This is a genomic window from Bacillus sp. UMB0893 (assembly GCF_002858905.1).
Classification (GTDB): Bacteria; Bacillota; Bacilli; order Bacillales; family Bacillaceae; genus Bacillus_P.
Map to the genome: position 1 here is coordinate 1 of NZ_PKLB01000003.1, position 57,671 is coordinate 57,671.

A 57,671-nucleotide genomic window follows, 5' to 3' on the forward strand; every position below is an offset into this window, starting at 1 on the left:
AGGGTGTTTGTCGAAAAATATTTTTTTGACATCCCACCAACGGGTCAAACCGTTGATATATCAATATTTATAGAGGGAGGTTTTACATGTGTCTAAAGCTCAAATAAAAGTGAATAATAATGGGTCTCTCCGTGTAACCGGTGATGTGGAATTGATTGATGCAGCCGGCAATGTCTTTCAGACTAAGCAGAGCTTTTCGCTTTGCCGCTGCGGGTTATCAAAAAAGATGCCGTTTTGTGATGGATCGCATAAGGGGACGTTTCAATCGATTGTGCACGGAAAAGCGGAACCGCCTGTTTAGCCCCGACAGACAGATAAGGATCCGACAGAAAAAGCCGGTTTTGCTTTTACTGGCGGAGCCGTTCTGGCCGAGGGGTTAGGCGGTGGAGCTGGACAATACGGGCAGACTGATCTGACCTCCGAAGATTTCTGATTAATTAATTAATTAATTAATTAATTAATAAGACTGTCCTTAGAGTGACAGTCTTATTTCCCGCGGATATCTGTGATCTTGTCTAAAGGCAAATCAAAACGAGTTTCTTCTGAGTCAATGATCCGAATGCTCCCGCGGATTGGATCTACATAGTGCACATGGCCTTCCCGTACATGAAAATCATGATTTTCATAATAAGTAAAGGCAAGCTCCCGATTTTCTTCCATTGCAAGACTGATCAATTCATTGAAATGCTCAAGCTGCTGCTCATCCATCACAGGCTTTACTGCATATCCCTGTTCAATCTCAAGCTCTCTCAAAATTTTTACATGCTCAGGCAGCATCATTGATGTCCATTTGATATTGCCCCGATCCCGAATCATGACGATTCCTCCCTTTTCTATGCTTTATGCCCGCCAACAAGCTTCGCGCGATGTCTTGCTGTCCCGGCTTTTGTATAAGAAACGGCGCGCAGCAGGGCATTTGAGCCGTATTTTCCGCGAATGGAGTCCATCACATAACCGAGGATCTGTTCTTTTTCACGATTAGGCTGAAACAAATCAAGCTGCATCTCGGCATCATCTTCAATATTGGACAGGGCAATTGAGATTTTCCGGACGGTTTTATTCGCATAAAATTGGTCAAATAATGTGATGCATGTTTCATAAAGCTCCATTGTAATATTGGTCGGCTGGCGCATTGTTCGCGAGCGGTGAAATCCGCCTCCGAGCTCATCGTGGCTGTAGCCGATTCCAAGACTTACCGTTCTGCCGGCTTTCCGATGCTGCCGGGCCCTTCTTGCCACTTCCTCGCACATTTCAAGGATGACGTGTTTTACTTCGTTCGGATCAGGATAATCCCGCATTAAAATCTGGCTTTTGCCGAAGCTGATTTGTCCCTGCAGGATCGGCGCTCCAATTTCAGACAAATCAACGCCCCATGCATGATAATAAAGCTGATTTCCCATAATGCCGAATTTCTTCTCAAGCGCATCAAGCGGATGATTGGCAAGCTGGCCTACGTTGAAAATCCCCATCCGGTTCAGCGTTTTTTCAACCTGGCTGCCGATGCCCCACATTTCCCGAAGCGGCTCAACTTTCCAAAGTTTCTTCTTCACATCCTCATACGTCCATTCGGCAATTCCTTTTTTCTTCGCGTCCAAATCCAGGCAGATCTTGGAGAGCAGCATATTGGGGCCGATTCCGATTGCACATGGGAGTGAAAATTCACGTTCCATATCGTCTCTGATTTTAGCTGCAATTGTCCAGGCATCTCCCCAGATGCCCTCGACCCCATCAATTTGAATAAAGCTCTCATCCACGCTGTACGTATGAATGGCATCCTTTGGAACGTACCTGTGAAAAAGGCGTGTAAGCTCTGTTGAGATGCGGACAAAGGAGGCCATTTTTGCATTGACAATGCGAATGCGGGGATCGTTCGGAATTTCAAATAAACGAGATCCGGTTTTAATGCCAAATTCCTTTTTCAGGCACGGTGAAGCTGCGAGCACAATGCTCCCCTGCCGCTCTGTATCGCCGACAACAGCTAAATGGCATGTCAGCGGATCAAGCCCTTCCAGAACCGCCGCACAGCTTGCGTAAAAGCTTTTCATGTCAACGCACAGAATTTTTCGTTTTGGAAATTGACTGTAATCCTCAATCATAGTTCTTACTCCTCATAACAGAATATATGTTCGTGTTTATTATATGACTAATAGTAAGCGAATATACGTTCGGTTTCAATGGTAGTTTTCACCATCAGCAAAAAAATAGCTGCTTGGCATCCGGGAAAAACCCGCTTATAATCATGATTAAGAAGAGGTGGAACATGGACGAAAAGTGGATTTATAAAATGATTCAGCAATCCTTTCAGCAATATGAGCTTGCTGGTTCACTTAGTAAAAAAGAAGCACACGTCCTTATTGCAAAAGTAATCGAAAAAAAGAAGAGTGAAGGATCGGAATGGTTTGAAGTGGTTGAGGATGTTGTGTATGGCTATGTGACAAACCAGGAACTATAACGTAAGAAAAGCGCAAGCGCCCGTTTAGCGCAGGCATGACAGATAAGAATCCGGCAGAAAAGTCCGATTTTGTTCTGGCCAAGGAGTTGGGCGATTCAGCTCGCCACAATGCGCAAAATCTTATACTTTCTTATCCCGTAAAAAACCGGCCAAAAGGCCGGTTTTCTTCACTTGATTATTTTCTCGATAGAGCCTTCCCCGCAACCTTTTCAAACAAACGAGGCATGAGCTGGTAAAAGCTGCTGCCTGCATTCATCCAGCCGGGCAAATTAATTTCACGTCTGCTTGTCAGCATAGCGTTCACAATTTTTTCTGACACCTTATCAGGATTAAGCATAAAGCGCTCTACATTCTTTACGTAGTTCCCGCTCGTATCGGCAATTTCGAAAAAGTTCGTTTTTATGGGACCAGGATTAACAGAAGTAACATGAACATTCGTCTCTAAAAGCTCCATCCGCAGGCTGTTTGTAAACCCGAGCACAGCGTGTTTTGAAGCAGAGTATAAACTCGATTTTGGCGTTGCAAGCTTTCCGGCCTGTGAAGCGATATTAATGATATGTCCTTCGTTTTTCTTTTGCATGGAAGGCAACACCATTTTCGTACAGGCAATTAAACCAAACACATTTACCTCAAACATCGATTTCATTTCTTCAAGTGACGCATCTGCGACTGTATTAAAAATACCGAATCCGGCATTATTAACGAGAACATCAATTTGCGGAACATCCGCAAGAATCCGTTCAAAAGTTTGCTGCACCGCGTGTAAGTCACTGACGTCAAGCTGATGGTACGTACAATTCACATCATATTGTTTCGTAATGTTTTCAGCGACAGCAGCAAGACGATCCGATCTTCTGGCAATTAAGATTGGATGACCCCCGCTCTTCGCAACAAGGACAGCCATTTTTTCACCGATTCCGCCTGATGCTCCTGTAATAGCTACAAACCGATTTTTCAATTTTTCATTCATTTATTACACACCTCAGGTATAAATTTTCTGCGCTCCCGCCATATGACCTTTAATTTCTCCAGCAGCCTCTAAATAATCCAGCTGTCCGACCGTTTCAGATATCGTGAGCATCATTTGTCTTTTGTAAAGATGCGGGAAGAGCGTTTGACACGCTTCAAATGCCGTCATCGGCTTTTCTTTTATAAAAGCCCGCACCTCCAATGCCCGTTCCTCCTGCTTTTTCAAACGATAGCGGATGAGTTCATGCGGCATCTCGACCGTTTCCCCATGACCTGAAAACACTCTTGAAATCGGTATTTTGAGCAATGATTCAAACGATTCATTAAATTGAACCTGCGGTTTTGGCCGCTCTCCCCCGTTCATCGGCGGTTCAAGCAAAGGGTTTGCTGAAATATGCTGCAGAAGATGATCGCCGCCAAACATCAGGCCATCCTCTGCACGATACAGAGCGATATGTGTTTGGGCATGACCCGGTGTTTCAATGACATGCCAGCCGTCCATGCCAGGAACAGAGTCTCCCTCACTGATGCCGGCTGTTAAGTTCCGCTTACAGGCATACTTCATGGAAGAATCAAACTGAGCCAAGTAAGGAAGCATCCGTTCATCAATTCCGAATTCAACGAATAGCTTCAAAAAGAATTCTTTTTGAGCCTTCATGAATAACTCATCCTGCATAATCCATGGCGCGTTAAAAGGATGACCGATCACATCGATCGACTGAGGCAGGTAATCAAGCAGTCCGACATGATCTGGATGATGATGTGTAAGGATGACCTGTTCAATGTCCTCAATCCGATAGCCCGCTTGCTCCATTTGAGACTTAAGGGCAGCGAGTGCTTCAGCTGTTTTTGGTCCAGCATCAATCAATGTCAGCCTATCACCTTTTACAAGATACACGTTCACATCTCCTACTGGAAATGGAGTCGGCAATGTTAACTTAATGATCATATCTGATTTCGTTTTCATACCATCTTCCTCATTTGTTATTTTTATATAAGTCTAATATATTCACTGCACTGTTTATGAATGCACATTCATTGATTATAAGCCTTATTTTACACGTTCCTTGCAAATGTGTCATTATTTTCAAATAATTCATGATAAGAAAAGCAAAAAAAGCCACTTGACAAATGCTTGTCCAACCTAGCATAATGATGAACAAATCAATTTAATGCACGAATGCAGGAAATGAATATAGATTGAGCGATGAACAGGAATAGTAAATCAAGCAATGATGAGCAGAGAGTGAAATCCGCCGGCTGAGAGATTTCACCGTCCCCTTGCTGATTGAACCTGCCCTGTGAGCTGTCAGGCAAACTTGACGTAATCCCTCGTTACGGGATTTTAAGTTGGGGTCATGCATTTCGCATTTCCCAATGAAGGTGGTACCGCGGAACCTTTTCGTCCTTTATTTCAAAATTGGATGAAAAGGTTTTTTTATTTGGCTGTTTTCTCATAAATTGTTATTTTCGTAATCTACACGTATTTACCAAGGATTCAGGTTCTTTTACTCAAAACATCTTTGAACAATCAAGAGCTTCAATTTTATTTTTAATATCAGGAGGAATTCACATGAAGAACATCGCATTTGTAGGGGCAGGATCAATGGCAGAGTCCATTATTATCGGATTAATTAATGGCGGTGTGTGCTTCCCTGAACATATAAAAGTCACAAATCGCGCGAGCACGGAACGGCTGACCTGTCTTCATCAAGCCTACGGGGTATCTGTTACAGAAGACAAACAGGAGACCGTCAGAGGGGCGTCTATTATCATTCTTGCGATGAAGCCAAAGGATGTCCGTGCAGGAATTGAAAGCATTCGGGATTATGTGAACAGCAATCAAGTCATCATTTCTATTTTGGCTGGCATCTCAAGTGAAACCATACAGGAACTGTTCGGGAAAAAGCTTTCCATTATTCGTGCCATGCCAAATACATCAGCGACCATTCAAAGATCCGCTACAGGCCTTGCCTGCAATTCAAATGTAACGGCAGCCCAGCTAAAACAGGCAACAGAGCTTTTCCAGGCTATCGGAACAGTTACACATGTTGAGGAAGATCAATTAGATGCGGTTACAGGCCTTTCCGGGAGCGGACCTGCTTACATTTATTACATCGCAGAAGCACTTGAAAAAGCAGCAGAAGAAACAGGCCTTGAAAAAGAGACAGCGAAAGCATTGATTGCCCAAACTCTTCTTGGAGCAGCAGAAATGCTGATGACTTCCGGAAAAGAGCCTGGGGTCCTTCGGAAAGAAGTCACAAGTCCTGGCGGCACGACAGAAGCAGGTATAGAAAAACTGCAGGCATATCAAGTTGATGGAGCAATCGCTGCATGTGTAAAAAGAGCAACGGAACGATCGCATGAACTTAGAGAGATATTCGCAGAAAAGGCATTAAAAGAGCATACTTGAAAAAACTGGTGCAGGAATAAAGCCTCCCATGTATAAAGAAAAAGGCTGAGTAACTCCCTATGCAAGGGATTTGCCAGCCGCTTTTTTTAATTTCATAGAGTGAGAGAGCCGAATGCTGTTCTTCAGCCAGATTGGCGCATTGGGATGCAGAAGAATCTCATCGTACGTCATCCAGGCAACAGACGAGACTTCGTCCTCGCTCTTTGCATAAGGTGTCCCGCTCTCATATTCACACAAAAAAACGACATCAATTACATGAACTCCCTCATCTGAAACGAACGAAGTGCTGTGAACATAGAAAATGTCTTCTTTCACAGAAATTCCGACCTCTTCGTCAATTTCGCGTTTTACTGTTCGTTCTAAAACAGATGAAGAAGCCCCTTCATATTCTACTTTTCCGCCAACAAGAGAAAGCTGTCCTGCAGCATGTTCCTCTTCCATACTTCTTTCAATAATGAGCCACCTGTCATGTTTGAAAATCGCACCTTCAACATTCACAACAAACATATAAAAGAATCCCCCTTATCCGTAATATCCGAAAAACTGAAGAAGAGCCACATTAGAAATTGTGACAAAAAGTCCGCTTTGCAATGGCTGCCTCTTCGATTCCATTCTCACCCAACCGCAAGAAGGATGGAAAGCACTCCAAAGCATAATTCTTCTAATTTACCATAAAAGGAGCTTTCCATGCTCTACTTTGGATCAGTTTCCCTTTTATCGTTCCCTGGTCATATGTTTAATAAGCCAGTCATTTGCATGATCTTCCACGACGTCCAAATGATCCATGAAGCTATGGGCTGCTCCATCTACGATCACAAGCTTAGAATCTTTCGGCAGCCACGTCATTCCAGCACGTGATAGTTCAGATAACCTTTTTTCTTCCTCATCGTAATTGCCATGAATAATTAATACAGGGCACTTAATTGAAGACAGCAGTTTTTTCTGATCACACTGCTCAAAGTCAAGAAGCATTTGCTGATCGATGATTACTGTCTTTCTAGGTCCTTTGGAGAGCTGCTCTGTTATTTTTCCGCTTTCAGCAAGTTCTGTCATTTGTTCCGCTGAAAAATGCTCGTCCCACTGATAGACTGTTCCGCCCGTCGAAGCACCGGTCAGCACCATTGTTTGAATGGCTTCAGAATGACACATTAAACAGATACGGGTTCCGAGACTGTGTCCGTACAAGGCGATTTTTTGGAAGCCTCTTTGTTTCACAAACGTCAGAACAGACTGTAAATCATCTGCTTGTTTTGCCATGGTCAGCGAATCGTCATCACTTTCTCCGCATCCGCTGAAGTCAAAAGCGAGTACATTGAAGCCTGACTTTTGAAACCGAAGAGCAAAACGGTCAAATCTTCCCCGAGAGGTTTTATCTGACGTAAAGCCATGGCACATGATGACGATCGCATCGGCAGAAGCAGGATAAAAATTCCCGATCAATGTTAATTGCCGGGAATTTTTCATTTCAACACGTTCGAACCCCATTTTTTCTCACCTATTTCTTTTCAAAAATACGTTTCAGCGTAAATGAAAGCAGGGCAGGACATGTCTCAAAAGAGTATGGGAGATGCAGACGCTCCGTCCATTTGTGCGGATCCTTGCCAAAAGGGCCGACATTTAAAACAGGAATGTTCAATTCTTTGATTTCCTGCAAAGGAAGCTGATAATGATCTCCGTAAATCGGCATGTTTGCTGTCAGTTCACGAATTGATTCCTCGCTTTCTTTAATCTGCAAAAAGCTTAAATCAGACAACCCGGCAAAATATTGCTGGTTCTTAAGAGAAATTTGAAATTGATTTTTTGCATAGCTTTGAACCTCTCCAAGAACACCTTGTATAAAATCATCCCCTTTTGAAGAAACAGATGGATAAAACGGCGGACTGTAAAAAACAACAATCAAAGGCGCAAGCTCCTTGCACAAGCCGGATAAGCCAGAGACAATTTTATTTGTGAAATGGCGGTCATCCAGATCCCCGCGATTGGCTTTTAAATAATGAATATGTCTGTTTACTTCAGCCTCTCCGACTTTCTTCACAGCGTACTCAAGCAGGTCATCATAGGACATAACGGTTACTTGATAGGACGCAGGTGTATATGTGACAGACTGGCTGTAGCGTCTTGCTTTCTCGTCATAGAATCGCTCAATATTGTTTGCCGCTTCCTCTGCTGTTTTCAAAAGCATATCATGCAGCTCAAGCATACTGCGTTTCATTGTTAAAATATTAAAAAGCGTAACGGCTTCATGCGGAATTTGCACCGAATACTCTTCCTTTAAATCCTTTTGCATCAGATTCATCGGCGGAGGTGTGACTTCGTCATCCGCTATTTCGCTGTAGCGTTCGTTCAGTTCAAGCAGCCTGTTAAGCTCTGATACCATCAGGTTTGCGTTTAATCCTGAAAAAGGCTCCCCAACATGGGTTTCAACTCCGCTGCAGTAAAATCCCGCAAGCACTTTGCCGATTGAACCCGAGTATACATAATAATTCTCATCGTTTGGATATCTAGAAAACATTGGTTCCGAGTTTACGCATGCCCGGTATGAAAGGTTAAACTGGTTTTTCAGATCTTTCAAAACAGGTACCGCTCCAAGCATACCGGCAGAATTCACTTCCTCATCAGGAACGGTCACCAAAAGAAGATTCCCATCAAACTCACCATCCATTGCTCGCTCAAGCATTCCAAGCTGTACGGTCAGACCCGCTTTCATATCCATTGTGCCCCGGCCAAACAGCCAGTCGCCTGTTTCAATATCTTCTTTTACATGAGGAGGCAGCAGATCAGCTGAATTCAGCAGCTCCTTCGTTAATTCGTGGGGATGGAACGCTAAATGCTGCAGGTGACCATAATCTTTCACATCAACAACATCAAAATGACTCAATAAAAGAACGGTTTCGTCTGTCTGCTCCTTGCTTTTTACAAGCGCAGTCAGAAAATACCGTCCATCATCAAGCGGATGCAGCTGAAGAAAATCAGGATTTTCTTTAAAATAAGGAAAATCATTCAATACATAATAAAGATGCTGTGCAAGTGCAATCTCATCTTTTGATCCTGTAATGCTTGCAAGGTTCACTAGGCCAGTTAAAAGTTCCGTCAGCTGCTGCTTTGATTGCCATTTTGAATTCATGATGAGACCTCCTATAATTCTATTCTATAGAATTTTCGCAATTTTTAAAAGAGGTGTCAGGCAACTTCAATGAAGTATGCATTTAAAGCTGTTATACTTTTTATGAAATTCATTTCAGGGAGGCAAAGCTAGATGAAAAACCATTTATTCACACCATATACCGTAAAAAATGTCACACTGAAAAATCGCATAGTGATGTCTCCAATGTGTATGTATTCTTCCCATCGCGAAGGCGGAATGGTTGAAGATTTTCACATGACACACTATATCAGCCGGGCAGTCGGCGGTGCTGGACTGATCATGATAGAAGCAACATCTGTCACTCCACAAGGAAGAATCTCCCCTCAGGATTTAGGGATTTGGAACGATGAACATGCAGATGGACTTGCAAAGCTTGTAGACGGCATGAAGCAATACGGGGCAAAAACAGCCATCCAGCTTGCACATGCGGGACGGAAGGCTGTTTTAGAGGGTGAAATCATTTCGCCTTCAGCACTTGCTTTCAATGAAAAAATGAAAACACCCGCTGCAATGACGAAGGAACAGATCTCTGAAACCATTCAGGCATTTAAGGACGGAGCGATCCGCGCTAAAAAAGCGGGATTCGATATCATTGAGCTTCACGGTGCGCATGGTTACTTAATCAATCAATTCCTGTCCCCTTTGTCAAATAAACGGACAGATGAATATGGCGGAAGCCAAGAAAACCGCTACCGTTTCTTGCATGAAGTGATAGAAGCAGTAAAAGATGTATGGGATGGTCCATTGTTTGTCAGGGTATCCGCAACAGAATATCATCCTGAAGGATTAGACGTAGAAGATTATGTGGAATTCAGCACCTGGATGAAGGAACAGGGCGTTGATTTAATTGATGTCAGCTCAGGGGCTTTAGTGCCTGCTGATATAAAAGTTTTCCCTGGATATCAAGTGAAATTCGCCGAGCGCATCCGTGAAGGAGCAGGCATTAACACTGGTGCGGTCGGACTCATCACATCAGGAATCCAGGCAGATGAGATTCTCGGAAATGAACGTGCGGATTTGATTTTCCTTGCACGCGCACTTCTGCGCGATCCGTATTGGCCCCGGACAGCGGCACTGGAGCTTGGGGCGGAAATTGAAGCTCCGAAGCAATATTCACGAGGATGGTAAAGATATTTTGAAGTTTAATAACTGGAAAAGCAGCCATGACGGCTGCTTTTTTTCAGAAAATAATTCATTTACTCTTTTCTCTGACATCAAGACAAAAATACAATCACCTTGATGCTTTTCAATTTCCGTTCCATCCTTCCTTGTTGAAAACCCAGTTGCAGGACTAAAGACCTTTTCTTCCTGTTTCTTTCACTTCAGAGAAAGCACCAAGTCGATTGTGAGGAACTTTATTTTTATTAACTGCTCCTGGTAAATGATCACCTTGGAATACGATTGTGCGCAATCAGTACAGAAAATGTAAATTCAATAAAAAGAGGAGCTGCATCAGCCCCTCTCAACTATTGCTAAAAACCCTTTTCATCTACCAGTTTCACTTTATCCTGAAGAAGCTCAACCTCTCCTCCTCCAGGCACCAGCTCATCTTGCTGGAAATACCAGAGGACCGTGTTTTGCAAATTGTATTTTTGGGCGATTTCTTTCTCCAGCATGCCCCCTACTTGGAGAGTTCGTGCTTCGGCCCCGTTTATTTTCACTTCCAGAGATCCTTTCTCATCTGAGAGAAGACCATAGATCATAGAGTTACCGTAGAAATGATAATTTAAAAGTTCACTTTCAGCTTGACGGTCTTCGAGCGGATTTGTTGAGATGGACCCAGCTTTCCATCCATAAATTCCTTCTTTTAAAAAAGCCGTTCCAAGATGATTCTTTTGGTCAATAAAAAAGAAGAGGGCTTCATCGTTTATTTTATAGGCTGGAATAACTACTTCCAAATCATGTTTCGTATGCTGCAGCGCTTCAAGAGGCTCATCGAAGGATTGTGATATTTCTGTCATTGACCAGATGACAAAGGCCAGACCAAAACAAATGAATAAACCTAAGGTTACTTTGTATTTATTCACCAAATCCCCCCATTCTTCAAGTGTCTCCTGTTATTTTTTATATTCTAGGCCTTTAAGCTGTATTCCTTTTATCCTTAGAGGGAAATAATCTGCACTATTTCGCTATTTTCAGGCAAGAAAAAAGGAACTTCATCAAAATCTGATGCCGTTCCTCCCTAAATCATTATTTTGTTTCGCGGTGCAGGGTTACTTTTTTAAGTCTGGGTGAATATTTTTTCAATTCCAGGCGGTCTGGATTGTTTCGTTTGTTCTTTTTTGTTATATAATTGCGATCACCAGTCTCAGTGCATTGCAGGGTTACGTTCACTCTCATATCATATTTCCTCCTATTAAAATCACAAAACGTAATAATTACGATTTGATAATGTTATTTTAGCTGGTTCTATCTCCTTTGTCAACTCCATATTCTCTGAATGTCCGCATTCTCATCGTGCTTGAGAATAATTTTAAACACATCGGGATTCGTCATGCTCATCAAGTGATCATATCCGAACGAATTATCGAAAAATCTGAGCAGCAGGGTTGTTAAATTTCCATGACTGACGAGTACTATATGATTTTCTTTTGAAGCAGTAATCTCGGCCAGAAGAGAACAAACCCGCTCTAAGCCCGATTGGTTAGACTCGCCGCCTTCAAAGGCAAGAGACAGATCGTCAAATGTATCCTTAAGCCTGTCTTTCCAATCCTTCATGCTCTTTCCGCTCATCACTCTTTCGGATAAGCGCTCATCAAGATGCAGTTCAAGATTTTTCTTTTCGGCAAGCGGAGCTGCCGTTTGAATGGCACGGAGAAAAGGACTTGAAATGATTATGTCAACTTCAAGCCCTTTAAAAAACTCAGCAAGACCTAAAGCCTGGATAAGCCCTTCATTTGTAAGCTCATCATCAAATGCCTGACCCTTCGCCTGACAATGCCGAACAGCATATATGATTTTAGTCATTTGCTCTCTCGACTTCAAAACATGAAAAATCCTCCGCAACCGATGTGTTAGGAAAAATTGATGCTGCTTCACTTAACAGTGTGTCCTTATCGTCATCCTGATAACGGGCACTAATATGAGTAAGAACCAGTTTTTTTGCATTTGCTTCTAAAGCTGCCGCTGCAGCCTGGGTTGTCGAGGAATGAAAATACTGGTATGCAAGCAGGTCATCTCCCTCACCGAACGTCGCCTCATGGACAAGCATGTCTGCGTTTCGTGCAAGATCCAGAATTTGCGGACATGTTCTCGTATCTCCTAATAATGCCACTACTCTTCCTTTTTTAGGGGCTCCAAGAAAGTCAGCGCCAGATAGCACTCTGCCGTCTTCTAATTGAACGGTTTCGCCATCTTTTAATTTTTTATAAACAGGCCCCGGTCCTACTCCTGCCTCTTTTAACTTGTCCACAAGGAGCATTCCCGGAGCATCCTTTTCAGTAATCCGATACCCGTATGAAGGAACCCCGTGTTCCAGTTTCTTCGCTACAACAGTAAATTGCTCATCTTCAAAAACAAGACCTTCATCAATTTCAACGATTTCAAGCGGATATTTTAAATGTGTAAAACTAAGCAGAAGAGATGACTGAACATATTCTTTAATTCCGGCCGGACCATAAATCGTAAGAGGCTCTTCCCCGCCCTGAAACGAACGGCTCCCCAAAAAACCCGGCAATCCGAATATATGATCGCCATGCATATGTGTTATAAAGATTTTTTCAATTTTCCTCGGTTTTATTGCAGTATATAAAATTTGATGCTGCGTTGCCTCCCCGCAGTCAAACAGCCAGACAGCTTTGCGTTCCTCTAAAAGACGCAGTGCGATTGAGCTGACATTTCTTGCTTTTGCGGGCATTCCCGCACCCGTTCCTAAAAACAGCAGATCCAAAATTGCTTCACCTCGTCCGATTTTCTTATCTATTAGAATACATGACTTCCCGGAAAATATGAAGAATGAAAAGGGATTTAAATGGTTTAGAAGAATATATCATTAACTTGAAGAAAGGGGATTCTATGAAAACTCCAAAACATATCGTGTCTGTATCGGCTTTCATTAAAAATAAAAACAACACAAACCCTGCTATACGTATGGTTCTGCTTCAATAGAAGCGAAAAGCTGGTTAATACAGAAATTCGGTTAACATCAAACAAGGATCTTTCCTTCGACAGGTTTATTTGAACTATTTATTAATTTTCATTTCATCTTTTATCTTTTTTTTCCGATTTGTGGATTCTAATTAATTGGTTCATACTACTTATGTATGAAAATAAACTTAAATGTTTGATTTACATCATTTTTAGCATTAAAATTAAGTACTTAAACAGGTTACATACTTTTTTAATAAATCCGGCTGATATAAAGTGAGGTTCAATACATGAATAAGGAACAAAAACCAAAAGCAGTTATCGTAATATTCGGAGCAACAGGAGACCTTGCAAAACGCAAGCTTTTCCCCTCCATCTACCGCCTGTACCGCAGCAAGAAAATCGATGCTGACTTCGCAGTTGTCGGGGTAGGAAGAAGACCGTGGACAAATGAGGAATTCCGCTCGAATGTCAGTGAATCGATTCAATCATCGTTTAAGCAATCATCTGAGCTTGAAGGATTCACATCACACTTTTATTATCATCCGTTTGATGTGACAAATCCATCTTCATACTTAGAGTTAAAAGGCATCCTGTCCGAAATGGACAGAAAGTATCACATCCCGGGAAACCGGATGTTCTACATGGCCATGGCACCTGAATTCTTCGGAACGATTGCAAGCAATCTTAAAAAAGAGGGATTAACTGCAATAGAGGGCTGGAGCCGACTTGTGATAGAAAAGCCGTTCGGCCATGATTTGCCTTCTGCCCAGGAGCTTAACGATGAAATCCGCGAAGCTTTTTCAGAAGATCAAATCTACCGGATTGACCACTATCTCGGAAAGCAGATGGTACAGAACATTGAAGTCATCCGCTTCTCTAACGCCCTGTTTGAGTCTGTATGGAATAACCGCTATATCTCAAACATTCAGGTCACTTCAAGCGAGGTGCTAGGCGTCGAAGACCGGGGACGCTATTATGAAAACTCAGGTGCTCTGCGGGATATGGTTCAAAACCATCTTATGCAGATGGTAGCCCTCCTTGCAATGGAGCCCCCAATTAAACTTGAAACAGACGAGATCCGTTCTGAAAAAGTAAAAGTGATGCGCGCACTGCGCCCTCTTACTGAACAAGACGTGCCTGATTATTTCGTGCGGGGACAGTATGGAAAAGGCGAATCTGAAGAGGTATCTGTTCCGGGCTACCGCGAAGAAAGCAATGTTGACCCTGAATCCAATACTGAAACCTTTGTTGCCGGCAAGCTGATGATCGACAACTTCAGATGGGCCGGAGTTCCTTTTTACATTCGTACAGGCAAGCGAATGACCGCTAAGTCAACGAAGATTGTTGTTCAGTTTAAAGATCTGCCAATGAATCTCTATTCAAACGATGTAGACAGCAATCATCCGAATCTGCTTGTCATTCACATTCAGCCTGATGAGGGCATAACTCTTCACCTGAATGCTAAAGAATCAGGCGGCGGCTCTTATGTAAAGCCTATTAAGCTAGACTACTGCAGCAACTGTGTTGACCAGTTCAACACTCCGGAAGCGTATGAAAAGCTCATCTACGACGGCTTGCGCGGAGATGCTACTAACTTTACTCACTGGGATGAAGTCTCACTCTCATGGAGCTATGTTGATACGATTTCGAAAGCATGGGAATCGAATAAAGCGGAATTCCCTAACTATGCATCCGGCACAATGGGACCAAAAGCAGCTGACCAACTTCTTGAAAAAGACGGCTTCCACTGGTGGCCAATTACCGATATGGTCGATTAATTTTTCGAAAACGCCTGAGAATTCAGGTGTTTTTCTTTGTATATGGCTGCTGACGGCCATCTGTTATCATGCATAAAAAAATCACCTCAGTAGTGAAGTGATTTTTTCTTTGATTCGATTTTGACGTACGACCAGAAAATAAGGAAAGAGAGTCCAATCAGGCCGGTCAATCCCCAAAAGATGTTTGCATAGATCAAGGAAGCTGGAATGCCTTGCTGCCATTCAATCAATATACCTGAGAGAGCTACGCCAAAAGCCCCTCCAAAGAATTGAATCAGCTGGGTCAGGCCCATTCCCGATCCAATATCATCCTCCGGCAGAATGCGGGATGCCTCATTGGCTATACTTGAAGTTAAGCTTGAAAAACCAGTGCTCATAAACATATAGGCAATCAGGATGGCGTATGGGGATTTTCCAGCGGACAAAGCCAAAATCAGCAATGAAATCAGCAGCATCCCATGGCCAAAAGAAATCAGCGGTACATTTCCAAACCGGTCAATCAGCCTGCCGATGAATTGGGCTGCAACAGCAGACAAGATGGCACCAGGAAAAATAATAAGTCCGATGGCTGCCGGATCTTTACCAAACAGTTCAGTTAGAATAATCGGCATCATAAAGAGTGTTGAAAAATGAAGGATAAAGCCTGAAAAAGCAGCTGCAGCAAGCTTGACATACTGCCTATTACTGAACAGCGAAGGCTGAACAAATGGGATGCTGATTTTGTGGATATGCTTCCAGAGAATGAACAGCATCAGCAGTGTTCCTGCCAGAAGCGGCAATGATAAAGTGGATAAAAAGAGCAGCAGTCCCGTGACGCCGAGTCCTGTAAGCAGCCCGCCGACCGAATCGAAATGCACTTTTTGCACGTCCTCTTCCGGCAATAGCTTTTTGAACATCGGAAGAAGAAAGACAACAAATCCAGTAATGACAAAAAGGTAATTCCATCCGAGGTAGGTGGTAATGGCTCCTCCGATGACCGGACCAAGGCCGAAACCAAGCGATGCTGCAGAGGAAATCAGCGACATCGCCTTTCCCCTTCTTGAAATCGGGATGTATTTGCCAGCAAGAACCATCGCAAGGCCCGGAACAGCTCCCGCCCCTGCTGCCTGCAGAACTCTTGCGAATAAAAGCAAATAAAAGCTATGTGAAAAGAAACCGATGATAGAGGCAGTTCCCAGCATGGCAAGCCCGATGGCCAGCAGCCTTGATATAGGAATAAAATCTGACAGGCGGCTGTATGTCAGCGTTGATATGGCAAAAGCAATTGAGTACCCGGACACAATCCAAGAGGCAGTGCCTGATGAGAGAGACAAATCACGAAGCACACTCGGCAATGCAACATTAAACATGGTCGTGTTCATCACGACGAGCCAGACTGTTAAGCTCCAAAGCATTACAATTTTGTTTTCATGCTTTAAGCCGGGGACTGCTAAACGTCTCTCTGCAGATATAGTTGACATGCGTATCCCGCCTTCAGCTAATTATTTCGTTTACCCAAAGAAATATATACTCCGCCGGCCGGATACGTCAACTTTTTTGCATCACTAAAATACCGGACAATCATAGTCTAACGGGCTCCATTTTGACTGAAATCTAAATAACAATATTTATTGGCATAAAAAAGAAGCTCTGGCCGCCGGGTCATTGAAAAATTTGATATAGATGTTGCCGCCAATTTCATAGAGAAAACTATATAGGCTATACAAATCTCAAGATCAATGGCAATGACGGGTGCAAGCTTCTACAACCATCCTGCCACGTTTGCTAAATACAATTATTATAAAACTTGTTATCTAACTCACTCTCCATTAAAAATGACGCTTTCCGTTTTTCGGAAAAGCGCCCGGTTGAAGATTGGAAGATGCTAAAATCCTGTAAAGTCAGCACCTTTGCTAAAGTTATTTGCAGTTATAAAAATTGACTAGCGTCTATCCTAGTGGAACTTTTCCCCTTAACCTGCTTTAACGTTGCTACTATAAGAAAGCTGACAATCACTAATAGAAGCCATGAACTCACCTTTCCCAGATGAACGAGACTCCATGCATCGGTTTGGTTTGGATATTCCCAAGCTCCAAAGAACGTTGCGATATTTTCGGCTATCCATATAAAAAATCCAATGAGTACAAAAGAAAGGGCGAGTGGCATACGGTAACGTGTTCCATCAACCTCGTATGTGACCCATGATTGCCAAAAGATGATTATTACAAGTCCTGATAACCACCAGCGAACGTCAATCCAATAATGGTGTGTAAAAAAATTCAAATAAATCGCAGCGGTAAGAGATACAACTGCCAAGAACGGCGGCCATTTAACCAGTTCAACTTTAAGCCTCCTCCACGCCTGGCAAAGATAACTCGCTACACTTGCGTACATGAATCCGCTATACAAAGGAACTCCAAAAATTTTAAAATATCCTTCCTCTGGATAAGACCAGGAGCCCATATGTACCTTAAAAAGTTCAAGAGCAAGTCCAATAAGGTGGAACAATGTGATAACCTTTAGTTCATCACGTGTTTCAAGCCCAGAACGCACCATCCACCACTGCATCAGAAGACAGATAAGGAGCAGCCAGTCATACCGCGGCAGGAAGGGCAGCGGCAGGATTTGTGTAAGAGCCAAAGAGGCAAAAATAACGACAGGAAACAAACATGACAGGGCCTGCTCCCATCCAAAACGAACGAGTTGTTTGATTGCTCTCATGAATTTTGCCTCCAAAGGTTTTTTCTGAATAAAATGTAAGTTCTGCTTAGTTGGTGTCTTCATTACTTCGGTATTCTAAAATATCTCCTGGCTGACACTCTAAAGCCCTGCAAATCGCCTCTAAAGTTGAAAGCCTAATTGCCTTTGCCTTTCCATTTTTCAAAATAGAAAGGTTAGCCATTGTTATACCAACCCTCTCCGAAAGTTCTGTTACGCTCATTTTCCTTTTAGCCAGCATCACATCAATATTGATTATAATCGCCATGTTATTCACCTCAGACCGTTAAATCATTTTCTGATTTTATATCAATAGCCTCTTTTAATAGCTTTTGCAGAACAGCGGCAAAGACTGCAATCACAAATGAAGCAAAGATTATGACCATTCCGATTAATATGATACCCGGGGCGTCGTCTATTTCCGCCATGAGATAAAACAGCGGCATACCCAGCACATACAAGATACTGATACTGAATGCACAGTATTTTATATTCTTTAAAGCTCCTACAGATAATTCCGAGAAAGCTTTATTCTTGTCAATATAGCTTAAAAGTTTAAAAGCTTGATACAGAGCAAAGTAAAAAGGTACCGCCGTAGCATACAAATCAATTAGAACGAGATATTTCATATAAGCAAGATCTGGATACAATTCTGCTGCAAAATTCGCTATCTCAGGCACCACAAATATGCACAAAGCAAGAACTGGGATTCCAATTAGAATGACAGCTATCTTTAAAAAGAGTGTTGTTCCCCGTTTCATAAAAATCACCTCACGATTTATTTTCAATTTGAATTTAACACATTAATTATTGATATACAATAAATATTTATTTATTTTTATAGTGTTTTTGTTGTAAAACAATTGTTAATTCATTTTGTTCCTCTGCAACGTTCTTTTCATAACCCAGATTTACCAGTTGAGAAACAAAAAAAACACGGAGCATTCCGCCCCGTGTTTCTTTCATTACTTAGACATCCATTCTGTATGGAAAATACCTTTTTTATCTGTACGCTGATAAGTATGAGCTCCAAAGTAGTCACGCTGTGCCTGAATAAGGTTGGCAGGAAGCGTTTCTGTCCGGTAGCTGTCATAGTATGATAACGCAGCTGAGAAGCTAGGCACCGGTACTCCCTGTTCAATCGCAACCGTTAAGACTTTGCGAAGAGCTCCCTGGTAGCCTTCAGCAATTTCTTTAAAGTATGGATCAAGCAGCAGGTTTGCAAGGTTTGCATCACGGTCATATGCATCTTTGATTTTTTGCAGGAATGCAGCGCGAATGATGCAGCCGCCTCTAAAAATCATGGCGATATCGCCGTACTGAAGATCCCACTTGTATTCATCCGAAGCTGCTCTCATTTGAGCGAAGCCTTGTGCATAAGAACAGATTTTACTCATATAAAGAGCTTTGCGCACAACTTCAATCAGTTCTGCCTTATCGCCTTCAAAAGGAGAAACAGCAGGTCCTGATAAGATTTTGCTTGCTTTCACGCGCTCATCTTTCATTGCAGAAATGAATCGTGCAAAAACAGACTCTGTAATAATCGGCAGAGGAACACCTAAATCAAGAGCGCTTTTGCTTGTCCATTTTCCAGTGCCTTTTTGGCCTGCAGTATCTAAAATGACGTCAACAAGCGGCTTTCCTGTTTCTTCATCCGTTTTAGTAAAGATGTCTGCAGTGATTTCAATTAAATAGCTGTCAAGCTCGCCTTGATTCCAGTCCGCAAATACTTCATGCAATTCTTCTGCAGATAGACCAAGAACATTTTTCAAAATAAAATAAGCTTCTGAAATCAGCTGCATGTCGCCGTATTCAATTCCGTTATGAACCATTTTCACATAATGGCCTGCACCATCAGGACCGATGTATGTAGTACATGGATCACCATCAACTTTTGCAGAAATCGCTTCGAAAATAGGCTTTACTAGATCGAAGGCTTCTTTTTGGCCGCCAGGCATAATTGATGGCCCTTTAAGTGCCCCTTCTTCACCGCCGGATACGCCAGTGCCGATGAAGTGTATGCCGCTTTCGGCAAGCTCCTTGTTGCGGCGCTGTGTGTCTGTATACAGCGTGTTTCCGCCGTCAATTAAAATATCCCCTTTATCTAAATGAGGAAGCAATTGTTCAATAGTAGCATCTGTTGCAAAGCCCGCTTTGACCATCAGCAAAATTTTGCGGGGAGTTTCAAGTGATTGAACAAATTCTTCAATGCTGTATGTACCAACCAGATTTTTACCGCTGTTTTCTTTCAGCATCTCCTCTGTTTTATCAGAAGAACGATTATAAACCGATACGGAATATCCGCGGCTTTCTATATTAAGAGCGAGGTTTTTGCCCATGACGGCCAAACCGATGACGCCAATTTGCTGTTTTGACATTATGTTACTTCCCTTCTCAATCAATTTTTATATACAGAGCTCATGTATACAGTCACATGGATTCTTCATGTAAAAATAACACAGGAGCCTTGCTTTTATCAAGTAAAGCGCCTTAATTATTCCCTTAAAAAATCTTTATTAAAACTCGTGCCGCTTGATTTATCATCTTCTGATTTGTCCACTTTCATCCCGCGTTTCACCATGCTGCCGCCATATTTCCTATTGATATCTTCAATCGTTTTGTAAAGAGGTTCTTTTTTTGCATCCTCCTGAAAAGAAAAAAGATCCAGCTGCTTATAAGCATCCTCTTTCGGAACGAGATCCTGGCATGTTACGCCAAGCAGCCGGATTGGTTCACCCGTCCAATGCTTATCAAACAGCGCTTTAGCATGTGTAAGAATATCCTCTGTCTCAACAATAGGGTTATTCAGTTTCTTACTTCGAGTATATGTGCTTCGGTCAGAATAACGAATCGTCGTAAAGATTTTCGTGCCGAGAACATCCTTTCGTTTCATTCTGCTGCTTACTGAATGTGACAGACGGTTCAGAGTTTCATACAGAAGTCTGGCCTCTGTTGTATCTTTTGATAAAGTAGTTGAGTTTCCAATGCTTTTAAAATCATAGATGGAGTCAGGGTTTACCTCTCTATCATCTATTCCATTTGCTCTTTTTTTCAGGCGCTCGCCGTTGATTCCGAGAAGCTGCTTTAATCCGATCGCATCAGCACCTGCAAGGTCTTTTATCGTTTGAATACCAATTGTTTTTAATTTCTCGGCCGTTTTTTCTCCAACCCCATGCATTTCGCTTACAGGGAGAGGCCAAAGGGTCTTACCCAGCTCCCGCTTTCTGAGTACAGTGATGCCGAGGGGTTTTTTCATGTTGGATGCCATTTTGGCGAGAAATTTATTAGGTGCTACACCAATGCTTGCCGGCAGCAAAAGCTCTTCCATCAGCCTGTCCTGAATGGTCCTAGCGATTTGAAGAGGGTTGCCCTCCTTTAAAAACTCCGTTAAATCCATATATCCTTCATCAATTGAAACGGGCTCAACCAAATGTGTAAACTCTCGTAAAAGGCCGAACATGGCTTTAGAGGCTTTTCGGTAACGGTCAAAGTTTGGTTTACGGACAATCAGTTCAGGACAATGCCGTTTCGCCTGCCAAAGCGGCATGGTCGTTTTCACTCCCTTTGCCCTCGCTTCATAACTGCAAGTAACTACAATTCCTTTTCGTTCTTCAACGTTTCCTGCAATTGCAACAGGCTTTCCTCTAAGTTCGGGTTCAAAAGCCATTTCAACAGATGCATAAAAGCTGTTCATGTCCACATGTAGAATTACTCTTGGTCCACTTAGCTCTTTCATCTTATTCATCTTCTTTCCAAACAATCGTTCTCTTTCCATTTTATCATATAATCCAAAAAAGCCGCCATCAGGTAAATGGCGGCACTGTTCATTTTTTCCGACTGTCCTTTAAATCTGAAAGGACATCTGATGAAGGCAAGAATCAGTACCTGTTCTGCTCTTAAACATGAAAAGCGTCCGTGGAAAACAGCTTTCAGAGATATATACCTCTAATCGGAATTCATCAACCGATTTCGGAAACATATCAACCGATTTCCGGATTTTATCTATCTGCTTTTTAAATTTATCTCCTCAATCAAATATTTATCAACCAAAGCTGCATTCGGCTGCAAAATTAAAAGCATGCATAGCAAGCTTTCAACACTCTACTTTATCAAATCCAAATCTCTCTAAACATTCATTGTACGCTTCCATTCTGCCTAATATTTTGCCTTTTTCAAGCTCGTTCATTTCGTCATCCATCAGCAGCTTGCAATTCTCCTCCGCTCTTGTTTTCACATAGGAGGCGATTGCGCTTTCATTTAATGTATTTATTTTGATAACCCTCCTTAATAAGGAAGGTACCCTGCTGGACACTTTGACAATCTATTAGCGGCAAAAAGCGCAAATACGTTATTAAAAACTTCGAAAAAGCTCGCTGTCTTGTTATAAGGCAGTGAGCTTCGTTTTTACTTCTTCCAATTTTTCTTTATAAATTCTTCTCTTCCGGACTCTTCTCTTTCTTGCTTATATTTCTCCGGATTTTTCGCATAAAACTTTTGATGATATTCCTCTGCATGGTAAAAAGGAGCTGCCGGAAGGATTTCAGTTACAATCGGCTTCTTAAAGCGGCCGCTCTTTTCAATCGCAGTTTTTGACTGCTCTGCTTTTTGCTTTTGCTCTTCTGTATGATAAAAAATGGCTGTGCGGTACTGGCTGCCCCGGTCAAAGAACTGACCGCCATCATCTGTCGGATCAATTTGCGGCCAATATAACTCGAGCAGTCTTTCATATGAAAATACTTCAGGTTCAAATGTAATTTCTACAGCTTCCAGGTGGCCTGTTTCACCTGTTTTAATTTGTTCATAAGAAGGATTTTCTAATGTTCCTCCTGTATAGCCAGAAACAACCTCAATGATGCCAGGATGCTCGTCAAACGGCTTCACCATACACCAGAAGCATCCTCCGGCAAAAGTTGCTGTTTCCCTCTTTTTCATGCTGAACACCTCTATTTTCTGAAATAAGAAACAGCAGGAGCAATCGCTGCGCCTGCCATTCTTTTTGGATTATTCGCCTTTAGCTACTTCCTCAATGATCGCGACAACAAGCTCAGCTGTTTTCACAAGCTCTTCTATCGGCATCTTTTCATTGGTTGTATGAATATCTTCATACCCGACTGCCAAATTCACAGTTGGAATGTCAAACCCGGCAATAACATTGGCATCGCTGCCTCCGCCGCTTGTTTGAAGCTCGCTTGTGCGGCCGATTGCTGCAGCAGCTTTTTTAGCAACCTCCACAACATGATCTCCCTCGCCAAATTTAAAGCCTGGGTACATTACTTCAATATCCACTTCAGCACGTCCGCCCATATCAGCAGCAACGCTCTCAAAAGCTTCTTTCATTTTCGCTACTTGGGCTTCCATTTTCTCAGGAACCAAAGATCTCGCTTCAGCCAAAATATTCACTTGATCGCAAACGATGTTTGTTTGTGTGCCTCCTTCAAAACGGCCAATATTAGCTGTTGTTTCTTGATCAATTCTGCCTAAAGGCATTTTAGCAATTGCTTTTGCAGCAATCGTGATCGCAGATACGCCTTTTTCAGGGGCGACACCAGCATGAGCCGTCTTGCCAAAGATGGCTGCTTTTACTTTAGCTTGTGTTGGAGCTGCAACAATAATTGTGCCGACTTTTCCATCACTGTCTAATGCATATCCGAATTTTGCCGTGATTTGAGAACCATCTAAAGCTTTTGCGCCTACAAGGCCAGATTCTTCTCCGGCAGTAATAATAAATTCGATTTTTCCATGTGAGATGTTATTTTCTTTTAAAACACGGACTGCTTCTAGCATCGCGGATAAACCTGTTTTATCATCAGCACCTAAAATCGTTGTACCATCTGTCACGATGTAATCATCTTTAATGGATGGCTTAATGCCTTTTCCAGGAACAACAGTGTCCATATGTGAAGTAAAATAAATCGGATCTACTCCGTCTTTTACAGCTTCCAGAGTACAAATTAAATTTCCTGCACCGTGCCCGGTAACACCCGTTGTATCATCTTCAACAACATGAACCCCAAGTGATGAAAACTTTTCTTTTAATACTCTTGCAATTTCTGTTTCGAATTTCGTTTCTGAATCAATTTGCACAAGCTCCAGAAATTCATTAACTAAGCGTTCTTGATTAACCATATGTATTCCTCCATAAAGTGTATTAAAGCGGAATGTTCCCATGCTTTTTGGCAGGTCTTTGCTCTTGCTTTGTCCGGAGCATTTCAAGGGCCTGAATCAATTTAATTCTTGTATCCCGCGGATCAATGACATCATCAACCATACCCTGACTCGCAGCAACATAAGGATTTGCGAACTTCTCTCTGTATTCTTCGATTTTATTTGCTCTTGTTTCTTCAGGATTTTCGCTGTTCTCAATTTCTTTAGCGAAAATGATATTCGCAGCACCCTGAGGACCCATCACGGCAATCTCGGCATTCGGCCATGCAAAAACAAGATCCGCTCCGATTGATTTGCTGTTCAGTGCAACGTATGCTCCGCCGTAGGCTTTTCGCAATATAACCGTCAATTTAGGAACGGTTGCTTCTGAATAGGCATATAAAATCTTTGCTCCGTGTCTGATGATTCCCCCGTGCTCCTGCTTAATGCCAGGGAAAAACCCTGTAACATCTTCAAACGTAATAATCGGAATCTGGAACGAATCACAAAACCGGATGAAGCGGGAAGCTTTATCTGAAGAATCAATATCAAGTCCGCCGGCCATGTATTTTGGCTGATTGCAGACGAGTCCAACGACCTCACCTTTTATTCTCGCAAAACCAACAACTATATTTTTGGCAAAGTCCTTTTGCACTTCATAAAAAGAATCGGCATCAGCAACTTCTTGAATAACCACACGGACATCATAAGGCCTGAGAGCATCAAATGGGATGCAGTCTGTCAGGTTCGGACGATAATCCGCATCATCATCGAATGGCAAAATCGGCGCTTTCTCCTGATTATTCTGCGGCAAATAGGTCATTAATTTCCGGACTTGAGAAAGCACCTCTTCTTCTGTTTCACCTGAAAAATGGGCATTTCCGCTGATAGTGTTATGTACTTTAGCTCCGCCTAAATCTTCGGAACTGATTTTTTCGCCTGTTACCGTTTCAATCACTTTAGGACCTGTAATAAACATTTGACTTGTTTTCTCGACCATAAAGACAAAGTCTGTAATCGCAGGAGAATATACTGCACCGCCTGCGCACGGACCAAGGATAACCGAAATTTGCGGTATTACGCCCGAGTAGATGGTATTGCGGTAAAAAATCTGTCCATATCCATCTAATGATACCACACCTTCCTGAATTCTAGCACCTCCGGAGTCGTTAAGGCCAATGAACGGCGTTCCGCTTTTGGCTGCCAGGTCCATGACCGCAGCAATTTTCTTGGCATGCATCTCTCCAAGGGCTCCTCCAAAAACCGTAAAGTCCTGTGAAAATAAATAGACAGGTCGTCCGTGCACTTTGCCGTAGCCTGTGACGACTCCGTCACCCGGTCCTTTTTTCCCGCTCAGACCAAAGTCATTGCACCGGTGCTCTATGAATGGATTCATTTCAACGAATGTTCCTTTATCAACGAGAAGATCGATGCGCTCTCTTGCTGTCAGCTTTCCTTTTTCATGCTGCTTTTCAATGCGCTCATCCCCGCCGCCCATTTCGACTTCACGTCTTCGGTCATATAATTCATTTATTTTTTCGAAAATATCAATGCTCATAGAACCGTACCTCTCTTTTCACAAAGTTCCACTAAAACCCCATTTGCAGCTTTCGGATGCAAAAAGGCAATCGATGCACCTCCGGCTCCGTTCCTTGGTGTTTCATCAATCATCTTAATTCCGTTTTCCTTTAATTCCTCAATCCGTTTCTTTATATCATCCACTCCTAAAGCCAAATGATGTATGCCTTCTCCCCGTTTTTCAATAAACTTGGCTACAGGACTCTCATCTGAAGTGGGCTCCAGTAATTCTATTTTTGTATTTCCAATTTTCAAAAAAGCGACTTTAACCTTCTGCTCTTCCACACTCTCAATGCCTACAAGCTTTAATCCAAGAGTCCTCTCATAAAACGGAAGCACCCGTGAAATGGATCGTACCGCTACCCCGATGTGATCGACCTTATTAATCATCTCTTCCCCTCCTCTAGATGAAAACGCTTAACTTTAATGAACATGACTTACTTCTTTATCCGGGGACAAAATTCCTGCTGCTTCGACTAAAATGTGCATTTTTGTTCAAATCTCTTCCCTTGTTCCATTCGTTCATTCACGTTAAAATAGGGATAGAATCCTATATAGGAGTGAATGTCATGTCTAAAAGATTTCAAAAAGCTGTCGTATACCTGATGCTTGCAGTGATGATTGCTACAACGTTACTTGCTGGAATGAGCATGTGGTTCTAATACAGAAAAGCGGAACCGTCTATTTAGCCCCGACAGACCGATAAGAATCCAACATAAAAAGCCGTTTTTGCTTTTATTGCCGAGGGGTTAGGCGGTGGCGGAACAATGAGAAAAACGGAAGCAAGAAGGACAAGTTTAACAATGTACAAAAGGTGACTCCCTCTTCAGGAGTCACCTTTTTTCATTGCACCTTTTTGAGCAGCGATCTCCTCAAAGGAATTGTTATTTTTCGTTATGAAAACTTTTGTTCCAATTGGAAGGTGCTCAAAGAGGATTTCTACTTCCTCATTGTACATGCGCACGCATCCCTGTGTGACAAAGGTGCCGATAGAATCTTCATTATTTGTGCCATGTATGCCATATGTTCTACCATCTGAATTTTCCGCATCAAACCCGATCCACCTTGTTCCCAGCGGGTTTTTCGGATCGCCGCCTGGAATATTCTTTTTCCGATAAAAAGGATCTGCTGCTTTTACTGTAATCGTAAATTCTCCTTCAGGTGTCAGCTTTTCATTTTTGCCTGTGGCAACATCAAATACTTTGACAACCTGCCCATTATCAATATAGGCCAGTTCATTTGACTGCTTATTGATAATCACATAGGGATCACCGACGACCGGATTATCTCCAAGGGGCCAGAGAGGTGAGAGAAACATCATGAACAGAAGGATTGTCTTCATAAAAAATCACCCTTTTTTCTTTATACTGTACGAAAAGGGTGAAAATCATGCTATCCAGTTATTCCTTTAAATTGACTCTTAATCACAAGATACTGCTCCATTTCCCTTACAAAATGCAAAAGTGCAGCTCGTGCTTCAAATTCTTCGCGCGTTTCCGGCAAAGGCATTTCCTCAAAGCTTTTTTTCATATGATGCAGCTTTACTAAAAATTTATGAGCCGTATTTCCTGGATGGATCGCTACTCGAACTTCTTGAATAAATTCTGCGATGACTTCCGCCTGATCGAATGTAACATTTACGGAAGTGATAATCGGAAGAACGCGTTCTATGATTTCAAATTGCTTTTCTCTCATTTTAAAATAGTGATAGTAAAGGTTTTCATGTCTCATAAAGTGATTTTCGACATCTCTGAAAGCGAGCGTCTTCGCTTCATTAATCAATTTAGCTGTCTCCGTTATTTCTTTTCCATCCCACGTGCTGTCATTTGAAAGTAAATAATCCTCAATTTCCTGAAAGATTTTAGAAAAGTTATCTTCAATTTTCAGCTGATATTCTTTCAGCTTTTTATCTACGCTTGGCATGTAGAGATTCATAATAAGCGCTACACCTATTCCAGTAGAAATAAGTGCAATTTCATTTAACACCAGATCCATTGTGATATGTGAGGAATTGTATAAGTGCAAAATAATAACTGAACTAGTGACGATGCCTTCTTTCGCTTTGACGAGCACAGTCGTTGGAATGAAGAATAAGAGAAGCAGACCGATAACAAACGGATTGTAGCCGATTCCTTCAAAAAAAACAAACGAAAATAATATAGCGACTAAACAGGCAAAAAACCTGGCCCATGAGGTCTGCAAAGATTTCTTCTTTGTCACCTGGATACAGAGTATGGTCAGTATTCCTGCAGATGCAAAATTATCAAGCTGAAAAAGTTGTGCAAGACTGATTGCAATCGCTGCTCCTAATGCTGTTTTTAACGTGCGATATCCGATTTTAAACATTTCCTTGCCCCTTGCTTCATTGTTCTGTTTCTTCATTTAAACACATTTGGAACATAAAAGAAAAAGATGATCAATTATGATCACCTTTCACTTTTGAGATTATAGCATTTTTTCAAGAAAACTTTGAGCACGTTTTGTTTTAGGGTTTGTAAAAAATTCCGTAGGCGTTGCATCTTCTACTAATACACCTTCATCCAGGAACAATACCCGATCAGCTACTTCCCGTGCAAATCCCATTTCATGCGTAACAATAGCCATCGTCATTCCAGAGAAAGCAAGGTTTTTCATAACTTCCAATACTTCCTTAACCATTTCCGGGTCAAGTGCAGAGGTAGGTTCATCAAACAGCATAACTTCAGGGTTCATCGCAAGCGCTCTCGCAATCGCAACACGCTGTTTTTGACCCCCTGATAAACGGCTTGGATATTCATGAGCTTTTTCGGCAAGGCCGACCTTTTTTAAGAGCTCGTGACCTTGAGCTTCTGCTTCTTTCCTGGATGTTCCTTTAACCGTAAGAGGTGCATAGGTTAAGTTTTCTAAAACCGTTTTATGAGGAAAAAGATGGAAATGCTGAAAGACCATGCCGACATCCTGCCGCACTTTATTAATATCTGTTTTCGGATTTGTAATATCCTGATCCTTGATCCAGACATGTCCATCTGTTGGATCTTCCAAACGATTCAAACAGCGCAAAAAGGTTGATTTACCAGAGCCGGAAGGTCCAATAATCGCCACAACCTCTTTTTCAGCAATGGATGTTGTGATTCCCTTGAGCACTTCTAATTTTCCAAATGACTTATGAAGCTTATCTACTTTAATCACTGCGCGCCATTCTCCTTTCAACGAGTTTGCCAAGGAGTGTTAATATCATAACCATGACATAATAGATTAAGCCGGCAATTAAAATCGGCTCAAAATAACGGTATGTTTGTCCGCCGACAATATAGGAACTTCTCATAATGTCCTGAACTCCGATTATAGTTACGATCGCGGATTCCTTCGTTAACGTAATAAATTCATTCATTAATGCAGGTAAAATATTTTTGATTGCCTGCGGAAAAATGATATCCTTCATCATTTTTGAATAAGGAACGCCGAGAGCCATTGCAGCTTCGCGCTGCCCTTTGTCTATTGCCATAATGCCTGCTTTGATTACCTCAGAAATGTAGGCACCTGAATTAAGTGCAAATGTTGCAACAGCCGCAGGATATGGATCAATCTCAAATCCAAGAATTTGCGGTGCACCATAATAAATAATCAATAATTGCAGAATGAGCGGCGTGCCGCGAAAAATAGATGTATATGCATCAGCAATCCACATTAGCGGCTTGATTCTGCTGATTTTAAATAAAGCCAAAATGACAGCAAGAATAAAACCAATTAAAGCAGAAAGGCCAACTATTTTCAATGTTACTGGTATCCCTTGAAGAATAAAAGGAATGGAAGGTGCTATAGCCGGAAAATCCAGGTTCATTTCAGGAACACTCCTTTCTTATGCGAAAATAAAAACGTTCAACATTCGTATTGTTGAACGTTTTTTAATGTTTTGCTTATTTTTCTTCTCCGCCGAACCATTTTACGACTAATTTTTCAAGTTCGCCGTTTTCTTTCATCTCCTGAAGAACTTTGTTGAATTCTTCTGTATGTTTGCTGTCTTTAGGGAATGCAATCGCAGATCCTGCTTCTTCAGTATTCCCGTCTTCAATCGTAAATCCTTCTAATTCTTTATCATTTTCAAAATAGCCTTTTGCTACCGTATCTTCAATGATTGCTGCATCAAAACGGCCTGATTTCATTTCTTGAATAAGTTCAGGAATTCTGTTGCGGTTTTCTACTTTGATGTTTACTTCTTTGGAGATTTCTTCAGCTTTTCCTTCTTGAATAGATGCAAGCTGAACGCCGACTGTTTTACCTTCTAAGTCTTCAATTGACTCAATGCCGCTGCCTTTTTTAGCAACAATCATATGTTTAGCTGTGTAATAAACATCTGAAAAATCAACGCTTTCTTTACGATCTGCTGTTGGAGTCATACCTGCAAGAACAAGATCCGCTTTATTAGCTTGAAGGGCTGGAATTAAACCTGTGAAATCCATATCTTCAACTTTTATTTCATAGCCAAGTTCTTTTCCGATTGCTTTGGCCAAATCCACATCAAATCCAATGATGTCACTGCCCTTTGCAGTATCAATATATTCAAATGGAGGATAATCTGCAGATGTTGCCATCTTCAGCACCTTTTTCTCTCCGCCTGTTCCATTTTCTGAAGATCCGCATGCAGCAAGAACTCCAATGACTAACATAGAAATCATAACCAATAATAGCTTCTTCATTTTCTTCCCCCTTGATGTTTTCTTAAAATTCTAAATTTAATAATATTATCTTCTATAGAATAATATTTTACAAGTATTTTTTAACGAATAAATATCCGACTTAATGTATTTTAACACATGCTTATAAATATGCAATATATAGTTATTTTATTTATTTTTATACATTATTACTATACTGGAAAAGAGTGTAAAACTTTTGAGGGATAAAAAAACAGCACAAAAAAACTGCCGTATAAACGGCAGTTCAGATTTCTTCACAATGCTTGTCAAAAGCTTCCTGAAGCTTTGCTACGACACTCATTGGGTCATGTCCTTCAATTTCATGGCGCTCCACCATTGTCACAAGCTTGCCGTCTTTTAAAAGGGCAAAGGATGGCGATGAAGGCGGGTATCCAGTGAAATGCTCTCTTGCATATGCTGTTGCATCTTTATCCTGTCCGGCAAAAACGGTTACCAGCCGGTCGGGTCTTTTATCGTAATGAACTGAATGTGCTGCTGCCGGCCGTGCAATTCCTCCTGCACACCCGCAAACCGAGTTAACCATTACAAGCGTCGTTCCTTCTTTCTTAAACGTTTCTTCAACCTCTTCAGGTGTCGTTAATTCTGTATATCCTGCAGCCGTAATTTCTTTTCTAGCTTGTGTGACTACATCATTCATAAACATATTAAAATCAATATTCATGTCATTATCTCTCCTTTACTCACAATAGATTCATTTTACCAAGAGTTTCAGAAATTGACCAATAATAAAGAAATGCGGAATCGCCCGTTTAGCTCAGGCATGGCAGATAAGAATCCGGCAGAAAAGTCCGGGTTTGACTTTGCCTGCGGATTTGTTCTGGCCGAGGAGCTGGGCGATGGAGCTGGACACCGCAAAAAACAGTATCGCGTGTTTAGCCATTATTTTCTCCGTTCAAAAAAGCGGAAATTAATTCTTTCACGCTGCTTGATACTGGCCGTTTGCCTTCTGTGACTTCTCTTTCATATTTTAGCATATTCCCTTTTATATAGGAGTGCTGAAAAAAATGATGCTTCAGCTGTTCTTGTATCATGTCGTACAGCCATTCTTTTTGCTGGAGCTTTCGTCTTTCTTCGAAAATACCGTTTTCCCTTGTTTCTTTACTGAAAACGGTTATTGTCTCCCATATTTCATGAATTCCTGTTTCATGAAGGGCAGATGCAGTTGCCGCTTTTGTTTCCCAGCCAGGTGTATATGATTTTAAAAAGTGCAGGATATGATTATATTCATGCATGGCTTTTTTTGCGTTTTCAAGATTCTCTCCATCGGCTTTATTTACGACAACAAGATCTGGAAGCTCCATAATGCCTTTTTTCATCGTCTGAAGCTCATCACCAGCACCGGTCAATACTAATAAAAGGAAAAAATCAACCATTCCGCGAATCGCAAATTCGCCTTGTCCGACCCCGACCGTTTCAACAAGAATCACATCATATCCGGACGCCTCACAAACAATAATGGATTCTCTTGTTTTCCGGGTAACACCTCCAAGTGTTCCGCTGGACGGAGACGGACGGATGAAGGCATCAGGATTCCGGGATAACCGTTCCATTCTCGTTTTATCCCCTAATATGCTGCCCTTGGAAACCTGACTGCTTGGATCGACAGCAAGTACGGCCACTTTATGTCCAAGACTGCATAGATAGGTGCCAAATGCATCAATAAATGTACTTTTCCCTGCTCCTGGAACACCTGTTATGCCAATTCGTATTGATGGATGGCCCTTTTGCAGCAGCACCTCAATCATTTGCTGCGCTTTTTCAAAATGCTTTTCGGCATTGCTTTCGACAAGCGTAATCGCCTGTGCAACTGCAACCCGTTCCCCTTTCAAGACACCCTTTATATAATCTTCGGCACTTTTCTCAACGCTCCCGGTTTTTTTTCGCTTTTGCCGCTTATCGGTCATTCTTCTGCATCCTCATAGCCCAGTCTTTCGTAAATCTTTTCAAGCATGACTCTCGCTGCATTCGGAATAACAGTGCCGGGTCCAAAAATAGCAGATGCCCCGCTGTTCAATAAAAACTCGTAATCCTGGTAAGGAATCACTCCTCCTACTATTACGACGATGTCATCTCTTCCTAGTGATTTCAATTCCTGCACTAATTGCGGAAGGAGCGTTTTGTGACCGGCAGCCAGAGAACTCATTCCAACAATATGGACGTCATTTTCAACTGCTTGGACAGCCGTTTCGGCAGGTGTTTGGAACAAAGGTCCAATATCAACGTCAAACCCTAAGTCTGCATAGGCTGTTGCAACAACCTTTGCTCCTCTGTCATGACCGTCCTGACCCATTTTGGCAATCAAGATTCGCGGTCTTCTTCCTTCCAGCTCGTAAAAATCATCTGTAAGCTTCCTTACACTTTCAATTTCTTCTTCGTTTGAGAACTCAGAGCTGTATACTCCGCTAATAGAACGGATAACTGCCTGATGGCGCTTCGATGCTTTTTCAACTGCATCAGAAATTTCTCCCAGAGTCGCTCGCGCTCTTGCAGCTTCGACAGCAAGCTCCAATAAATTCCCTTCACCGCTTCTGACAGCCTCTGTTAAGGATGCAAGCGTTTGGTCTACTTTTTCCTGATCACGCGAATCTTTCAACGCATGCAGCCTTTCAATCTGTTTTCTTCTTACTTCAGTATTATCAATGTTTAAAATTTCAATTGGATCCTCTTCTTCCACTTGAAATTTATTTACTCCGATGATCGTTTCAGTGCCTGAATCAATTTTCGCCTGACGCTTTGCTGCCGCTTCTTCTATTTTCATTTTAGGCAAACCGGTTTCAATCGCCTTTGCCATTCCGCCTAGATTCTCTACCTCTTCAATGTGAGCCCACGCTTTGTCCATCAGCTGTTTTGTAAGAGATTCTACATAATAGGAACCTCCCCATGGATCTATGACATCACAGATCCCGGTTTCCTGCTGAAGATAAAGCTGCGTATTTCTGGCAATTCGTGCAGAAAAATCAGTTGGAAGGGCAATTGCTTCATCAAGAGCATTCGTATGCAGAGATTGTGTGTGTCCCATAACGGCTGCATGGGCTTCAATGCATGTTCTGACTACATTGTTAAACGGATCTTGGGCAGTTAAGCTCCACCCTGACGTTTGGGAATGTGTTCTGAGCGCCAGCGATTTAGGATTTTTCGGATTAAATTCTTTTACAATTTTTGCCCACATTAATCGGGCAGCCCTCATTTTGGCGACCTCCATGAAATAGTTCATGCCAATTGCCCAGAAAAAAGAAAGCCTTGGGGCAAATTGATCGATATCAAGACCAGCTTTTAATCCAGTCCGGATATATTCAAGTCCGTCTGCCAATGTATAAGCAAGCTCTATATCTGCTGTCGCACCCGCTTCCTGCATATGATAGCCTGAAATGCTGATGCTGTTGAACTTAGGCATATGCTTTGCCGTATATTCGAAAATATCCCCAATGATTTTCATGGACGTTTCTGGCGGATAAATATATGTATTACGAACCATATATTCTTTTAATATGTCATTTTGAATCGTACCCGCAAGGGCTTCCTTGGAAACTCCCTGTTCCTCAGCTGTCACAATATAAAAAGCCATGATCGGCAAAACAGCGCCATTCATTGTCATTGAAACAGACATTTGATCTAAAGGTATTTCATCAAACAGGATCTTCATATCGAGGATGGAGTCAATGGCGACGCCAGCTTTGCCGACATCCCCTTCAACACGGGGGTGATCTGAATCGTACCCTCTGTGTGTTGCCAAATCAAAGGCGACAGATAATCCTTTTTGTCCCATTGCCAAATTGCGGCGATAAAAAGCATTGCTGTCTTCTGCAGTTGAAAAACCGGCGTACTGCCGGATCGTCCATGGACGATTAACATACATCGTTGAATAAGGTCCTCTTAAAAAAGGCGCAATTCCAGGAAAGCTGTCCAAATAAGGCATTTCATTTCGGTCTTCCGCAGTATAAACCGGATTTAATGGAATCCCTTCATTTGATTTGAAAGCTTCTGCAGTTTGGCTGCTTTCTTGTTTTTTTTCAAAAAAACGATCATTCATTAATTCTGTATTTGCAAGATTAATTCGAGTCATTCGACGCTACCCCCAATTGAAGCTGCATTTTTTTCAAGCAGGCATACACATCCATCCCATGGTGAATGCACTCTTCAATGTGCCTTTTCTCTAATACATCCTTTTCATATCGACCTATTAGATAGGCAATACTTCCCTCCGAAATTTGTCCAAAATCAAACGATTCGTACGCGGCATCCTTTCCGCACACAATGATTGGCTTTTGCGGAGAAGCTGTTTTCAGCTGATCAGGTGTTAAGATAGAAGCTTCCATTCCTCCTGCTGAGAGCATACCAGTGAGAAAATCCAGTCTCGGCTTGTATTCCAGCAATTTACCAAGAACAACGACTTGGACTTTTGGATAATGGCCGAACTTATTTTTGTACTCATCTGCAGCAGCTCTTAGCCCTTCGTATTGCACAGCAAGCCTCGTCGGCATCAAAGGCGTTATTTCGAAATCAGAATGTTCATTGACCATTGCATTGATTTCGCTAATCGTTAAATATTTTGCTTCGTTGATCCATTCTTTAAGTGAAGTTAACTCATGGTGGACAGAAGCAGCAGTGAATGTTTTTCGATCTGCAGATTTTTTGATATGTCTCGCCTGCTCCTGTATATTTGCATAATAGTTTGTACCAATTAGATGCACCTTGCGTTTGCTGACATCTTCCATTCTTTGCTCCAGAAGATCGCGCAGCTTATTTTGGATATAGTTTTGTTTTACTGCCTGTGCAAATCCGCCTATCGCTTCAATGGATTGAATATTCTTCCAGGCAAGTGCAGCAAGTTCTTCAGTCAGCTCCTCAATATACCATGAACCTCCTGCAGGATCGGATACTTTAGACAGCAAGCTCTCTTCTTTCAAAATATAGTGCGTATTTCTAGCTATCCGATCGCCCATTTTGCTGACTTCTCCGAGCACTTCATCAAACGGGGCAATCGTTAAGCTGTCAACTCCGCCAATAACTGCTGAAAAGGATTCCGTAGTCGTTCGCAGCATGTTAACATGCAAATCATTTTTTGTTTTATTAAAGGAAGATGTAGTTCCATGCAGCGAAATGGCATGAGCATCATGGTTGGCACCGAAAGCATTTAAAATCGTCGCCCATATTTTTTTTGCTGCTCTGAATTTTGCAATCTCCATAAAAAAGTTTGATCCTATTGAAAAGGAGAAACCAACTCTCCCAGCAAGCCTTTCAGCGGAAAATCCGCGGTTATTCATCTCATTCAGCAGCTCGATAGCATTGGCAAAGGTATATGCGAGCTCTTCTGTCGCAGAAGCTCCTGCGTTATGGTAAATTTCACCGCTGAATAACACAAGTCTTACGTCGGATAAATTTTCCTGTTCTATCACTTCGATCATTTCAGCCAGGATCTCGATTTTTTTAGAAAGATGTACCGTTCCTTTTTCAATCCATTCCCCAAAAGGATCAAAGGCGAATGTTCCCTTGCATTCAACATTTTTCGTATAAGCTATGAATAATGGAAAAAAACCAACATTTCCTTTTAGTGAGATATGAAAGCTTATTTGATTGAAATCAACGCCTTCAAAAACCGTACATACATCATCATAAGAATTCACATAAAACATATTTTCAAGATAAATCATATCTTGTCCTCTTTTGATGGCAGACAGAATTTCTTCGTTTAACTGTGCAGGCGTTTCTGAAAGCTGAAGCTTTTGGCTGACAGACCATTCATTTTTCAGCTGAGATGCTTCCACCGCTTTTACCCGAGCAGATTGGATATCTGGCATTGTATATAATGGTTGTAACGTGATTCCTTCATATGTTTTTTTTGAAAGGCTATGAAAACTTTTCCCCTTTAAAGCTTTTTCAGCTTCTTCAATCCACATTTGTTTGGATACTTTTTCAAAATCATTTATTTCGTGATTGATTCCCTGCTTCATACTCCGCTCCCTATTGAGGAAGCCCACCCCCTTGACGCAAAAGAATGCGTTTACATTTATGAAAATACTAAAAACTTAATCTATTTCATTTTATTACATCTTGCGTCTATCAGCAATTCCATTCCATACTGAAACCTTTTATGAGCTTGGAACGTAATTATTTAAAAAAAGGTTTCGTTTAATGAAAGAGAGGTTATTTTAAAGATGAAGAGACCATTTACGCTGAAAAAGAAACGGAAAAAAAGAGGAAATTGGATTTTCGACATAGCACTTGAATGCATTGATTTTATTGAGATACTTATCGTTTTACCCTTTCGGATTTTATTCTTTTTCTTCAGATCCATTGTTAAAAATATAGGTGATTTATTTTAATTCTGAGACAGGTTCATTTGCTCATAAGGAGTTTTTATATGACGAAATATAAAAAAGGCGTGCTGATATATAATGGAAATGCCGGTCAAAAGGACGCAGAAAAAACACTTGGCATCTGCGTTCCAATCATTTCCCTTCATGTGGAACAGCTTCTGCTGCTTCAAACAGCCAAACCTCGTGATGCAGAAGAATATTGCAGAAAGCACGGGGAAGATGCCGACATCGTGATTATCCTCGGTGGAGATGGAACCGTTCATGAATGCATCAATGGTCTTGGCGGTCTTGCAAAGAGACCTGTAATCGCTATTTTGCCAGGCGGAACATGCAACGACTTTTCAAGGACACTTGGCATTCCCCAGAACTTAAAAAAAGCTGCTGAAGTGTTGTTTTCTGGAAGATTGCGCGGAGTTGATGCTGCCAAAATGACGAAAGGCTACTTTCTTAACTTCTGGGGAATTGGCCTTGTCACTGAAACATCGGAGAATATAAATGATACAGAAAAAGCTCTTCTTGGCAAAGTCAGCTATTTTCTGAGTGCATTTCGAACAATCAAAAGCATGAAGCCCTTTCACTTCAAATTAAAGCTTGATAATAAATGGATTGAAGAGAAAGCGATCATGGTATTAATCACTAACGGCAAAATGATCGGAACGAATGAGCTTCCATATCCCGATATTAAAATCGATGATGGCTTGGCAGATGTTTTCATCATTAAAGATGCTAATTTTTCATTAATAAAAGAGGTATTGAGCATGAAAGATAAAATTGAATGGGATCATCTTGACTCACAGCTGCGGCATTATCAGGCAAGCAGCCTGCAGATTGAAACGAAGGAAGAAATGAGCGTTGATACAGATGGCGAGATTTATTCCAATACACCTGAATCAATCACTATGTTACATCATCATTTTCAAATGCTCTGTCCGAAGGATGATATACAATAGCCGTCACAAAAATTTGTGACGGCTTTTTTCAAGAGAAGTGAAATGATAAGGTTTGCGCATTGATGGCGAGCGGAATCGCTCAACCCCTCGGCCAGAACGGCTCCGCCAGCAAAAGCAAAACCGGCTTTTTCTGACGGATCCTTATCTGTCATGCCTGCGCTAAACAGGCGGTTCCGCTTTTCTTACTGTCCAGCTCCATCGCCCAACTCCTCGGCCAGAACAAATCCGGCAAAAAAGTCAAAACCGGACTTTTCTGCCGGATTCTTATCTGTCATGCCTGCGCTAACCGGGCGGTTCCGCTTTTCTTCTTAATAAACAGATGTAGTATCTTTTGATGTATTCTCAAGGATTTCTTTCACTCTTGCAAGGAACCTTCCGCATACTAAACCGTCAAGGACGCGATGATCCAGTGACATGCACAAATTCACCATATCACGTACAGCAATCATGCCATTGTTCATGACAACAGGACGTTTTACGATTGATTCCACCTGAAGAATTGCGGCTTGCGGATAGTTGATGATTCCCATTGACTGAACAGATCCAAATGAACCTGTATTGTTAACAGTAAATGTTCCGCCCTTCATTTCGTCTGCTGATAATTTTCCAGTGCGTACTTTGCCTGCAAGCTCAGATATTTCACGTGCAATGCCTTTGATTGTCTTTTCATCGGCATGTTTTATAACTGGTACGAATAATGCATCATCAGTTGCAACTGCAATTGATATATTGATGTCTTTCTTTTGAATGATCGTGTCTCCTGCCCACATCGAATTGATTTGCGGGAATTCTTTTAATGCTTGAGCAACAGCTTTGACGAAAAATGCAAAGAAAGTGAGATTGAAACCTTCTTTTTGCTTAAATTCATTTTTAATTGTATTCCGGTATTCAACAAGATTCGTAGCGTCAACCTCAATCATTGTCCAAGCATGTGGTGCCTCGTGTTTGCTGCGAAGCATATTGGCCGCGATCGCTTTTCGAATACCTGTTACAGGAATCTCGATGTCACCCGGCTGAACTGCAGCAGATGAAGGTGATTGTACAGACTTCTGAGGTGCAGCTTGTGCAATTGTCTTTGGTTCAGCTTTTGCAGCAGTCGGCGCTTGTGGAGCAGCCTTAGCTGTGCTGCTTGCTTTTGGAATATTGCCGCTTTCAATGACTTTCTGCAGATCTTTTCTCGTAATTCGTCCGCCGGCACCAGTGCCTGTTACGTGTTCAAGTTCGATATCATTTTCCTGTGCCAATCGCAGGACAGCAGGAGAATAACGGTTCTTATTTGATTGATCAATTTGGGCATCTGACTGCACCTTTTGTGTTACCTCAGAAGGTGCAGTTGTTTCAGCTTCTGCAGGAGCTTCCGTGCTTCCGCCGCCAACTTCCACTTTGCAAATGATTTCCCCGACAGCTAACGTATCTCCTTCATCCGCAACTAATTCTTTGATCACACCTGTAAAAGAAGATGGAACCTCTGCATTTACTTTATCCGTCATAACTTCAGCGATTGGATCGTATTTGTTTACTGTATCTCCGACCGATACAAGCCATTTGCTGATGGTTCCTTCTGTTACACTTTCCCCAAGCTGTGGCATCGTCAACTGTTCAATTGCCATGTATGTTCCCTCCTTAAATAAAGATCTACTTAAAATTCAGCAAGCTTTCGCATAGCTGCTTCTACTTTATCTGGATTGATCATAAAATGCTTTTCCATTGTTGGTGCATACGGCATTGCCGGAACATCAGGTCCTGCAAGACGCATAATTGGAGCATCCAAATCAAATAGACAGTTTTCAGCGATGATAGCTGATACTTCGCTCATTATGCTGCCTTCTTTGTTATCCTCAGTCAAAAGCAATACTTTACCTGTTTTTGAAGCTGCTTCCATAATGGCTTCTTTATCAAGCGGATACACTGTGCGCAAGTCAAGAATGTGAGCTGAAATACCATCCTGAGCAAGCTTTTCAGCAGCCTGCAATGCAAAATGAACACATAAACCGTATGTAATAACAGTAAGATCTTCGCCTTCGCGCTTCACATCGGCTTTTCCGATTGGCAATACATAATCATCATCAGGAACTTCGCCTTTAATAAGACGATAAGCACGTTTATGCTCAAAGAATAAAACAGGATCGTCATCTCGTATCGCAGCCTTCAATAAGCCCTTAACATCATAAGGTGTTGATGGCATAACAATTTTAAGCCCAGGCTGGTTGGCAAATAACGCTTCTACAGATTGAGAATGGTAGAGTGCGCCATGTACGCCGCCTCCATAAGGAGCACGAATTGTAATAGGACAGCTCCAATCATTGTTCGAACGATAGCGGATTTTTGCTGCTTCTGAAACGATTTGATTCACTGCAGGCATAATAAAATCTGCAAATTGCATTTCTGCGATTGGTCTCATTCCGTACATCGCTGCTCCAATTCCAACTCCAGCGATTGCGGATTCTGCGAGCGGCGTATCAATAACACGCTCTTCGCCAAACTTGTCATACAATCCTGTTGTTGCTTTAAAGACTCCGCCTTTTCTTCCTACGTCTTCACCGAGAACAAAAACTTTTGGATCACGTTCCATCTCTTCACGAATTGCCATTGTGACAGCATCTATATAAGAAATGACTGGCATTGTTCTTCCCCCTTACTCTGCGTATACGTATTTTAGTGCTGTTTCTGCCTCAGCATATGGAGCATTTTCAGCGTAATCTGTTGCTTCATTTACGACATTCATAATATGATCATGAATCTCTTTTTCCTTCTCCTCCGTCATGACGCCAGTTTCTTTTAAGTAAGCTGCAAACTTTAAGATCGGGTCGTTTTTCTTAGCTTCTGAAACTTCATCTTGTCCGCGGTATGTGCGGTCATCGTCATCGCTTGAGTGAGGCGTTAATCGGTATGAAATGGCTTCTACAAGTGTTGGCCCTTCTCCGCGGCGGCCTCTGTCAGCTGCTTCTTTGACTACTTTATATACTTCAAGAGGATCATTTCCATCAACAGTATACCCCGGCATACCATAGCCAATTGCACGGTCAGAAATTTTTTCGCATGCTACTTGTTTCTCGTAAGGTACTGAAATCGCATATTTGTTATTTTCACACATAAAAATAACAGGCAGTTTATGAACACCAGCAAAGTTTGCGCCTTCATGGAAGTCCCCTTGGTTTGATGAACCTTCACCGAACGTGACAAATGTTACAAGATCTTTCTTTTCCATCTTGCCGGCAAGAGCAATTCCGACAGCATGCGGAACTTGAGTCGTAACTGGAGAAGAACCAGTTACAATGCGATTTTCTTTTTGTCCAAAGTGACCAGGCATTTGACGTCCCCCTGAGTTTGGATCTTCTGCTTTAGCAAATCCAGAAAGCATTAATTGCTTTGCTGTCATTCCAAAAGCAAGCACCACTCCCATATCACGATAATAAGGAAGTGCATAATCCTTCTCGCGGTCAAGAGCGAATGCAGCTCCAACCTGGGCAGCTTCCTGGCCTTGACACGATATAACAAACGGAATTTTCCCTGAACGATTCAGCAGCCACATCCGTTCATCGATTTTGCGCGCCATGACCATCGTTTCATATATTTCAAGAACATCCTGATCGGATAAACCAAGTGTTTTATGACGATTTTCTGCCATTTTATTGCCTCCTCAAAAATCAGTATGTAAGGGATTGACCCCTTTAAGAGTGAATTGCTTTTCCATCAACAGCAAGTGCAGCTTCACCTATTGCTTCAGACAGTGTAGGGTGAGGATGAATTGTTTGACCAATTTCCCAAGGTGTTGCATCAAGCACCATCGCAAGTCCTGCTTCTGAAATCATGTCCGTTACATGCGGTCCAATCATGTGAACACCAAGCAGATCATCTGTTTTTGCATCAGCTATCAGCTTGACAAAGCCATCGGATTCACCGAAAACAAGTGCTTTACCAATTGCACGGAATGAAAACTTGCCTGTTTTCACTTCGAAGCCAGCGTTTTTTGCCTCTTCTTCCGTATATCCGACACTTGCAATTTCAGGTGAGCTGTAAACGCATTTAGAAACCTTTTTATAATCAATTGCAGAAGGATTATGCCCAGCAATGTGTTCAACCGCTACTATGCCCTCATGTGAAGCCACATGCGCAAGCTGAAGACCGCCAATGACATCGCCAATTGCATATATATGTGATTCTTTTGTTTGCATAAACTGATTTGTTTTTACAAATCCTTTTTCGACCTGAATCTCTGTATTTTCAATGCCAATTCCTTCAACATTTGCCTGGCGTCCAACTGATACAAGGATTTTTTCAGCAGAAAACGATTTTACTTCACCTTTATGCTCAGCACTGATTGAAACGGATTCACCTTTTTCAAGAGTTTCAGAAAGTACCTTGGCACCTGTTACGACATTGATTCCTTTCTTCTTAAGCAAACGCTGCATTTCTTTTGAAATTTCAGCATCTTCTGTCGGCAAAATGCGATCTGCATATTCAAGTACTGTTACTTCAAGCTCAAAATCAGACAGCATAGAGGCCCACTCAATTCCAATTACGCCTCCGCCGACAATAATGATTGACTTTGGCAATGTTTCAAGCTGCAAAGCCTCATCAGATGTTAATACAGACTCGCCGTCTATTGTAAGGCCCGGTAAACTGCGGGGACGTGAACCAGTAGCTACAATAACGTTTTTAGGAATCAGCATCTCGTTTTCCTCACCGTTATTCATTTCTACTGAGATTGTTCCCGGCATTGGAGAAAAGATCGAAGGACCAAGTATGCGCCCTGTCCCTTCATAAACGTCGATTTTCCCTTGCTTCATCAAATGCTGAACACCTTTATGCAGTGTATCAATGATAGATTGCTTACGTTCTTGCACCTTTATAAAATTCAGCTCAACGCCTGAAGTAATAACGCCAAACTCTTCGCTTCTTTTCGCCGTTGCAAAAACTTCTGCACTTCTAAGCAGCGCTTTGCTTGGAATGCAGCCTGCATGCAGACAAGTCCCTCCAAGTTTTCCTTTTTCAACTATTGCTGTTTTTAAGCCGAGCTGGCTGGCGCGGATCGCAGCTACATAACCGCCTGTGCCGCCGCCCACAATGACGAGATCATATTCTGTTGCCATAGTGATGCTCCTCTCATTTAAAATCTAGTTGTATATGTTAGAATCCATTTTTTGATCAAGATATTCTTTTACCGGTTCTTCTCCGCGCAACACACGGAGAGCTCCTTCTGTAAGTGCCTGAAGTTCGTTCTCTCCCGGAAATACAATGACATCTGCTATCCAGTCTATATAAGATGAAATTTCTTTTACAAATTGTTTTCCGTAGGCAAGTCCGCCCGTTAAAATAATAGCGTCGACTTTTCCTTTGAGAACAGCACTTGCTGCTCCAATTTCTTTTGCGATTTGATATGCCATTGCATCAAATATAAGCTTTGCCTTTTTATCTCCGGCTGCTATCATACGCTCCACTTTCTGACCGTCATTCGTTCCAAGATAGCCCACAAGACCGCCTTGTCCGACAAGCATTTTCATTACTTCTTCGCGATAGTAATCGCCAGAATAGCAAAGATTCACAAGATCGCCTGCAGGCACTGTTCCAGCACGTTCAGGACTGAACGGACCATCACCGTGAAGCCCGTTGTTTACATCAACAACCTTGCCCAGTTTGTGAACACCAATCGTAATCCCGCCGCCCATATGAGCGACAATAAAGCTCATTTCACTGTATTTTCTGCCGAATTGCTGAGCAACTTTTCTGGCCACTGATTTTTGGTTCAGCGCATGAAAAATACTCTTTCTTTCGATTGATGGGACGCCCGATACCTTTGCAATCGTTTCCATTTCATCTACAACAACAGGATCAACGATAAATGAAGGGATGTTTAGTCCGCTTGCTATTTCGTAGGCAATGATGCCGCCTAAATTCGAAGCATGCTGACCTGCAAACCCCATTCGGAGATCCTTCAGCATTTGGTCATTCACATGATAGGTGCCGCCTTCAATCGGACGAAGCAATCCCCCGCGGCCGCATACAGCGCTTAATTTAGAGATATTAATGCCCTCTTCATCAAGGGTTTCGAGAATGGTCTGCTTTCTGAATTCGTATTGTTCTATAATGCTGCTGAAAGCATTAATTTTATTTGTTTCATGTCTGATTGTCTTTTCAAAAATAGATCGTTCATTATCAAATACGCCAATTTTCGTCGAGGTTGAACCTGGATTTAAGACGAGAATCCGATATTCTTTCTCTTGCAACGTCTAATACCTCCAAATGTAAGAAAGATAAGACAACGCAGGTACACGCTGTCTTGTATCCATTCTCAGTTAATTGCCAATTAGCGGCGGCTTAAAATGTGATGTCCATTTTGCAGAAATTGACTGCGTGAGTTTCTCATTCTTTCAATGCGCTCTTCCGCTAAACGGTCAGCAGCAACATATGTAGGAATGCCGTCACGCTTTGCAATTTCAAATACACGCTCGATATTTTGATAAATGCCTTCTACTTTTTTCATCGCTCTTTCACTATTGTATCCCAATAATTCGTCTGCTACATTAATAACTCCGCCAGCATTAATGACATAATCAGGTGCATAAGCAATTCCCATCTCATGTATTGTATCCCCATGGCGGGTTTCTCTTAATTGGTTGTTTGCAGCCCCTGCAATTACTTTCGCTTTGATTTGAGGAATTGTATCGTCATTGATGGTAGCCCCAAGTGCACAAGGTGCATAAATATCGCAGTCAACGCCGTATATTTCATCAGGATCTACTGCTTTTGCCCCAAATGCTTCAACTGCTCTTTGGACAGCTTCTTTATTGATATCTGTTACAATCAGGTGTGCTCCTTCTTCATGCAAATGTCTGCAAAGGTTAAAAGCTACGTTTCCAACACCTTGTACAGCTACAGTTTTTCCTTCTAGTGAATCTGTTCCAAACGCAGCTTTAGCTGCAGCTTTCATACCTCGGTATACACCAAATGCTGTAACAGGTGACGGATTTCCTGAAGAACCGAATGCTGGAGAAATTCCAGTAACATAGTTTGTTTCTTCGTGAATCAGGTCCATATCTTCTACAGTTGTGCCTACATCTTCAGCAGTAATATAGCGGCCATTAAGCCCTTGAATATAACGGCCGAATGCACGGAACATCTCTTCATTTTTATCCTTGCGCGGATCGCCGATGATGACTGTTTTTCCTCCGCCAAGATTTAAGCCTGCTGCAGCATTTTTATACGTCATTCCCTTAGCTAAACGCAGTGCATCCTCAATTGCTTCTGCTTCTGAAGCATACGTCCACATTCGTGTTCCGCCTAAAGCAGGTCCTAGAGTTGTATCATGAATGGCGATTATTGCTTTTAATCCAGATTGTTTATCTTGACAAAATACCAATTGCTCATAATTATATTGTTCCATATATTTGAAAATTTCCATGTGTAAATCCTCCTAAGATTGATTTCGTTTGAGATCCATGCAAATAGCTGGACGTTTACGACTTAACTTGAGCAAATCGCCAATGCAAGTGAATATAATTTGCTTTCTGATGAATCTGCACGGCTAGTTAATACAATCGGGGCTTTTGCACCCGCAATGATGGCTCCGACTTTTGCCTGAGCAAAATACATGAGAGATTTATATAAAACATTGCCAACTTCAATGGTTGGTACTAAAAGAATATCTGCTTGCCCCGCAACCTCGCTTTTAATGCCTTTATGTTCTGCAGCCTCAAAGGAAACTGCATTATCAAGTGCAAGAGGTCCATCTACGATGCAATGCTTAATCTGGCCTCTTTTATTCATTTGAGAAAGAGCTGCAGCATCTAAGGTTGCCTGCATAGAAGGATTAATCACTTCAACTGCAGCAAGAGGAGCTACTTTTGGAACGTCTATCCCTATCTTTCTTGCCACCATGACGGAATTCTCAAGAATTTGCTTTTTTTGTTCCAGATCAGGTGCAATATTCATTGCAGCATCGGTTACAATCGTATACCTTTCATAGCCCGGCACTTCAAAAACGGCAACATGCGAAAGGATTTTGCCTGTGCGCAATCCATATTCCTTATTTAATACTGACTTTAAGATAACAGCTGTTGGAACATTGCCCTTCATTAAAACATCTGCTTCATTATGAAAAACAGCCTTTACAGCAAACTCTGAAGCTTGCTCCCCGGATCTTGCATGCTTAATATGAAACTTATTTACATCAGCATTTCTTTCCTGAAGCATGATTTCAATCTCTTCTTTATTGCCGAACAAAATAAATTCAGCAAGCCTTCTTTCTGATGCCTCTAATACAGCTTCAAGCACCTCGGAATCTTCTGCTGATGCTACAGCTACTGTTTTATTCTCTAGTTGGGCTGCTTTTTCTAGCAGGCTTTCTAAGTTCATCACGTTTTCAATCCCTTCAAGATGTATTCACAGCACCCATCTTTTAATATGCAAGAAGCGTGCCAAGGAGATATTATGTAAACGCTTCACTTTCTTCAATATAAGCACGCGCAATAATTTGCATGACACGCAAATTATTGCATGCATTACTTTGCAAGATTGTATTTTTCTATTTTATAATACAGGTTTCTCAGAGAAATACCTAATGAAAGGGCCGTTTTGGTTCGATTGTAATTATGTTTAATCAAGGATTCCCTAATAATCATTTCTTCAAGCCGTTCAACCGATTCTGCAAGTGTTTCATTATTCGTATGGTCTAAAGAATAAGCATTAGCGGCAAGTTTTTTATCGTGGTCTAAAGCAAGTTCAGGTAAATGATGAGATTCAATTGATGTTTCATTATAATTCATGAAAATCATTGCCCTTCCCAGAACGTTTTCAAGCTCTCTTACATTTCCAGGCCAGCTGTGATTCATAAGCTTGTCCAAAGCTGACTTTTCAATTCCTTCAATGCTCCTGCCATAATCCTGATTTAACTTTCGGATTAGATGTTCGCTTAGCAAGAGAATGTCGATTTTTCTGTTTCTTAAAGGAGGAATTGAAATCGGATATCGATTTAAGCGATAATATAAATCCTCACGGAACGTTCCATCGGACATAGCCTTTTCAATATTGATATTTGTTGCAGCAATTACTCTTACATTGATCGGTATGGATTTTGTCGAGCCGACCCTGACAATCTCTTTTTCCTGCAATACACGGAGCAGCTTTGCTTGAACATTTGCTGAGAGCTCTCCTATTTCATCAAGGAAAATACTCCCTTTATTCGCCTCTTCAAAAAAGCCTCTTTTCCCGCCCCGCTTTGCTCCAGAAAAAGCACCCTCTTCATAGCCGAAAAGCTCACTTTCAAGCAGGCTCTCGGAAATGGCAGCGCAATTCACTCGGATAAACTTGTTATACTTGCGGTCGCTGGCATTGTGGATAGCATGCGCAAACAGCTCTTTGCCTGTTCCTGATTCTCCTCTGAGCAGGACTGTAGCTGGCGTTTTAGCCCCGAGCTTTGCCTGTTCAATGGCAAGTTTAATCTCTTCACTTGCCCCGATAATATCTTCAAATGCATATTTTGCTTCAAGCGTTCTAATAATTTGCCTTGCGCGATTTAATTCTGCAGTTAATGTTTGAATCTCTGACATGTCATGAATGATGCCGACACTGCCTTTCAGCTTGCCATCTACAATAATTGGGGCGACATTGACAATGACATCCTTTTTGCTGGGTCCTACCTTCATCCTGACCCCTCTGACTGGTCTTCTGGTCTCAAGCACCTTCATATGCATGCTCTCACCTTCAGATATATCTGCAGTCGCAGGTTTACCTAAAACCTGCTCTTCTGTTAACCCTGTCATTCTGGAGTACGCAGGATTAATTAAAATCCCTCTACCCTCTTCATCTACAACTGATATGGCTTCATCAGACGATTGTATGATGGCTTGAAGAAGTGTTTGAATTTCTTTTAGATTCGTCATTTCTTCCGCCAGGTTTACGATATCCGTAATGTCCTTAAAGATGGAAAGGGCTCCAAGCAGCAAACCGGAGTCATCAAAAATCGGTATTCTCGTTGTGATGATTTTAAGACCATTTTCAAGAACCTGCTCCTGGTTTACTTCTACCTCTCTTGTTTTCAGAACTCTCGGCAGCTGACTTGAAGGAATCATCTCTTTAATCAGACGGCCGATCACATCCCCTTTTTTCAATCCCGTCATTTCTTCTGCCGTTTTATTAAATAGAATTAGTCTTTGCTTTTCATCAATAACGATCATGCCATCGTTCGTTGAATCAAAAATTGTTTCATGCTTATGCGTAATATCTTTCAGAGCAGAAATTAAATCTTCTTTCTGATTAATCAAATTGGAAATGATATGAGCAACAGACCCAGGAATAATGACTGTATTCCTGCTTCTTTTTTTAAGAAGCTCCTCAAACACATCATGATCCCCTGTCGCTTCAATCACTATATCAATTTGATCAGATAATAATGGCTTCCAGTCTGAACTTGTCAAAATTCCAAGTTCTCGCGCCAAGTGCATTCCTGGGGCATCGGACCGAATATCTGCGACCGCCATGACTTCCATAGCTTTTATTTCCGTCAGCATTTTTAACAGTGTCGTCCCGCCCTTACCCGCGCCAACCAGCAAGACTTTTTGCATATGTATTAGCCCCTTAACATTCAATATGTATCCTATGTAATTTTTGTTTTTGCAAAATATTGCACACTTTCATCATATCATTTTTTGTTCACTTGACAAATTGTTTTTTTCGTTCGACAATTTAATAAGATACAGGGAAAGGATTATTAAATGATGATACGAATATTTGCTCTTTTAATCATGGTGATTCCTGGAGTACTGGCAGGTTACGGCATCAAATTAATGCGTGATATGCTGTTTGGCATCCTGCAGTCCCCTTTTCCATCATTATGGCTTCAATTTACAGCAGGGCTGCTTTTGTTTGCAGGAGGATTAAGTTTCGTAGCTGGATTTGTATTTTATCGCGATCGCAAGCGCAATAAAGTCCAGAAAAAATTTCAAAGAACGAAAGCATAAGCGCCTTGGCCAACTGCCATTTCCACAAATAAATGAACCCCGTTAGTTTAATCTAAACGGGGCTCATTTATCATTTTTTTATAGCTGCAGCTCTTTCGGGATAATCTGTGAAAAATCCTGCACACTCTGCTTTGAACAAACTTTTCATTTTCTTTTCATCATTAACTGTAAATGGCCTTACTTTAACACCGTTTTCCTGGGATAATTGAATCGAAGTTTCATCTACAGCATAATGAATAGGGTGAATGGCACTTGCTGAAAGAGTTTTAGCGTAATTCCAAGGTTCAAATAACCTTTCACTAAAAAGGGCTGCCGTTTCAATTTCATTTGAAATGGAGTGGCACTTTCTCAAACTGTGATGGTTGAATGAGGAAAGGATGACGCGGCTAGGCATACTGTGCCTGTAAACCAGCTCTATCACTCTTTCCTCAAGCTGCTCATAATGGATGAGGTCATTTTTCAGTTCTATATTTACAATAAAATCGCCTGGCGAGCTCCAAATTAGTACTTCTTCCAATGAAGGAATGAAAGCCTTTCCTGATTGAGCAGGAAACCGATAGCACGCATCAAGGCTGTGAAGCTGCGAATAATTCAGATCCTTTACAAACCCTTTTCCATTTGTCGTACGATCAACTGTTTCATCATGAATAACAACAGGAATTCCGTCTTGTGAGAGGTGTACATCTAATTCAATCCCATCTGCACCTACATCAATTGCTGCAAGAAAAGAAGGCATCGTATTTTCTGGAAATGAACCTGCCGCCCCCCGATGTCCAAATATTTTGGTCATACTTTCACCTGCTTCATTTTTAATGGTATTTTTATTTTTCTAAGAATCATAATAATCCACTAAGTCATGTTTCAAGGATGTATAAGGCCCTTTCATTTAGGCTTTATATGAATTACAACAGACTTTGCGAAAGAAAGGAGAAATAACAATTGAGACCATTGCCTATTTCAGCAGATACTGCACAAAAACTTGCTAAAGAACTAAATGTGCCTATAGAGCAGCTTATGCATATGCCACAGCATATCCTTTTGGCTAAGCTTGCAGAGATTCAAAAGAAGAATGAAGAGCAATAACAAATCTAAAAGAACCCAATCATAAATGAAATGGGTTCTTTTTTAAAGGCTCTTTCGTAAACATTGTTGTATTTTGGTTTTTTTACATTTCTTACGCCTTCTAAAATTTCCCTGTATCTTCAAATTCAAGGAATAGAGCACGTCAGAGAACTTAATTCATGTGAAATAACTATAAGCAAAGCAGCCATAGCGCACAAAGCCTTTTTATAGTATAGCTTCTAAGATTCTAACCCTCTCAAGAAGCTTTATGTTCCAGCCTTAATTTATCAGCAACCATCGCAATAAATTCTGAATTTGTTGGTTTTGCTTTAGACATGCTTACTGTATAGCCGAATAATGAAGAAATCGATTCAATATTTCCGCGGCTCCACGCAACTTCAATTGCATGACGGATAGCGCGCTCCACACGGCTGGCTGTTGTGTTAAATTTCTTGGCAATATCAGGATACAACACCTTTGTTATGGAGCCAAGCAATTCAATATCATTGTAAACCATCGAAATGGCTTCTCTTAAGTATAAATAGCCTTTAATGTGAGCCGGCACTCCAATTTCATGGATAATACTTGTAATATTTGCATCAAGGTTTCTGCCTTTATTTTCGGAGTGGGATCTGTGAGTGGAGTTTGATCTTGATAAAATAGGTGCAGCTGCCTTACCGCTTACTTGACGGATATGATTGACCAGGTTTTCCATATCAAATGGCTTAAGGATAAAATAGGAAGCTCCAAGATCAACCGCCTTTTTCGTTACATCTTCCTGACCGAAAGCAGTCAGCATAATGACATTGGGCTGTTTTGATTTTTCCATTTCCCTCACTTTTTCAAGTACAGCAAGACCATCTAAATGAGGCATAATGATATCCAAAACAAGAACATCAGGATCTCTATCTTTCAACATGTTAAGACACTCTTGACCGTTATACGCAATGCCAAGCACTTCCATGTCTTCTTGACTTGAAATAAATTCATCTAAAAGACCTACAAGTTCACGATTATCATCCACGACACACACTTTTATCTTCTTCACTTAAGCTTCCTCCTCAGTCTTCGTTTCCCACTTCTATCGTTAGCGTCTCTATACATCATTCTAAATGAGAATTTCGACAATGCAACAAAAATTCCTCTTATTTTTTTAATAAATACCAAAAAAATGAAATATCTAAATTTTTCTCCAATTTACTTACGAATTCGACGACTTACGCCATTTGACATTTCCAAAGTTAAACAAATTTGTCGAAAAATCTTCTTTCTCTTTATTTTACCTAAAAAATCATAAGAAAGAAAGCCAAAAAAATAGCTGTTAAGAGGTTGTCTCAACAGCATTTTAAAAGAAAAGGCATTAGTATAATTTTTTATCTCATTTATGTCGAGCTCCATCACCTGACTCCTTGGTCAGAACGGATCTGCCAGTAAAGTCAAAACCGGACTTTTCTGTCAGCTCCTTTTCTGCCTGTTGGAGCTGATCAAAGCGCTTCAGCTAGCTTTTTTAACATCTTTATTATAAATATCAATGCCTGCTTCACTTAGCATCCACTCAATGTGAACACCGTAGCCTGAAGTCGGATCATTGACGAATACATGAGTGACTGCTCCAATTACTTTTCCATTTTGGATGATCGGGCTCCCGCTCATCCCCTGCACAATGCCTCCAGATTTAGCTAAGAGTACAGGATCAGTAATCTTAATAACCATACCCTTAATTGCCGGGAATTTCTGCGGTGTTGAACTGACAATTTCAACATCAAATTCTTCCACTTTGTCTTGATCAACGACTGTTAAAATATGAGCAGGTCCTTCTTTTACCTCATTAGATAAAGCAATTGGCATCGGCTTGTCATAAAGCCCGTTTGTTATTTCATCATTCAGCTTGCCAAAAATGCCGAATGGACTATTGCGTGTAATGTTTCCGATAATTTGACGGTCACTGGAAAACCTGGCCAGCTTTTCGCCCGGGTTTCCATTACTCCCTTTTTCAATGGACGTCACGGTAGATCTTACAACCTGTCCATCTTGGACAACAATTGGCTTTTTTGTATCCATATCTGAAATCACATGTCCGAGTGCGCCATATTTCTTTGAATTCGGATCATAAAACGTCATTGTGCCAATTCCTGCTGCTGAGTCTCGTATATATAAGCCGATACGATAGGCATGTTCATTTTCATCTTTCAAAGGTACTAATTTTGTTGCAAATTCTTTATTTTCACGCGATATCACTAAATCAAGCGGTTTGCCTGTTTTTCCTGCATCTTGTATAAAAGGTGTTACATCACTCATGCTTTCAACCGTTGATCCATTAATTTTTTTAATGATATCTCCAACCTGAACACCGGCGATTTCTCCCGGAGATTTTTTGCCTTCAGCCGTTTTTATTTGGTGATGTCCAACAACAAGAACTCCAAGCGTATTTAATTTCACACCGATGGATTGACCGCCGGGAATAATTTTAAAATCTTCAAGGACCTTCACGTCCACTTTTTTAATGGGAATACCAGCGAGGTCAAATACAATTTCGCCTGCTCCGCTTTGCTTGCCTTCAATCTGCAGAGAATCATCGCCATTCTTCAGCGAGAAAACGTGTTCTGAATCATCTGCAGAAATGATTGCAGGAAGAGACGTGGCCATAGATAATTGCTGATTTTCAAAAACGGTCAAAGAATTTGGCAATTGAATGTATTCTTTAACAGGTTTTACAAATCCTAAACTCATTAAAGAAACAAGGAGAATTAAACCAATAATTTTTCTAATTTTATCAAACTTCAAGCACTTTCACTCTCCTCGCTCCTACCACACCAATACAATTGGCTACATTCATTAATTTTGCCTTCTGGAGGTTCATTTATAACCGATTTTAAAAGAAAATGTTGCTTATTATATGTATAATGAGGATTTAAAGCATAAAAAAATACTGCCAATAATGACAGTATTCATAAGCTCTTGACGGAATCAGCAAGTGCAAGAAGTTCTTTTGCGTGCTGCTTCGTTAAATCAGTCACTTCCACTCCCGCAATCATCCGTCCTACCTCTTTAATTTTTTCCTCTTCTTCAAGAGGTTTGACGCTCGTTTTCGTCCGTCCTTTAACGGTTTCTTTAGAAATAAAGAGATGAGTATCTGCCATGGCGGCGACTTGCGGCAGATGTGTAATGCACAGCACTTGGGATCCAACTGAAACTTTATAGATTTTTTCAGCAATCGCCTGGGCTACTCTGCCGCTGACACCAGTGTCCACTTCATCAAAAATAATGGACGTCACTCCTTGATGCTTAGAAAAAATGCTTTTCATTGCCAGCATTATTCTTGAAAGCTCTCCGCCAGATGCAATTTTAGAAAGCGGCTTAAGCGGCTCGCCTGGATTCGTAGATAAATAAAACTCGATTTCATCTATGCCATTCTCTCCAAATTTGGCAGGTACACCATCGATTTGAGGAGAATCTTTACTTCCTTCCCGAACATCAAACATTACTTCAAATTTTGTTTTCTCCATATATAATTCTTTTAGCTCGCGCTGTATTTGCTTTGTCAGTTCTAATGCCGTTTTTTTCCGGATGGATGTCACATGCTTCGCTTCGACCAAAAGATCTTTTACGAGGCTGTCCAGTTCATTTTTCATTTTACATAAATGACTGTCACGATTTTGAATCGTATCGATTTCCTCTTCAATAGTCGCTGCATATTCGAGTATTTCCTCTACATCGTGCCCATACTTTCTTTTAAGATGTGTGATTTCACCAAGCCTGGTTTCAATTTCGTTCAGTCTTTGGGGATCAAATTCTAATTGATCAAGTTCGTTTCGAATTTGAAATGAAAGATCTTCCAGCATATAAAAGCAATTAGAAATGGTTTCTGACATTTCTTTCAGTGAGTCATTTATGGCTGCAACCTCTTCTAATTGGCTCATGGAATGACCTATATAATCAAGTCCTCTTTGCTCGCCATGAAGGGCATTATAACTATTCTGAAGAGAATCAAATATTTTTTCAAAATTAGATATTTGACTCTTTTCTTCCTGAAGCAGCTCATCTTCTTTCACTTTCAGATCCGCTTTTTCAATTTCATCAAGCTGGAATTGAATTAAATCAAGCCTGTGTGCCATTTCTTGTTCATTTTCGGAAAGCTGCTTTATTTTTTTTACAAGCTTTGCATATGTATCGTAAACTTCGCGATATGAAGTAAGTGCAGCATTGATTTTAGCTGATCCGAACTGATCGAGCAGCTTCCAGTGATTCTCCTCATTCATTAACTCTTGATTATCGTGCTGTCCATGAATGTCGATGATCATTTGTCCAATCTCTCTAAGAATGCCAATGGTCACAAGCTTCCCATTAATTCTGCAGATGCTTTTTCCAGACGCTGAGATGTCCCGTCTTAAGACAATCATCCCATCGCTTGTATCAATGCCGAAATCTGCGCATCTGCTCATACAAGGGTGTTTTTCATCGTCAAGCAAAAAAAGACCCTCTAATTCAGCACGTTTCTCGCCGTAACGAACAAATTCAGATGAGCCTCTACCGCCGACAAGCAAATGGACGGCATCTATAATAATCGATTTCCCAGCCCCAGTTTCTCCAGTTAAGACCGTCAGTCCCTTTTCGAAGGAAACGGTTAAAGATTCAATGATAGCAAAGTTTTTTATTGAAAGTTCCGCTAACAAATGCCGGATACCTCCTTCATGATTCTTGGGTGGCTCTTTTCTAAGGCATCGCTGCCTTACAATCGGATTTTGTGCGTTCAAAAAATTGTAATAGAAAAGAGCTTGAAACCTTCATAATAAACTCGAAAGATTTTATTACAAAAAAACAATTTATGCGAACACAGACCTTTTTATTAAAGCATATCCAAAAATCGTTTTGAAATGGTTGCTGTATCTTCCGGAGTACGGCAAATGATCAGTATTGTATCGTCTCCGCAAATCGTGCCTAATATCTCATTCCAGTCAAGATTGTCAATAAGTGCACCTATGGCATTCGCATTCCCAGGCAATGTTTTCATGACAATGTTATGTCCTGCAGAATCAATTTTAACAAAAGCATCCATTAATGAACGCTTTAGTTTTTGCAGCGGGTTAAAGCGCTGATCTGCCGGAAGACTGTATTTATATCTTCCATCAATCATCGGAACTTTTACGAGATGAAGTTCTTTAATGTCTCTTGAAACAGTGGCCTGTGTCACGTTAAATGCGGCATCCTTAAGCATGTCCACCAATTCATCCTGCGTTTCTATTTCATTTTGAGTGATCAGCTCGCGGATTTTTATGTGTCTCTGACCTTTATTCATTGGGCACCCCTTGTAACTGTATATTTATACTGAATATGTTATCTGATATTAAAGAAATTGTACACGTTTTTATAGGAAATCTGCAAACGTGCATATCCTTATTTTGATCATAACAAACAGGAATAATAGCTGCTCTATTATTCCTGTTCCGATTTTTTGCTTTTTAATTCGAGGTGCGCGCTTTGTACAACTTTTTCAATGGATTCCGGAATTTTCAGCGTACCCCGTTCATCATCACCGTTCCATCCAAGGTGAAGCAGGAATTCGATGTTGCCATCTCCTCCCGTAATTGGAGAATACGATAAATTAAGGCAATCATAGCCCTCTTTCAGTGCAAATTCAGTGATTGTTTCCAATACCATGATATGCGTTTTTGGTTCTCTTACAATTCCTTTTTTGCCTACCAATTCTTTTCCAGCTTCAAATTGCGGTTTAACCAGCGCTACACAATTACCCCCCGCAACAAGAATTTTTTTAAGTGCAGGAAGAATCAATTTAAGTGAAATAAACGAGACATCAATTGAAGCAATTTCAGGCAATCCCTTGGAAAAATCAGCTGGCGTGGAATATCTGAAATTTGTTCGCTCCATCACTACTACGCGTTCATCCTGACGGAGTTTCCACGCAAGCTGATTATAGCCAACATCAAGTGCATAGGAAAGCTTGGCCCCATTTTGCAGTGCGCAATCTGTAAATCCTCCTGTTGAAGACCCGATATCAAGAAGAATTTTATTATCCACTGAAAGGTCAAATTCATTTAAAGCTTTTTCAAGTTTTAAGCCGCCGCGGCTCACATACGGAAGCATGTTCCCTTTTATTGTAAGCTGCAGTGCAGGATCTACTTTCTCTCCCGGCTTTTCAATTCTTTCTTCATTTGCATAGACGAGGCCTGCCATAATCGCACGCTTAGCTTTTTCTCTCGTTTCAATCAGCCCTCTTTCAACGAGGAGAATATCAATTCTTTCTTTTTTCGAACTCATTCATTAAACCCTTTTCTCTTTCGCTTTTGATATGCTTAAAATCCGATCAACAGCAGCATCTGCTGTTAAACCAATTTCCTCCAGCAGTTTCGTTACGCTGCCGTGTTCAATGAAACGATCAGGAATCCCCATTCGATCAATGACGGCATCTGTAAAGCGGTGATCATGTGCAAACTCAAGCACTGCACTTCCAAATCCGCCTTGCAGAACAGCCTCTTCGATTGTAAGCACAGGCAAGTTCTCAGCAAAAATTTCTGAGAGCATTGCTTCATCAAGCGGTTTGATGAATCTGGCATTTACAACACGAACAGAAATATCTTTCCCGGCCAGACGTTCGGCTGCCTGCAGGGCCATTTCTATTGTTGTGCCAAATGTCAGAATAACTGCATCTGTTCCTTGTCTTAGAACTTCCCAAGTTCCGATTGGGATTTCTTTTAACTCGTCATCCATTTTTACGCCGATCCCGTTGCCGCGCGGATAACGAAGCGCAATTGGCCCATCATTATACTTCAGTGCTGTTTGGACTAAATGCTGACCCTCATTCTCATCCTTAGGCATCATCACAACCATATTCGGCAAATGTCTTAAAAAGGCGATGTCAAAGACACCTTGATGTGTTTCTCCATCAGCACCTACAAGTCCTGAACGGTCAATTCCGATGAAGACATTCAGGTTTTGACGGCAAATGTCATGAACGACCTGATCATAAGCACGCTGCAGGAACGTTGAATAAATAGCCAAAAATGGTTTCATATTCTGTGTTGCAAGTCCGGCGGCCACAGTAGTAGCATGCTGTTCAGCAATTCCGACATCAAACATGCGGTCAGGAAATTCGCTTGCAAAGCCCTCAAGCTTTGAGCCCACTGGCATAGCAGGAGTAATAGCAACGATACGATCATCTTCTCTCGCAATTCTCCTTACTGTTTCACTGACAAGACTGCTCCATGCAGGTCCTGCTGTTTCGCCTTTAACAAAGTCACCAGTTTCGATCTTATATGGGCCTGTACCGTGCCATGTGCCAATTTTATCTGTTTCAGCCGGCTGATACCCTTTGCCTTTTTTAGTGATGACATGCAAAAGAACCGGTCCTTTTGTTTTCTTTGCATACTGCAGATTTTCAAAAAGATCATCGTAATTATGGCCATCTACAGGTCCAAGATACGTAATTCCAAGCTCTTCAAAGAAAATGCCGGATACAAGCATATATTTCAGGCTGTCTTTTACACGTTCAGCTGTAGCTGCAAGCTTTCCTCCAACAGCAGGAATTTTCTTAAGGATATATTCTAATTCATCTTTTACCCACTGATATTTGCCGGCCGTTCTTAATTTTCCAAGAACATTATGAAGAGCACCAACGTTTGGCGCAATTGACATCTCATTATCATTTAAAATAATGATCATGTCTTTTTGTTCATGGCCGATATGATTCAGCGCTTCAAGAGCCATTCCCCCTGTTAAAGCACCATCCCCGATAATAGGAACGATATGATCTTTCGTTCCTTTCAGGTCTCTCGCAATAACCATTCCCATCGCCGCAGACAGCGATGTCGAGCTATGTCCCGTTTCCCACACATCATGTTCACTTTCATTGCGTTTGGGGAATCCGCACAGTCCCTGATATTGTCTGATCGTATCAAATTCACATGCACGTCCGGTCAATATTTTGTGAACATACGATTGATGTCCAACATCCCATAAAAATTTATCATTTGGGCTGTCAAAAATTTTATGCAAAGCAATTGTCAGTTCTACAACACCTAGATTCGGACCTATGTGCCCCCCGCTGACAGATAGCTTTTCGATCAGAAATTTGCGTATTTCAGCACTCAATTGCTCGAGTTCATTATTTGATAGCTTTTTTAGGAAGGAAGGGTCCTTGATTGATAACAGATCCAAATGGATCACTCACTTTCAGTCATAATTTCTAATTAGTTCTTTTCGTTTATTGTTTTCCTGTTTTCATGTGAAAAAGAGCCGCTACACAGCTGTGGTAACGGCGACATTTGTATCATTTCATGAAATTCTTCTTGTCATCCTGATATCCCGTGTTGTTTGGAAGAGATATGTATAAAATATGGTGTAAGTATAACATACCATATTGAAAACCTCAATTTGATGGTGTGCTATAACAGGGTTATGGCTTGTT

Annotated in this window: 56 protein-coding genes; 9 read left to right on the plus strand and 47 right to left on the minus strand. The window is 41.4% G+C overall.

From position 1 onward, the window contains the following. The first annotated feature begins 88 nt into the window (after nucleotides 1–88). Nucleotides 89–301: a CDGSH iron-sulfur domain-containing protein gene (locus CYJ36_RS07850; protein ID WP_101566556.1), complete on the plus strand. Its 213-nt coding sequence runs from the start codon at nucleotides 89–91 to the stop codon at nucleotides 299–301. Nucleotides 302–486: 185 nt separating this feature from the next. On the opposite strand, the gene CYJ36_RS07855 is transcribed toward CYJ36_RS07850, so the two are convergent. After that, nucleotides 487–816 (minus strand): YolD-like family protein, encoded by a 330-nt coding sequence (locus CYJ36_RS07855; protein ID WP_101566558.1) that lies wholly within the window; start codon nucleotides 814–816, stop codon nucleotides 487–489. Nucleotides 817–833: 17 nt separating this feature from the next. Beyond that, nucleotides 834–2,096 carry a Y-family DNA polymerase gene (locus CYJ36_RS07860; RefSeq protein WP_180850161.1) on the minus strand — a complete coding sequence of 421 codons (1,263 nt, stop codon included), beginning with the start codon at nucleotides 2,094–2,096 and terminating at the stop codon, nucleotides 834–836. Nucleotides 2,097–2,260: 164 nt separating this feature from the next. Here CYJ36_RS07860 and CYJ36_RS07865 point away from each other — a divergent pair, with 164 nt between their 5' ends. After that, nucleotides 2,261–2,452, plus strand: a complete 192-nt coding sequence (locus CYJ36_RS07865; RefSeq protein ID WP_101566560.1) for a YqzH family protein — start codon at nucleotides 2,261–2,263, stop codon at nucleotides 2,450–2,452. Between the two features lie 175 nt (nucleotides 2,453–2,627). Here the strand turns inward: CYJ36_RS07865 and CYJ36_RS07870 are convergent, their stop codons facing one another. Further along, nucleotides 2,628–3,422 (minus strand): SDR family NAD(P)-dependent oxidoreductase, encoded by a 795-nt coding sequence (locus CYJ36_RS07870; RefSeq protein WP_101566562.1) that lies wholly within the window; start codon nucleotides 3,420–3,422, stop codon nucleotides 2,628–2,630. 12 nt (nucleotides 3,423–3,434) lie between these two features. Then, a complete protein-coding gene (locus tag CYJ36_RS07875; RefSeq protein WP_101566564.1) occupies nucleotides 3,435–4,388 on the minus strand; it encodes an MBL fold metallo-hydrolase in 954 nt (317 codons plus the stop codon). Nucleotides 4,389–4,994: 606 nt separating this feature from the next. On the opposite strand from CYJ36_RS07875, the gene proC reads away from it, so the two are divergent. Continuing rightward, nucleotides 4,995–5,834: a pyrroline-5-carboxylate reductase gene (proC, locus tag CYJ36_RS07880; RefSeq protein ID WP_101566566.1), complete on the plus strand. Its 840-nt coding sequence runs from the start codon at nucleotides 4,995–4,997 to the stop codon at nucleotides 5,832–5,834. A 57-nt stretch (nucleotides 5,835–5,891) separates the two neighbouring features. Here the strand turns inward: proC and CYJ36_RS07885 are convergent, their stop codons facing one another. From CYJ36_RS07885 to CYJ36_RS07895, 3 genes are all read right to left on the minus strand, one after another. Further along, nucleotides 5,892–6,341, minus strand: a complete 450-nt coding sequence (locus CYJ36_RS07885) for an NUDIX hydrolase (RefSeq protein WP_101566568.1) — start codon at nucleotides 6,339–6,341, stop codon at nucleotides 5,892–5,894. Nucleotides 6,342–6,548: 207 nt separating this feature from the next. Beyond that, nucleotides 6,549–7,319 (minus strand): alpha/beta hydrolase, encoded by a 771-nt coding sequence (locus CYJ36_RS07890; protein ID WP_101566570.1) that lies wholly within the window; start codon nucleotides 7,317–7,319, stop codon nucleotides 6,549–6,551. Between the two features lie 10 nt (nucleotides 7,320–7,329). Next, nucleotides 7,330–8,958, minus strand: a complete 1,629-nt coding sequence (locus tag CYJ36_RS07895) for a M20/M25/M40 family metallo-hydrolase (protein ID WP_101566572.1) — start codon at nucleotides 8,956–8,958, stop codon at nucleotides 7,330–7,332. A gap of 132 nt (nucleotides 8,959–9,090) precedes the next feature. Here CYJ36_RS07895 and namA point away from each other — a divergent pair, with 132 nt between their 5' ends. After that, complete coding sequence (namA, locus tag CYJ36_RS07900) at nucleotides 9,091–10,107, plus strand: NADPH dehydrogenase NamA (RefSeq protein WP_101566574.1); 1,017 nt, start codon at nucleotides 9,091–9,093, stop codon at nucleotides 10,105–10,107. 344 nt (nucleotides 10,108–10,451) lie between these two features. Here the strand turns inward: namA and CYJ36_RS07905 are convergent, their stop codons facing one another. The 4 genes from CYJ36_RS07905 to rnz all read right to left on the minus strand — a co-directional run bounded on the left by CYJ36_RS07905 (nucleotide 10,452) and on the right by rnz (nucleotide 12,868). Beyond that, a complete protein-coding gene (locus tag CYJ36_RS07905; protein WP_101566577.1) occupies nucleotides 10,452–11,006 on the minus strand; it encodes a hypothetical protein in 555 nt (184 codons plus the stop codon). 163 nt (nucleotides 11,007–11,169) lie between these two features. Further along, nucleotides 11,170–11,319 (minus strand): 50S ribosomal protein L33, encoded by a 150-nt coding sequence (gene rpmG / locus CYJ36_RS07910; protein ID WP_070876717.1) that lies wholly within the window; start codon nucleotides 11,317–11,319, stop codon nucleotides 11,170–11,172. An 81-nt stretch (nucleotides 11,320–11,400) separates the two neighbouring features. Continuing rightward, nucleotides 11,401–11,946 (minus strand): histidine phosphatase family protein, encoded by a 546-nt coding sequence (locus CYJ36_RS07915; protein ID WP_101566578.1) that lies wholly within the window; start codon nucleotides 11,944–11,946, stop codon nucleotides 11,401–11,403. Next, nucleotides 11,939–12,868 carry a ribonuclease Z gene (gene rnz / locus CYJ36_RS07920; protein WP_101566581.1) on the minus strand — a complete coding sequence of 310 codons (930 nt, stop codon included), beginning with the start codon at nucleotides 12,866–12,868 and terminating at the stop codon, nucleotides 11,939–11,941. The genes CYJ36_RS07915 and rnz overlap by 8 nt, the downstream gene beginning before the upstream one ends. Before the next feature lie 487 nt (nucleotides 12,869–13,355). Between rnz and zwf the strand changes: the two genes are divergently transcribed. Beyond that, nucleotides 13,356–14,846, plus strand: coding sequence for a glucose-6-phosphate dehydrogenase (zwf, locus tag CYJ36_RS07925; RefSeq protein WP_101566582.1), 1,491 nt, complete (start codon nucleotides 13,356–13,358; stop codon nucleotides 14,844–14,846). A gap of 86 nt (nucleotides 14,847–14,932) precedes the next feature. On the opposite strand, the gene CYJ36_RS07930 is transcribed toward zwf, so the two are convergent. From CYJ36_RS07930 to mce, 12 genes are all read right to left on the minus strand, one after another. Then, nucleotides 14,933–16,306: an MFS transporter gene (locus CYJ36_RS07930; RefSeq protein ID WP_101566584.1), complete on the minus strand. Its 1,374-nt coding sequence runs from the start codon at nucleotides 16,304–16,306 to the stop codon at nucleotides 14,933–14,935. A gap of 448 nt (nucleotides 16,307–16,754) precedes the next feature. Continuing rightward, nucleotides 16,755–17,546: a DUF817 domain-containing protein gene (locus CYJ36_RS07935; protein WP_101567128.1), complete on the minus strand. Its 792-nt coding sequence runs from the start codon at nucleotides 17,544–17,546 to the stop codon at nucleotides 16,755–16,757. Between the two features lie 46 nt (nucleotides 17,547–17,592). Then, on the minus strand, nucleotides 17,593–17,811 hold the full coding sequence (locus CYJ36_RS07940) for a helix-turn-helix domain-containing protein (RefSeq protein WP_101566585.1): 219 nt from the start codon (nucleotides 17,809–17,811) through the stop codon (nucleotides 17,593–17,595). Nucleotides 17,812–17,821: 10 nt separating this feature from the next. Then, on the minus strand, nucleotides 17,822–18,304 hold the full coding sequence (locus CYJ36_RS07945) for a DUF2975 domain-containing protein (protein WP_101566588.1): 483 nt from the start codon (nucleotides 18,302–18,304) through the stop codon (nucleotides 17,822–17,824). A 67-nt stretch (nucleotides 18,305–18,371) separates the two neighbouring features. After that, a complete protein-coding gene (locus CYJ36_RS23580) occupies nucleotides 18,372–18,509 on the minus strand; it encodes a hypothetical protein (RefSeq protein ID WP_180850163.1) in 138 nt (45 codons plus the stop codon). Next, the gene (gene gndA, locus CYJ36_RS07950) at nucleotides 18,509–19,921 is read right to left on the minus strand and encodes an NADP-dependent phosphogluconate dehydrogenase (protein ID WP_101566590.1); all 1,413 of its coding nucleotides are present in this window, start codon (nucleotides 19,919–19,921) and stop codon (nucleotides 18,509–18,511) included. Before gndA ends, CYJ36_RS23580 begins: the two co-directional genes overlap by 1 nt. A 116-nt stretch (nucleotides 19,922–20,037) precedes the next feature. After that, nucleotides 20,038–21,279 (minus strand): DNA polymerase IV, encoded by a 1,242-nt coding sequence (locus CYJ36_RS07955; protein ID WP_101566591.1) that lies wholly within the window; start codon nucleotides 21,277–21,279, stop codon nucleotides 20,038–20,040. Between the two features lie 357 nt (nucleotides 21,280–21,636). Beyond that, nucleotides 21,637–21,777: a hypothetical protein gene (locus CYJ36_RS24035; protein ID WP_185772694.1), complete on the minus strand. Its 141-nt coding sequence runs from the start codon at nucleotides 21,775–21,777 to the stop codon at nucleotides 21,637–21,639. Nucleotides 21,778–21,947: 170 nt separating this feature from the next. Then, a complete protein-coding gene (msrA, locus tag CYJ36_RS07960; protein WP_101566593.1) occupies nucleotides 21,948–22,475 on the minus strand; it encodes a peptide-methionine (S)-S-oxide reductase MsrA in 528 nt (175 codons plus the stop codon). 69 nt (nucleotides 22,476–22,544) lie between these two features. After that, nucleotides 22,545–23,669: a M20/M25/M40 family metallo-hydrolase gene (locus CYJ36_RS07965; RefSeq protein WP_101566595.1), complete on the minus strand. Its 1,125-nt coding sequence runs from the start codon at nucleotides 23,667–23,669 to the stop codon at nucleotides 22,545–22,547. Between the two features lie 22 nt (nucleotides 23,670–23,691). Beyond that, a complete protein-coding gene (locus tag CYJ36_RS07970; RefSeq protein WP_374702791.1) occupies nucleotides 23,692–25,245 on the minus strand; it encodes an acyl-CoA carboxylase subunit beta in 1,554 nt (517 codons plus the stop codon). Continuing rightward, complete coding sequence (mce, locus tag CYJ36_RS07975) at nucleotides 25,242–25,655, minus strand: methylmalonyl-CoA epimerase (protein WP_101566597.1); 414 nt, start codon at nucleotides 25,653–25,655, stop codon at nucleotides 25,242–25,244. The genes CYJ36_RS07970 and mce overlap by 4 nt, the downstream gene beginning before the upstream one ends. 179 nt (nucleotides 25,656–25,834) lie before the next feature. Here mce and prli42 point away from each other — a divergent pair, with 179 nt between their 5' ends. Next, nucleotides 25,835–25,927, plus strand: a complete 93-nt coding sequence (gene prli42, locus CYJ36_RS23585) for a stressosome-associated protein Prli42 (RefSeq protein ID WP_180850171.1) — start codon at nucleotides 25,835–25,837, stop codon at nucleotides 25,925–25,927. A gap of 164 nt (nucleotides 25,928–26,091) precedes the next feature. Here prli42 and CYJ36_RS07980 read toward each other — a convergent pair whose 3' ends face one another. The 9 genes from CYJ36_RS07980 to CYJ36_RS08020 all read right to left on the minus strand — a co-directional run bounded on the left by CYJ36_RS07980 (nucleotide 26,092) and on the right by CYJ36_RS08020 (nucleotide 35,913). Beyond that, nucleotides 26,092–26,607 carry a L,D-transpeptidase gene (locus CYJ36_RS07980; protein ID WP_101566598.1) on the minus strand — a complete coding sequence of 172 codons (516 nt, stop codon included), beginning with the start codon at nucleotides 26,605–26,607 and terminating at the stop codon, nucleotides 26,092–26,094. Nucleotides 26,608–26,657: 50 nt separating this feature from the next. Further along, the gene (locus tag CYJ36_RS07985; RefSeq protein ID WP_101566600.1) at nucleotides 26,658–27,611 is read right to left on the minus strand and encodes an aromatic acid exporter family protein; all 954 of its coding nucleotides are present in this window, start codon (nucleotides 27,609–27,611) and stop codon (nucleotides 26,658–26,660) included. A gap of 99 nt (nucleotides 27,612–27,710) precedes the next feature. Beyond that, complete coding sequence (locus CYJ36_RS07990; RefSeq protein WP_101566602.1) at nucleotides 27,711–28,433, minus strand: amino acid ABC transporter ATP-binding protein; 723 nt, start codon at nucleotides 28,431–28,433, stop codon at nucleotides 27,711–27,713. Beyond that, the gene (locus tag CYJ36_RS07995) at nucleotides 28,426–29,085 is read right to left on the minus strand and encodes an amino acid ABC transporter permease (protein WP_101566605.1); all 660 of its coding nucleotides are present in this window, start codon (nucleotides 29,083–29,085) and stop codon (nucleotides 28,426–28,428) included. Before CYJ36_RS07995 ends, CYJ36_RS07990 begins: the two co-directional genes overlap by 8 nt. 76 nt (nucleotides 29,086–29,161) lie before the next feature. Next, complete coding sequence (locus CYJ36_RS08000) at nucleotides 29,162–29,941, minus strand: transporter substrate-binding domain-containing protein (RefSeq protein WP_101566607.1); 780 nt, start codon at nucleotides 29,939–29,941, stop codon at nucleotides 29,162–29,164. A 244-nt stretch (nucleotides 29,942–30,185) separates the two neighbouring features. Continuing rightward, nucleotides 30,186–30,623: a BrxA/BrxB family bacilliredoxin gene (locus CYJ36_RS08005; RefSeq protein WP_101566609.1), complete on the minus strand. Its 438-nt coding sequence runs from the start codon at nucleotides 30,621–30,623 to the stop codon at nucleotides 30,186–30,188. Between the two features lie 211 nt (nucleotides 30,624–30,834). Further along, nucleotides 30,835–31,866, minus strand: coding sequence for a methylmalonyl Co-A mutase-associated GTPase MeaB (gene meaB / locus CYJ36_RS08010; RefSeq protein WP_101566611.1), 1,032 nt, complete (start codon nucleotides 31,864–31,866; stop codon nucleotides 30,835–30,837). After that, complete coding sequence (scpA, locus tag CYJ36_RS08015) at nucleotides 31,863–33,992, minus strand: methylmalonyl-CoA mutase (protein ID WP_257962440.1); 2,130 nt, start codon at nucleotides 33,990–33,992, stop codon at nucleotides 31,863–31,865. The genes meaB and scpA overlap by 4 nt, the downstream gene beginning before the upstream one ends. 19 nt (nucleotides 33,993–34,011) lie before the next feature. Next, nucleotides 34,012–35,913: a methylmalonyl-CoA mutase family protein gene (locus CYJ36_RS08020; protein ID WP_101566615.1), complete on the minus strand. Its 1,902-nt coding sequence runs from the start codon at nucleotides 35,911–35,913 to the stop codon at nucleotides 34,012–34,014. Between the two features lie 410 nt (nucleotides 35,914–36,323). Between CYJ36_RS08020 and CYJ36_RS08025 the strand changes: the two genes are divergently transcribed. Further along, on the plus strand, nucleotides 36,324–37,229 hold the full coding sequence (locus CYJ36_RS08025; RefSeq protein WP_101566617.1) for a diacylglycerol/lipid kinase family protein: 906 nt from the start codon (nucleotides 36,324–36,326) through the stop codon (nucleotides 37,227–37,229). A 308-nt stretch (nucleotides 37,230–37,537) separates the two neighbouring features. Here the strand turns inward: CYJ36_RS08025 and CYJ36_RS08030 are convergent, their stop codons facing one another. From CYJ36_RS08030 to CYJ36_RS08065, 8 genes are all read right to left on the minus strand, one after another. Next, on the minus strand, nucleotides 37,538–38,839 hold the full coding sequence (locus CYJ36_RS08030; RefSeq protein ID WP_101566619.1) for a dihydrolipoamide acetyltransferase family protein: 1,302 nt from the start codon (nucleotides 38,837–38,839) through the stop codon (nucleotides 37,538–37,540). A 29-nt stretch (nucleotides 38,840–38,868) separates the two neighbouring features. Continuing rightward, entirely contained in the window at nucleotides 38,869–39,852 is a 984-nt protein-coding gene (locus CYJ36_RS08035) for an alpha-ketoacid dehydrogenase subunit beta (protein WP_101566621.1), read from the minus strand. A gap of 12 nt (nucleotides 39,853–39,864) precedes the next feature. Further along, the gene (locus CYJ36_RS08040) at nucleotides 39,865–40,857 is read right to left on the minus strand and encodes a thiamine pyrophosphate-dependent dehydrogenase E1 component subunit alpha (RefSeq protein ID WP_101566622.1); all 993 of its coding nucleotides are present in this window, start codon (nucleotides 40,855–40,857) and stop codon (nucleotides 39,865–39,867) included. A 43-nt stretch (nucleotides 40,858–40,900) separates the two neighbouring features. Then, nucleotides 40,901–42,322 (minus strand): dihydrolipoyl dehydrogenase, encoded by a 1,422-nt coding sequence (gene lpdA, locus CYJ36_RS08045; protein WP_101566624.1) that lies wholly within the window; start codon nucleotides 42,320–42,322, stop codon nucleotides 40,901–40,903. A 24-nt stretch (nucleotides 42,323–42,346) separates the two neighbouring features. Beyond that, on the minus strand, nucleotides 42,347–43,456 hold the full coding sequence (buk, locus tag CYJ36_RS08050) for a butyrate kinase (RefSeq protein WP_101566627.1): 1,110 nt from the start codon (nucleotides 43,454–43,456) through the stop codon (nucleotides 42,347–42,349). A gap of 80 nt (nucleotides 43,457–43,536) precedes the next feature. Beyond that, the gene (gene bcd / locus CYJ36_RS08055; protein WP_101566630.1) at nucleotides 43,537–44,631 is read right to left on the minus strand and encodes a branched-chain amino acid dehydrogenase; all 1,095 of its coding nucleotides are present in this window, start codon (nucleotides 44,629–44,631) and stop codon (nucleotides 43,537–43,539) included. A gap of 62 nt (nucleotides 44,632–44,693) precedes the next feature. Next, nucleotides 44,694–45,584 carry a phosphate butyryltransferase gene (gene yqiS / locus CYJ36_RS08060; RefSeq protein WP_101567130.1) on the minus strand — a complete coding sequence of 297 codons (891 nt, stop codon included), beginning with the start codon at nucleotides 45,582–45,584 and terminating at the stop codon, nucleotides 44,694–44,696. A gap of 146 nt (nucleotides 45,585–45,730) precedes the next feature. Then, complete coding sequence (locus tag CYJ36_RS08065) at nucleotides 45,731–47,791, minus strand: sigma 54-interacting transcriptional regulator (RefSeq protein ID WP_101566632.1); 2,061 nt, start codon at nucleotides 47,789–47,791, stop codon at nucleotides 45,731–45,733. A 153-nt stretch (nucleotides 47,792–47,944) separates the two neighbouring features. Here CYJ36_RS08065 and CYJ36_RS08070 point away from each other — a divergent pair, with 153 nt between their 5' ends. Continuing rightward, nucleotides 47,945–48,187 carry a DUF2627 domain-containing protein gene (locus CYJ36_RS08070; RefSeq protein WP_101566634.1) on the plus strand — a complete coding sequence of 81 codons (243 nt, stop codon included), beginning with the start codon at nucleotides 47,945–47,947 and terminating at the stop codon, nucleotides 48,185–48,187. A 70-nt stretch (nucleotides 48,188–48,257) separates the two neighbouring features. Here the strand turns inward: CYJ36_RS08070 and CYJ36_RS08075 are convergent, their stop codons facing one another. Continuing rightward, the gene (locus CYJ36_RS08075; protein WP_101566636.1) at nucleotides 48,258–48,977 is read right to left on the minus strand and encodes a glycerophosphodiester phosphodiesterase; all 720 of its coding nucleotides are present in this window, start codon (nucleotides 48,975–48,977) and stop codon (nucleotides 48,258–48,260) included. Between the two features lie 149 nt (nucleotides 48,978–49,126). Here CYJ36_RS08075 and CYJ36_RS08080 point away from each other — a divergent pair, with 149 nt between their 5' ends. Beyond that, nucleotides 49,127–49,270, plus strand: coding sequence for a YycC family protein (locus tag CYJ36_RS08080; protein ID WP_101566637.1), 144 nt, complete (start codon nucleotides 49,127–49,129; stop codon nucleotides 49,268–49,270). A gap of 235 nt (nucleotides 49,271–49,505) precedes the next feature. On the opposite strand, the gene spo0A is transcribed toward CYJ36_RS08080, so the two are convergent. From spo0A to dxs, 6 genes are all read right to left on the minus strand, one after another. Further along, complete coding sequence (gene spo0A, locus CYJ36_RS08085) at nucleotides 49,506–50,297, minus strand: sporulation transcription factor Spo0A (RefSeq protein ID WP_101566639.1); 792 nt, start codon at nucleotides 50,295–50,297, stop codon at nucleotides 49,506–49,508. A 446-nt stretch (nucleotides 50,298–50,743) separates the two neighbouring features. Then, entirely contained in the window at nucleotides 50,744–52,033 is a 1,290-nt protein-coding gene (gene spoIVB, locus CYJ36_RS08095; protein ID WP_101566643.1) for a SpoIVB peptidase, read from the minus strand. A gap of 164 nt (nucleotides 52,034–52,197) precedes the next feature. After that, nucleotides 52,198–53,922, minus strand: coding sequence for a DNA repair protein RecN (recN, locus tag CYJ36_RS08100; RefSeq protein ID WP_101566645.1), 1,725 nt, complete (start codon nucleotides 53,920–53,922; stop codon nucleotides 52,198–52,200). 173 nt (nucleotides 53,923–54,095) lie between these two features. Further along, nucleotides 54,096–54,545 (minus strand): transcriptional regulator AhrC/ArgR, encoded by a 450-nt coding sequence (gene ahrC / locus CYJ36_RS08105; protein WP_101566647.1) that lies wholly within the window; start codon nucleotides 54,543–54,545, stop codon nucleotides 54,096–54,098. Nucleotides 54,546–54,682: 137 nt separating this feature from the next. Then, a complete protein-coding gene (locus CYJ36_RS08110) occupies nucleotides 54,683–55,525 on the minus strand; it encodes a TlyA family RNA methyltransferase (RefSeq protein WP_101566649.1) in 843 nt (280 codons plus the stop codon). Nucleotides 55,526–55,528: 3 nt separating this feature from the next. Beyond that, nucleotides 55,529–57,421: a 1-deoxy-D-xylulose-5-phosphate synthase gene (gene dxs / locus CYJ36_RS08115; protein WP_101566651.1), complete on the minus strand. Its 1,893-nt coding sequence runs from the start codon at nucleotides 57,419–57,421 to the stop codon at nucleotides 55,529–55,531. Nucleotides 57,422–57,671 lie beyond the last annotated feature (250 nt).

Bases quoted from the DNA above. Each gene is read 5' to 3' on its own strand.
- CYJ36_RS07855 (WP_101566558.1), bottom strand. From the start codon at position 816: ATGATTCGGGATCGGGGCAATATCAAATGGACATCAATGATGCTGCCT.
- CYJ36_RS07860 (WP_180850161.1), bottom strand. From the start codon at position 2,096: ATGATTGAGGATTACAGTCAATTTCCAAAACGAAAAATTCTGTGCGTT.
- CYJ36_RS07865 (WP_101566560.1), top strand. From the start codon at position 2,261: ATGGACGAAAAGTGGATTTATAAAATGATTCAGCAATCCTTTCAGCAA.
- CYJ36_RS07870 (WP_101566562.1), bottom strand. From the start codon at position 3,422: ATGAATGAAAAATTGAAAAATCGGTTTGTAGCTATTACAGGAGCATCA.
- CYJ36_RS07875 (WP_101566564.1), bottom strand. From the start codon at position 4,388: ATGAAAACGAAATCAGATATGATCATTAAGTTAACATTGCCGACTCCA.
- proC (WP_101566566.1), top strand. From the start codon at position 4,995: ATGAAGAACATCGCATTTGTAGGGGCAGGATCAATGGCAGAGTCCATT.
- CYJ36_RS07885 (WP_101566568.1), bottom strand. From the start codon at position 6,341: ATGTTTGTTGTGAATGTTGAAGGTGCGATTTTCAAACATGACAGGTGG.
- CYJ36_RS07890 (WP_101566570.1), bottom strand. From the start codon at position 7,319: ATGGGGTTCGAACGTGTTGAAATGAAAAATTCCCGGCAATTAACATTG.
- CYJ36_RS07895 (WP_101566572.1), bottom strand. From the start codon at position 8,958: ATGAATTCAAAATGGCAATCAAAGCAGCAGCTGACGGAACTTTTAACT.
- namA (WP_101566574.1), top strand. From the start codon at position 9,091: ATGAAAAACCATTTATTCACACCATATACCGTAAAAAATGTCACACTG.
- rpmG (WP_070876717.1), bottom strand. From the start codon at position 11,319: ATGAGAGTGAACGTAACCCTGCAATGCACTGAGACTGGTGATCGCAAT.
- CYJ36_RS07915 (WP_101566578.1), bottom strand. From the start codon at position 11,946: ATGACTAAAATCATATATGCTGTTCGGCATTGTCAGGCGAAGGGTCAG.
- zwf (WP_101566582.1), top strand. From the start codon at position 13,356: ATGAATAAGGAACAAAAACCAAAAGCAGTTATCGTAATATTCGGAGCA.
- CYJ36_RS07930 (WP_101566584.1), bottom strand. From the start codon at position 16,306: ATGTCAACTATATCTGCAGAGAGACGTTTAGCAGTCCCCGGCTTAAAG.
- CYJ36_RS07935 (WP_101567128.1), bottom strand. From the start codon at position 17,546: ATGAGAGCAATCAAACAACTCGTTCGTTTTGGATGGGAGCAGGCCCTG.
- CYJ36_RS07940 (WP_101566585.1), bottom strand. From the start codon at position 17,811: ATGGCGATTATAATCAATATTGATGTGATGCTGGCTAAAAGGAAAATG.
- CYJ36_RS07945 (WP_101566588.1), bottom strand. From the start codon at position 18,304: ATGAAACGGGGAACAACACTCTTTTTAAAGATAGCTGTCATTCTAATT.
- CYJ36_RS23580 (WP_180850163.1), bottom strand. From the start codon at position 18,509: ATGAAAGAAACACGGGGCGGAATGCTCCGTGTTTTTTTTGTTTCTCAA.
- gndA (WP_101566590.1), bottom strand. From the start codon at position 19,921: ATGTCAAAACAGCAAATTGGCGTCATCGGTTTGGCCGTCATGGGCAAA.
- CYJ36_RS07955 (WP_101566591.1), bottom strand. From the start codon at position 21,279: ATGAAAGAGCTAAGTGGACCAAGAGTAATTCTACATGTGGACATGAAC.
- msrA (WP_101566593.1), bottom strand. From the start codon at position 22,475: ATGAAAAAGAGGGAAACAGCAACTTTTGCCGGAGGATGCTTCTGGTGT.
- CYJ36_RS07965 (WP_101566595.1), bottom strand. From the start codon at position 23,669: ATGGTTAATCAAGAACGCTTAGTTAATGAATTTCTGGAGCTTGTGCAA.
- CYJ36_RS07970 (WP_374702791.1), bottom strand. From the start codon at position 25,245: ATGAGCATTGATATTTTCGAAAAAATAAATGAATTATATGACCGAAGA.
- mce (WP_101566597.1), bottom strand. From the start codon at position 25,655: ATGATTAATAAGGTCGATCACATCGGGGTAGCGGTACGATCCATTTCA.
- prli42 (WP_180850171.1), top strand. From the start codon at position 25,835: ATGTCTAAAAGATTTCAAAAAGCTGTCGTATACCTGATGCTTGCAGTG.
- CYJ36_RS07980 (WP_101566598.1), bottom strand. From the start codon at position 26,607: ATGAAGACAATCCTTCTGTTCATGATGTTTCTCTCACCTCTCTGGCCC.
- CYJ36_RS07985 (WP_101566600.1), bottom strand. From the start codon at position 27,611: ATGTTTAAAATCGGATATCGCACGTTAAAAACAGCATTAGGAGCAGCG.
- CYJ36_RS07995 (WP_101566605.1), bottom strand. From the start codon at position 29,085: ATGAACCTGGATTTTCCGGCTATAGCACCTTCCATTCCTTTTATTCTT.
- CYJ36_RS08000 (WP_101566607.1), bottom strand. From the start codon at position 29,941: ATGAAGAAGCTATTATTGGTTATGATTTCTATGTTAGTCATTGGAGTT.
- CYJ36_RS08005 (WP_101566609.1), bottom strand. From the start codon at position 30,623: ATGAATATTGATTTTAATATGTTTATGAATGATGTAGTCACACAAGCT.
- meaB (WP_101566611.1), bottom strand. From the start codon at position 31,866: ATGACCGATAAGCGGCAAAAGCGAAAAAAAACCGGGAGCGTTGAGAAA.
- scpA (WP_257962440.1), bottom strand. From the start codon at position 33,992: ATGAATGATCGTTTTTTTGAAAAAAAACAAGAAAGCAGCCAAACTGCA.
- CYJ36_RS08020 (WP_101566615.1), bottom strand. From the start codon at position 35,913: ATGAAGCAGGGAATCAATCACGAAATAAATGATTTTGAAAAAGTATCC.
- CYJ36_RS08025 (WP_101566617.1), top strand. From the start codon at position 36,324: ATGACGAAATATAAAAAAGGCGTGCTGATATATAATGGAAATGCCGGT.
- CYJ36_RS08030 (WP_101566619.1), bottom strand. From the start codon at position 38,839: ATGGCAATTGAACAGTTGACGATGCCACAGCTTGGGGAAAGTGTAACA.
- CYJ36_RS08035 (WP_101566621.1), bottom strand. From the start codon at position 39,852: ATGCCAGTCATTTCTTATATAGATGCTGTCACAATGGCAATTCGTGAA.
- CYJ36_RS08040 (WP_101566622.1), bottom strand. From the start codon at position 40,857: ATGGCAGAAAATCGTCATAAAACACTTGGTTTATCCGATCAGGATGTT.
- lpdA (WP_101566624.1), bottom strand. From the start codon at position 42,322: ATGGCAACAGAATATGATCTCGTCATTGTGGGCGGCGGCACAGGCGGT.
- bcd (WP_101566630.1), bottom strand. From the start codon at position 44,631: ATGGAAATTTTCAAATATATGGAACAATATAATTATGAGCAATTGGTA.
- yqiS (WP_101567130.1), bottom strand. From the start codon at position 45,584: ATGAACTTAGAAAGCCTGCTAGAAAAAGCAGCCCAACTAGAGAATAAA.
- CYJ36_RS08065 (WP_101566632.1), bottom strand. From the start codon at position 47,791: ATGCAAAAAGTCTTGCTGGTTGGCGCGGGTAAGGGCGGGACGACACTG.
- CYJ36_RS08070 (WP_101566634.1), top strand. From the start codon at position 47,945: ATGATACGAATATTTGCTCTTTTAATCATGGTGATTCCTGGAGTACTG.
- CYJ36_RS08075 (WP_101566636.1), bottom strand. From the start codon at position 48,977: ATGACCAAAATATTTGGACATCGGGGGGCGGCAGGTTCATTTCCAGAA.
- ahrC (WP_101566647.1), bottom strand. From the start codon at position 54,545: ATGAATAAAGGTCAGAGACACATAAAAATCCGCGAGCTGATCACTCAA.
- CYJ36_RS08110 (WP_101566649.1), bottom strand. From the start codon at position 55,525: ATGAGTTCGAAAAAAGAAAGAATTGATATTCTCCTCGTTGAAAGAGGG.